Raw genomic sequence first — 57,671 nt, 5'->3', positions numbered from 1 at the left:
CCAACCAGTGCGACTGACTTTGACAAATCTTGCAATGAATTTTGGTGGGTGTCAGCCTACGTGGTCAAAGGAATTTGTCGTAAGCAACTTCTCTATGCGACTGACCATCTCTACGGTATTTGCCAGCAAGAACTCTTGAAAATCTTAGCTTGGAAGGTCGCAAGTGATAGAGGTGCTGTCGACATCGGTAAGAACTACAAGTACCTCTTTAACTACTTGCCTTCTGAGAAGGAGAAGGAATTCTTTGCTCTTCTTGATTTCTCAAGTTTAGACAAAATTACTCAGTCTTTATTAGCAACCATGGAATTTTTCCACCAGGAAGCTCAATATCTTGCTCAAAAGATGGGATTTGACTATGATATGGAAGTAGCTGAGAAGATGATTCAGTATGCTGAGGAAAAACTTCCTAATCACTCAGTAAATAAAGAACACAAATTATAATTTTAAACCACAGAAAGGGTCGTTTGGTTATTTATAGTGACTGAACAACTTTTCCATAAAAACTACTCTACATTCTTTGAAAGGAGTTGAACACGCCCTAAATGTTGTGTGAAAAAGATAAATTCTCTTGTGAGCATCGCTCACTGTAAGAATTTCCTATTTTCACTTTGCATTTTACGGGCTTTGTATCCTATATGAGTAATATCCAAAACATGTCCTTAGAGGACATCATGGGAGAGCGCTTTGGTCGCTACTCCAAATACATCATTCAAGACCGGGCTTTGCCAGACATTCGGGATGGATTGAAGCCGGTTCAACGCCGTATTCTTTATTCTATGAATAAGGATGGCAATACTTTTGACAAGAGCTACCGTAAGTCGGCTAAGTCTGTCGGAAATATCATGGGGAATTTCCACCCACACGGGGATTCTTCTATCTATGACGCCATGGTTCGTATGTCTCAGGACTGGAAAAACCGTGAGATTCTAGTTGAAATGCACGGTAATAATGGTTCGATGGACGGAGATCCGCCTGCGGCAATGCGTTATACAGAGGCTCGTTTGTCTGAGATTGCAGGCTATCTCCTTCAAGATATCGAGAAAAAGACAGTTCCCTTTGCTTGGAACTTTGACGATACAGAGAAAGAGCCAACTGTCTTGCCAGCAGCTTTTCCGAATCTTTTGGTCAATGGTTCAACTGGGATTTCAGCTGGGTATGCCACAGATATTCCACCGCATAATTTGGCTGAGGTTATCGATGCGACAGTCTACATGATTGATCACCCAACTGCCAAGGTTGATAAGCTCATGGAATTCTTGCCTGGACCAGACTTCCCTACAGGAGCCATTATTCAAGGACGAGACGAAATCAAAAAGGCCTATGAAACTGGTAAAGGGCGCGTGGTTGTTCGTTCTAAGACTGAAATCGAGAAACTGAAAGGTGGTAAGGAGCAAATCGTTATCACTGAGATTCCCTATGAGATTAATAAGGCTAACTTGGTCAAGAAAATAGATGAAGTCCGTGTCAATAATAAGGTGGCAGGTATCGCTGAAGTTCGAGATGAGTCTGACCGTGACGGTCTTCGTATTGCTATCGAACTCAAGAAAGATGCGAACACTGAGCTTGTTCTCAACTATCTTTTCAAGTATACTGACTTGCAAATCAACTACAACTTCAACATGGTAGCGATTGACAATTTCACCCCTCGTCAGGTTGGAATTGTGCCTATCTTATCTAGCTATATTGCCCACCGTCGTGAGGTCATCTTGGCACGTTCTCGCTTTGACAAGGAAAAGGCTGAAAAACGTCTCCATATCGTGGAAGGTTTGATTCGTGTCATCTCTATTTTAGATGAAGTCATTGCTCTTATCCGTGCTTCTGAGAACAAGGCTGATGCCAAAGAGAACCTCAAGGTCAGTTATGATTTTACTGAAGAGCAGGCTGAAGCTATTGTTACCTTGCAACTATACCGTTTGACCAATACAGACGTAGTTGTCTTGCAGGAAGAAGAAGCAGAACTTCGCGAAAAAATTGCTATGCTGGCAGCAATCATTGGTGACGAAAGGACTATGTATAATCTCATGAAGAAAGAACTTCGTGAGGTTAAGAAGAAATTTGCGACACCTCGTTTGAGTTCTTTAGAAGACACAGCAAAAGTCATTGAGATTGATACAGCTAGTTTGATTTCTGAAGAAGATACATACGTCAGCGTAACTAAAGCAGGCTACATTAAACGTACTAGTCCACGTTCTTTTGCAGCTTCAACACTTGAAGAGATTGGTAAACGGGATGATGACCGATTACTATTTATCCAATCTGTCAAGACAACTCAACATCTCTTAATCTTTACAACACTAGGAAATGTAATCTACCGTCCTGTCCATGAATTAGCAGATATTCGTTGGAAGGATATCGGGGAGCACTTGAGCCAAACGATTACAAACTTTGAAACCAATGAAGAAGTGCTATACGTAGAAGTTGTGGATCAGTTTGAAGATGCGACAACCTACTTTGCAGCGACCCGCCTTGGTCAAATCAAACGTGTCGAACGCAAAGAATTCTCTCCATGGAGAACCTATCGCTCTAAGTCTGTCAAATATGCTAAGTTGAAAGATAATACTGATCAGATTGTAGCAGTAGCTCCGATTAAACTGGATGATGTTCTCTTGATTAGTCGAAACGGTTATGCCCTCCGCTTTAACATCGAAGAAGTGCCAGTTATCGGTGCCAAAGCTGCAGGTGTCAAAGCCATGAATCTCAAAGCAGATGATGTGATACAAGCAGCCTTTATCTGCAACACTTCATCTTTCTATCTTTTGACGCATCGTGGAAGTCTTAAGCGCGTTTCGATTGAGGAAATTCCAGCAACCAGTCGTGCTAATCGTGGTCTTCAAGTCCTTAGAGAATTGAAGAGTAAACCACATCGTGTCTTCCTTGCTGGTGCAGTATCAGAGCAAGGATTTATTGGAGATCTCTTTAGTACAGAAGTAGAAGATGGCGAGCAAACGCTTGTCATCCAATCAAATAATGGAACGACTTACGAAGCAATCCTACAATATTTGAATCTATCGGAACGCACAAGCAATGGAAGCTTCATTTCAGATAGCATTTCTGATGAAGAAGTTTTTGATGCTTATCTCAAAGAAATCTTTAAAGAAATCAAAGAAAATTAAAAATCGGTCCTAGTGACTGATTTTTTATAAGTAAAATTTTCAGAAAATTACAAATAATACTTGAATTTTTAGGAGAATAGTGTAGAATAGAACACAAAGCTTGATTAGAATAAAGGAGATTGTCATGACAGTTACGATCGATTGGGAAAATCTCGGTTTTTCCTATATGAAACTACCTTATCGTTATATCGCTTATTTTAAAGATGGACAATGGACTCAAGGAGAATTAACAGAAGATGCGACCTTGCATATCTCAGAATCATCTCCAAGTCTTCACTATGGACAACAAGCATTTGAAGGATTGAAAGCCTATCGTACAAAGGATGGCAGTATTCAACTCTTCCGTCCAGATGAAAATGCTAAGCGTCTGCAACGCACCTGTGATCGTCTTTTGATGCCTCAAGTTCCAACAGAAATGTTTGTAGAGGCTTGTAAAGCCGTTGTTCGTGCTAATGAGGAATACGTACCACCTTATGGAACTGGTGGAACCCTCTACCTCCGTCCACTCTTGATTGGTGTTGGAGATATCATTGGGGTAAAACCAGCTGAGGAGTATATTTTTACCATCTTTGCTATGCCAGTTGGAAATTACTTTAAGGGTGGATTGGTTCCAACGAATTTCTTGATTCAAGATGAGTATGACCGTGCTGCACCAAATGGAACAGGGGCTGCCAAGGTCGGTGGGAACTATGCAGCTAGTCTTTTGCCAGGAAAAATGGCTAAATCCCGTCGTTTCTCAGATGTTATTTATCTTGACCCTTCAACTCACACCAAGATTGAAGAAGTTGGTTCAGCAAACTTCTTTGGAATTACAACTGATAATGAGTTTGTAACCCCATTGAGTCCGTCAATCTTGCCATCGATTACCAAGTACTCATTACTTTATTTGGCAGAGCATCGTTTGGGCTTGAAGCCTGTTGAGGGAGATGTACCAATTGATAGTCTGGATCGATTTGTAGAAGCAGGTGCCTGCGGTACTGCGGCAGTTATCTCACCAATTGGAGGAATCCAACATGGTGATGACTTCCACGTTTTCTACAGTGAGACAGAGGTTGGTCCAGTGACTCGTAAACTATACGATGAATTGACAGGTATTCAATTTGGTGACATTGAAGCACCAGAAGGTTGGATTGTAAAAGTAGATTAAAAATTATTAAAGGAGATCTTTATGAAAACGAAAAAGTGGATGTTAACAGCAGGAGTGGTCCTGAGTACAGCAGTTCTTCTTGTAGCTTGTGGTAAAGCCGACAAGGAAGCAGATGCGCCTACAACTTTCTCTTATGTCTATGGAGTAGACCCATCATCTTTGGACTACAGTATCGCAACTCGTACTTCAACAACTGATATCATCGGTAACGTCGTTGATGGTTTGTTGGAAAACGATGAATATGGGAATTTGATTCCTTCCCTCGCTGAGGATTGGAGTGTCTCACAAGACGGTTTGACTTATACTTATAAACTTCGTAAAGGGGTTAAATGGTACACGTCAGAAGGTGAAGAATACGCTGAAGTAACTGCGCATGACTTTGTTACTGGATTGAAACACGTAGCTGATGGCAAATCAGACGGTGTCACTCTTATTCAAAACTCAATTAAGGGCTTGAATGAATATATGACTGGTGAGACTAACGACTTCTCAACAGTTGGAGTTAAGGCAGTGGATGATTATACTGTTGAGTACACTCTAAACGCACCTGAAACTTTCTGGAATTCCAAAGTAACTTCAGCAACTATGTTGCCAGTAAATGAAGAATTTCTCAAAGCATCAGGTAAAAATTACGGAACGGTCAGCCCAGCAGGTATTCTTTATAATGGTCCATATATCCTGAAGACATTGACTTCAAAATCTTTAATCGAATATGAAAAGAACCCAAATTATTGGGATAAAGAGAAGGTTAAAATCGAGAAAGTTAAATTAACTTACTATGATGGATCAGACCAAGAATCCTTGATCCGTAGCTTCTCTTCAGGTGTTTACACAACAGCTCGCCTCTTCCCAAGTAGCTCAAACTTTGCTTCTACTTTGGAACAATACGGGGATAAAATTACCTATAGTCCACAGGATTCAACTAGTTACTACTTTACCTTTAACGTAAACCGTCAATCTTTCAATAAGACAGCGAAAACAAGTGAAGAACAGAAAACTTCTACAAAAGAAGCAATGCTGAACAAGGACTTCCGTCAAGCCATCAACTTTGCCTTCAACCGTCATTCTTATGCTGCCCAACTCAATGGTGAAGATGGTGCGGACAAGATTATTCGTAACAGCTTAGTACCAGATAACTTTGTACAATCTGGTGGTAAAAACTTTGGTGATATCGCTCAAAAAGAATTGGTCAACTATGGAGACCAATGGAAAGGTGTTGAGCTCGTCGACGGAAAAGATACCATCTACAATCCTGACAAAGCCAAAGCTTCATTTGAAAAAGCTAAGAAAGAGTTGGAAGCAAAAGGTGTAACCTTCCCAATTCACTTGGATGTCCCAGTTGAACAGACAAATACAATTGCTGTTCAGCAAAGCAATTCCTTCAAGCAATCAATCGAATCAACTCTTGGTTCTGAAAATGTCGTCATCGATGTCCTTCAAATGACTGACAATGAAAAGGAAAGTATTACATCACAAGCGCGTGTTCCTGCTCAAAAAGACTATGATTTGAATAATACTGGATGGGCTCCAAGTTATCAAGACCCAGCAAGTTATCTCAATATCATGGATCCTAAGACCGGTTCTGCTATGAAACACCTTGGTATTACTAAAGGAAAAGACAAGGAAGTAGTAGCTCAACTTGGTTTAGACCAATATAAGAAACTCCTAGATGATGCAGTTTCTGAGACAAACGATTTGAATAAGAGATATGAAAAATATGCTAAAGCCCAAGCTTGGCTCACAGATAGCTCTCTCTTGATACCGACAGCCTCATCAGGTGGTTCACCAGTTGTCAGCAACATCGTTCCTTTCTCAAAACCATACTCACAAGTTGGTATTAAGGGTGATCCATACATCTTCAAGGGAATGAAATTGCAAAAAGAGATTGTAACTGCTAAAGAATATCAAGCAGCTCTTGAAAAATGGCAAAAAGAAAAATTGGAATCAAACAATAAATACCAAAAAGAACTAGAAAGTCATGTCAAATAAAACAGACTAGTACTTTTGGAATAAAGGGGCCTATATGGAATGGATTAAACTAATAGGGATACTTATCATTATGGTTGGTTTTATCTATAAGTTAGATACAATCGCAACGGTAGTCTTAGCTAGTTTAGTTACAGCTCTAGTTTCTGGAGTTTCTCTTGTTGAATTCTTGGAAATTTTGGGAAAAGAATTTAGTAATCAACGAGTTCTTACGATTTTTATGGTAACCTTGCCACTGGTAGGTTTATCTGAAACTTTTGGCCTCAAGCAACGTTCGATTGACTTGATTCAAAAGATTAAAGGTCTGACCGTAGGAAGTTTTTATACAGTGTATTTCTTTTTTCGGGAACTCGATAGCTTCTTTGCCATTCGTCTAGGAGGACATCCGCAGTTTGTAAGGCCTTTGGTTCAACCTATGGGACAAGCAGCAGCAGAGTCTCAATTATGTAGAAAATTAACGGAGCAGGAGAGCGAAGCGCTAAAAGCGCGTGCTGCAGCAAATGATAATTTTGCAAATTTCTTTGCTCAGAACACTTTCGTTGGTGCAGGTGGTGTCCTCTTGGTGGGGGGCACTCTGGACCAATTAGGTTATGAAAGTAATTATGCAGGCATTGCTTCGGCTTCTCTTATTGTTGCAGGAGTTGCCCTACTTGTGGTAGGGATTTACAATTACTTATTTGATAGAAAACTGCTAGCGAATAAGATTAGTAAAGGAAAAGAAGAATGACCAATCTAGCAAGACAGTTATTAGAGTTAACCTATATTGTGATTGGTTGTCAATTCCTTCATACGGCTTATTGTAGCTATAAAGATAAAACAAACCCAGTTCGCTTTGGAACAGCTGGGTTTTGGGCTTTATTGGGCATCAGTTTTATCGGTGGCTCTTATCTACCTTCTATCTGTATTGGAGTTATCGTAGTGCTATTAGCCCTGCTAACTCTCTTTAAACAGGTTCGTATCGGAACCTTACCGTCTCTGGATGAAGTCAAGGCAAACATTGAAGCTAAACGACTAAAGAATAAAATTTTTATTCCGGTCATGTTAATGGCTTTGATTGCTTTGGTATTAGCAAAAATGATCCCTGACTTTAGTAAGATTGCTATCAGCCTTGCAGCATTTTTTGCAACCATCTCTCTTTTATTGATTACTAAGAATTCTCCTAAAAGCTTGTTAGCAGAAAATAATCGCATGGTTCAGCAAGTCTCAACTAGTGGGATTGTGCCTCAACTTTTAGGGGCTTTGGGAGCAATTTTTACCGTTGCAGGCGTTGGAGACTTGATTTCGCATTTAATAAGCGGTTTAGTTCCTTCGGGTAGTCGTTTTATGGGTGTAGTGGCTTATGTCCTTGGGATGGTTCTATTCTCCATGATAATGGGGAATGCATTTGCTGCCTTCACGGTTATTACTGCTGGAATTGGTGTTCCCTTTGTATTTGCCTTGGGAGCTGACCCAATCGTGGCTGCAGCTCTAGCAATGACGGCAGGTTGCTGTGGAACCTTATTGACTCCAATGGCGGCTAACTTTAATGCTTTACCGGCAGCTCTCCTGGATATGAAAGATCCAAATGGGGTTATCAAAGCGCAGGTAGGAGTAGCTATTGTCATGATTATCATCCATGTGTTTTTGATGTATTTTTTGGCATTTTAGCAAAGGAAATAAAATGAAAATATTAGTAACAGGTTTTGATCCTTTCGGTGGTGAAACGGTCAATCCAGCCTTGGAAGCTGTTAAATCATTACCGTCAGAGATTCATGGCGCAGAGGTTCATTGGGTAGCAATCCCAACGGTATTTTATAAAGCAGCAGAGGTATTAGAAACAGCAATCGTCCGCTATCAGCCAGATGCGGTGCTTTGCATCGGCCAAGCAGGAGGAAGAGCTAGTCTAACTCCTGAGCGAGTTGCCATCAACCAAGATGATGCTAGAATTCCTGATAACCAAGGGAATCAGCCGATTGACACTCCTATACGCCAGGATGGTCAAGCAGCCTATTTTAGCACACTACCGATCAAAGCAATGGTACAAGCCATAAAAGAGGAAAGGCTACCAGCTACAGTTTCCAATACAGCAGGAACCTTTGTTTGCAATCATTTGATGTATCAGGCTCTCTATTTAGCGGATAAAAAATTTCCACATATGAGATCAGGCTTTATGCATATTCCTTATATGACAGAACAAGTGGTAAATAAGCCTAATACAGCATCTATGAATTTAACTGATATCGTCAGAGGTATCGAAGCTGCGATTGGTGCTATCGTAGATTATAAAGATAAGGACATAAAATTAGTGGGTGGGACAACCCACTAACAATGAGTCTTCCCTAGATTAAAAAATTAGATTCTCTCACAAAAACTCTTTATCAAGGCTGCCCTTATAAAGAGTTTTTTCTTGCCAGTTTTTTAAATTTCTTGTACAATAGGAAGAGTGAAAAGAGGTATGGTATGAGTAAAAAAGATAAAAAAATTGAAATTCAATTAACTGACGCGACTGTTTTAGTTGGTAAGGAAAAGTATGAAGGATATACTTTAACGATTGGTAAAAAGGTTATTGGTGAAATTGCTGAACTAGATAATCAATTTGCGATCATAAAGAATGGAAATGTCGATAGTTTTTATAAAAAACTTGAAAAAGCTGTGGAAATTTTGATTGAAAACTATAATTTAGCAAAATAAAGCTTGTTTTTTGTAAATTTTCATGATATAATTGTTTTTGTTGAACATTGGAGAGATAGCGAAGAGGCTAAACGCGGCGGACTGTAAATCCGCTCCTTCGGGTTCGGGGGTTCGAATCCCTCTCTCTCCATTTCACTTTTGGGGTATAGCCAAGCGGTAAGGCAAGGGACTTTGACTCCCTCATGCGTTGGTTCGAATCCAGCTACCCCAGTTCTTAGGTAATAAATTCAAGGATAAAAAGAAAAATATCTTAGGGTATTTTATTTTTATAATTGAAGGACGTGAACGATATAACATGTCTTTGCGGGTGCTTAGGAAAAAATTATAAGTATGTCAAGTTTAAGAAAAACTTGATTGTTGGAGGATTTTTTAGATGAACGAATTTGAAGATTTGCTAAATAGCGTTAGCCAAGTTGAGCCAGGTGATGTTGTTAGTGCTGAAGTATTGACAGTTGATGCTACTCAAGCTAATGTTGCAATCTCTGGAACTGGTGTTGAAGGTGTCTTGACTCTTCGCGAATTGACAAACGATCGCGATGCAGATATCAATGACTTTGTAAAAGTAGGTGAAGTATTGGATGTTCTTGTACTTCGTCAAGTAGTTGGTAAAGATACTGATACAGTAACATACCTTGTATCTAAAAAACGCCTTGAAGCTCGCAAAGCATGGGACAAACTTGTAGGACGTGAAGAAGAAGTTGTTACAGTTAAAGGAACTCGCGCTGTTAAGGGTGGACTTTCAGTAGAATTTGAGGGTGTGCGTGGATTTATCCCAGCTTCAATGTTGGATACTCGTTTTGTACGTAACACTGAGCGTTTTGTAGGTCAAGAGTTTGATGCTAAAATCAAAGAAGTTGATCCTAAAGAAAACCGCTTCATCCTTTCACGTCGTGAAGTTGTAGAAGCAGCTACTGCAGCAGCTCGTGCTGAAGTATTCGGTAAATTGGCTGTTGGTGATGTTGTAACTGGTAAAGTTGCACGTATCACAAGCTTCGGTGCTTTCATCGACCTTGGTGGTGTTGACGGATTGGTTCACTTGACTGAATTGTCACACGAACGTAACGTTTCACCAAAATCAGTTGTAACTGTTGGTGAAGAAGTTGAAGTGAAAATCCTTGATCTTAACGAAGAAGAAGGACGTGTATCACTTTCACTTAAAGCTACAACACCTGGACCATGGGATGGCGTTGAGCAAAAATTGGCTAAAGGTGATGTTGTAGAAGGTACAGTTAAACGTTTGACTGACTTCGGTGCATTTGTTGAAGTATTGCCAGGTATCGATGGACTTGTTCACGTATCACAAATTTCACACAAACGTATTGAAAATCCAAAAGAAGCTCTTAAAGTTGGTCAAGAAGTTACTGTTAAAGTTCTTGAAGTTAACGCTGATGCAGAACGTGTATCTCTTTCTATCAAAGCTCTTGAAGAACGTCCAGCTCAAGAAGAAGGACAAAAAGAAGAAAAACGCGCTCCACGTCCACGTCGTCCAAAACGTCAAGAAAAACGTGATTTTGAACTTCCTGAAACTCAAACAGGATTCTCAATGGCTGACTTGTTCGGAGACATCGAACTTTAATCCATTCGAATTTGAATAAAATCCTTTGTTTTTAAAACAAGGGATTTTTCTTTTTTCTACTAGCATTTTTTGATATAATGGTTTTATGTTATATTCAGAAAAAGAATCACTTTATCAAACAATAAATGAACAGCTCTCTTATCTTTTAGAAGGAGAGCCCAATGTGTTGGCTAATCTATCAAATGCCAGTGCTCTGCTAAAAACAAGCTTTCCCAATACTGTTTTTGCAGGTTTCTACCTATTTGATGGGAATGAACTGATCTTGGGACCCTTTCAAGGTGGAGTTTCATGTGTACGAATCGCTCTTGGAAAAGGTGTTTGTGGCGAATCGGCAGCTAGCCGACAAACAGTGATTGTTGGTGATGTTAAAACCTACCCAAACTATATTTCTTGTGATAGTAGTGCTCGTAGTGAAATTGTTGTGCCGATGGTTAGAGAGGGACGTCTTCTGGGCGTTCTAGATTTAGATTCATCTCTTGTTGATGATTATGATGACTTGGATCAGAAATATCTTGAAGAGTTTGTTGCTATTTTATTAGAGAAAACCGAATGGAATTTTTCAATGTTTGAGGAGAAAGCGTAATGTATCAGGCCCTTTATCGAAAATATAGAAGTCAAACATTTTCACAGTTAGTAGGCCAGGAAATTGTTGCAAAAACTCTGAAACAAGCCGTAGAGCAGGAAAAGATTAGCCATGCCTATCTATTTTCAGGGCCTCGTGGAACTGGAAAAACCAGTGTAGCCAAAATTTTTGCCAAGGCTATGAACTGCCCTAATCAAGAGGGAGGAGAACCTTGCAATAACTGTTATATCTGTCAAGCTGTAACAGACGGTAGCTTGGAAGACGTTATCGAAATGGACGCGGCATCTAACAATGGGGTGGATGAAATTCGTGATATCCGTGATAAATCAACCTATGCTCCAAGTATAGCTCAGTATAAGGTCTATATCATTGATGAGGTTCATATGCTTTCAACAGGAGCCTTCAATGCCCTTTTGAAAACTCTTGAAGAACCAACTCCTAATGTTGTTTTTATTCTAGCAACAACAGAGCTTCATAAGATTCCTGCAACCATTTTGTCTCGTGTTCAACGCTTCGAGTTCAAATCTATTAGAACTCAGGATATTCGAGATCATATCTTCCATATTTTAGAGAAGGAAGGGATTGCTTATGAAACTGAAGCTGTTGAGATTATCGCTCGTAGAGCAGAAGGTGGTATGCGGGATGCTTTGTCCATTTTAGACCAAGCATTGAGCTTGACTCAAGATGCTAGATTAACAACAGCTGTTTCTGAGGAAATTACGGGGACTATTAGTCTAAGTGCTTTGGATAATTATGTGGCTGCCTTGGCACAAAAAGATGTGACTCGTGCTTTGGAAAATCTTAATTTGATTTTTGATAACGGAAAAAGCATGACACGATTTGTAACGGATTTGTTGCGGTATCTACGGGATATTTTGGTTGTCCAAACTGGTGGGGAGAATACTCACCATAGTGATCTCTTCAAGGATAACCTAGAACTTTCACAGGCTATTTTATTTGAGATGATTGGAATTGCGACAAGTAGTTTAGCTGATATCAAGTCTAGCTTACAGCCTAAGATTTATGCTGAAATGATGACCATTCGTCTGGCAGAGATAGATTCAAAACCAACATTATCAGATGATACAATTGGAGAATTAGCCTCACTTAGAGAAGAAGTTGCGCGATTGAAACAGGCTCTGGCAAATGTTAACATGAGTCCTAAGCAGACTACACCAACACCGAGTCGTCCAGTTAACAGCAAGTCAATTTATCGAGTAGATCGCAATAAGGTTCAGTCTATTCTTCAAGAAGCTGTTGAAAATCCTGATTTAGCCCGTCAAAATCTAATACGTCTTCAAAATGCTTGGGGAGAAGTTATTGAAAGCTTGTCAGGTCCTGATAAGGCACTTTTAGTTGGTTCTCAACCTGTTGCGGCTAATGAACATCATGCCATTCTTGCATTTGAGTCTAACTTCAATGCTGGTCAGACCATGAAACGTGATAATCTCAACACCATGTTTGGCAATATACTCAGTCAAGCAGCGGGATTTTCACCAGAGATTCTTGCTATTTCCATGGAAGAGTGGAAAGAAGTCAGAGCTGATTTCTCAGCGAAGGCTAAATCGTCTCAAGGTCAACCCGTTAAGGAAGAAGTTGAGGAATCTGTCCTTCCTCAAGGATTTGAGTTTCTAGCGGATAAAGTAACCATTGCAGAAGATTAAAAGGATTTTGTGACATAATACGATGAACAGACAACAATTTATAATTATGGCCTTATTTACTGCTGCCGAGACTTATTTTTTTAATGAATCCATCATGGAGCAACGGTATATCGTAGCCTTGCTTTGGGCTATTTTAATCCTAAGAAATTTTAGAGTCAGCTATATTATGGGTAAAATTGTGAGCGCTATAGATGACCATTTTCGAGGAAAGAAGTAACCCTCAGCTTCTAGACAAAATTAAAGCCTTTTAGGCTTTTTTTTGTTATACTATTAAAGTATATTTATTGACATTTTATCGTTTTTTACTAGAAAAATAAGGACAATTTTCTAGCGAAAATGGTAAAACGGATTGAAAAGAAAGGAATTATCATGTCAGTATTAGAGATCAAAGATCTTCACGTTGAAATTGAAGGAAAAGAAATTTTAAAAGGGGTTAACCTGACCCTGAAAACAGGCGAAATCGCCGCTATCATGGGGCCAAATGGAACTGGGAAATCAACTCTTTCTGCCGCTATCATGGGAAATCCTAACTATGAAGTAACCAAGGGTGAGGTTCTATTTGACGGCGTAAACATCCTTGAATTGGAAGTTGACGAGCGTGCGCGTATGGGGCTTTTCCTGGCTATGCAATACCCATCAGAAATTCCAGGAATTACCAATGCAGAATTCCTTCGTGCAGCTATAAATGCTGGTAAAGAAGATGATGAGAAGATTTCAGTGCGTGAGTTTATCACTAAGCTAGACGAAAAAATGGAATTGCTCAACATGAAAGAAGAAATGGCAGAGCGTTACCTCAACGAAGGTTTCTCAGGTGGTGAGAAAAAACGTAACGAAATTCTTCAACTCTTGATGTTGGAACCAACATTTGCACTTTTGGATGAGATTGACTCTGGTCTTGATATTGATGCCCTTAAAGTTGTTTCTAAAGGTGTGAATGCTATGCGTGGTGAAGGCTTCGGTGCCATGATTATTACTCACTACCAACGTCTTTTGAACTATATCACACCAGATGTGGTACACGTTATGATGGAAGGTCGTGTTGTTCTTTCTGGTGGTCCAGAATTGGCGGCACGTTTGGAACGTGAAGGATACGCAAAATTAGCTGAAGAACTTGGCTATGACTACAAGGAAGAATTGTAATTCCCTCGTATCTTTTAGGAGAAGTAAATGACTAAAGAAACTATTAAACTTTTTTCAGAAATGCACGCTGAACCAAGCTGGTTGTCTGAACTCCGTCAAAAAGCTTTTGACAAAATTGAGAGCCTAGAATTACCAGTCATTGAGCGTGTCAAATTTCACCGTTGGAATCTTGGTGATGGAACGATTGCAGAAAGTGAGCCATCAGCAAATGTTCCTGACTTCACAGCTCTAGACAACCACTTGAAGTTGGTGCAAGTAGGAACTCAAACTGTTTTTGAACAAACTCCAGCTGAGTTGGCTGAACAAGGAGTGGTCTTTACAGACTTCCACTCAGCTCTTGAAGAAATTCCGGAACTCGTAGAAGAATTCTTCATGTCATCAGTGAAATACGATGATGATAAGTTGGCAGCCTACCATACAGCATATTTTAACAGTGGTGCTGTTCTCTACATTCCTGATAATGTTGAGATTGCTGAACCAATCGAAGGTATTTTTTATCAAGATAGCGATAGCGATGTGCCATTTAACAAACATATCCTCATCATCGCTGGTAAGAATAGTAAGATTAGCTACCTTGAACGCTTAGAGTCACGTGGTGAAGGTAGTGCTAAGGCAACTGCCAATATCACAGTAGAAGTCATCGCTCGTTCTGGCGCACAAGTAAAGTTTGCAGCGATTGACCGCCTAGGCGAAAATGTTACAGCCTACATTAGCCGCCGTGGTAAATTGGGCAACGATGCAAATATTGACTGGGCTATCGGTGTCATGAACGAAGGAAACGTCGTTGCAGACTTTGATAGTGACTTGATTGGTAATGGTAGCCATGCAGATCTTAAGGTCGTAGCTCTATCCAGTGGTCGTCAGGTACAAGGGATTGATACACGAGTGACTAACTATGGTTGCAACTCTATCGGTAATATTCTTCAACATGGGGTTATCCTTGAAAAAGCAACTTTGACCTTCAATGGTATCGGTCACATCATCAAAGGAGCTAAGGGAGCAGATGCCCAACAAGAGAGCCGTGTTCTCATGCTTTCTGACCAAGCGCGTTCAGATGCCAACCCAATTCTCTTGATTGATGAAAATGATGTTACTGCGGGTCACGCGGCTTCTATCGGACAAGTTGATCCAGAAGACATGTACTACCTCATGAGCCGTGGCTTGGATAAGGCAACTGCAGAACGTTTAGTTGTTCGTGGTTTCCTTGGATCTGTTATCGTTGAGATTCCAGTCAAGGAAGTTCGTGATGAAATGATTGCAACGATCGAAGAAAAATTGTCAAAACGCTAAGGGGAAGCCTATGTTAGATGTAGAAGTGATTCGTAAGGATTTTCCAATTTTAGACCAGATTGTCAACGATGAACCTCTGGTTTATCTGGATAATGCCGCGACGACACAAAAACCACTAGCAGTTCTGGAAGCCATTAATCGCTACTATAAGCAGGATAATGCCAATGTTCATCGTGGGGTTCACACTTTGGCTGAACGTGCGACAGCTTCCTATGAGGCTGCTCGTGAAACTATTCGTAAGTTCATCAACGCAGGTTCGACAAAGGAAGTCCTCTTTACTAGAGGAACGACAACCAGTCTCAACTGGGTGGCACGTTTCGCTGAGGAAGTCTTGACTGAGGGAGACCAGGTCTTGATTTCAGTCATGGAACACCATTCCAATATTATCCCATGGCAGGAAGCTTGTCGCAAGACCGGAGCTGAGCTTGTTTATGTCTATCTCAAGGATGGAGCTCTTGATATGGATGACCTTCGGGTTAAATTGACGGACAAGGTTAAGTTTGTTTCGCTAGCCCATGCATCAAACGTTCTTGGAGTAGTTAATCCAATCAAAGAAATCACGCAAATGGCTCATAAAGTTGGTGCTATTATGGTTGTAGATGGTGCTCAGTCTACACCTCATATGAAGATTGATGTCCAGGACTTGGATGTAGACTTCTTTGCCTTCTCAGGTCACAAGATGGCTGGTCCGACAGGCATCGGTGTTCTTTATGGCAAAGAAAAGTATTTGGAACAAATGTCACCAGTTGAATTTGGTGGCGAGATGATTGATTTTGTTTATGAACAATCTGCAAGCTGGAAGGAATTGCCTTGGAAATTTGAGGCTGGAACTCCCAATATGGCAGGTGCGATTGGCCTTGCGGCTGCAGTCGATTACCTAGAAAACATTGGTATGGATGCCATTGAAGCTCATGAACAGGAATTGATTGCATATGTCTTTCCAAAATTGCAGGCAATTGAGGGATTGACCATTTATGGTTCGCAAGATTTGGCTCAGCGTTCAGGAGTCATTTCCTTTAATCTAGGTGATCTTCATCCTCACGACCTTGCGACAGCTCTGGATTATGAAGGAGTAGCGGTTCGTGCCGGTCACCATTGCGCTCAACCTTTGCTCCAGTATTTAGAAGTTCCAGCAACAGCTCGTGCAAGTTTTTATATTTACAATACCAAGGCAGATTGCGACAAGTTAGTCGATGCTTTACAAAAGACAAAGGAGTTTTTCAATGGCACTTTCTAAACTAGATAGCCTTTATATGGCAGTGGTAGCGGACCATTCGAAAAATCCCCATCACCAAGGGAAGTTGGAAGATGCTGAACAAATCAGTCTTAACAATCCGACCTGTGGTGATGTCATCAACCTCTCTGTCAAGTTTGATGCAGATAATCGTTTGGAAGATATTGCTTTTCTAAACTCTGGTTGTACGATTTCAACTGCCTCTGCTAGTATGATGACAGATGCAGTCTTAGGAAAGACCAAGCAAGAAATCCTAGAGCTTGCAACCATCTTTTCTGAAATGGTTCAAGGTCAAAAGGATGAGCGTCAAGATCAACTTGGAGATGCAGCTTTCTTATCAGGAGTTGCCAAGTTTCCTCAACGAATCAAATGCGCAACCCTAGCTTGGAACGCCCTTAAAAAAACAATTGAAGACCAATAAAACAAATAAGACAAAGTTTCTTTGTTTTATTAATCATAAGTAATGAAGAATGAAAGAAAGGATATTATGGCTGAAGAAAGAGTAGAACCAAAACCAATTGACCTTGGTGAATATAAATTTGGTTTTCATGACGATGTAGAGCCTGTCCTATCGACAGGAAAAGGATTGAATGAAGATGTCATTCGTGAACTATCAGCTGCTAAGGGAGAGCCTGAGTGGATGTTAGAATTCCGTTTGAAATCTTATGAAACCTTCAAAAAAATGCCCATGCAAACTTGGGGAGCAGACTTGTCAGAGATTGATTTTGATGACTTGATTTACTACCAAAAACCATCTGATAAACCAGCCCGTTCTTGGGATGAAGTTCCTGAAAAAATCAAAGAAACCTTTGAACGTATTGGGATTCCTGAAGCTGAGCGTGCTTATCTTGCTGGAGCTTCTGCCCAGTATGAGTCAGAAGTGGTTTACCACAACATGAAGGAAGAATTTGAGAAGTTAGGAATTATCTTTACAGATACAGATTCTGCCCTCAAGGAATACCCAGACTTGTTTAAACAATACTTTGCGAAGTTGGTACCGCCGACAGATAACAAGTTGGCAGCCCTCAACTCAGCAGTATGGTCTGGCGGAACCTTCATTTATGTTCCTAAAGGTGTCAAGGTAGATATTCCACTTCAAACCTACTTCCGTATCAACAATGAAAATACTGGTCAGTTTGAACGTACCTTAATCATCGTTGATGAGGGAGCAAGTGTCCACTACGTAGAAGGATGTACAGCGCCAACTTATTCTAGCAACAGCTTGCATGCTGCTATTGTAGAAATCTTTGCTTTGGACGGGGCTTATATGCGTTATACAACCATCCAAAACTGGTCAGATAACGTTTATAACTTGGTAACAAAACGCGCTAAGGCTTTGAAAGATGCGACTGTTGAGTGGATTGATGGAAACTTAGGTGCCAAAACAACTATGAAATATCCATCAGTTTACCTAGATGGAGAAGGTGCGCGTGGGACGATGCTTTCGATTGCCTTTGCCAATGCAGGGCAACACCAAGATACTGGTGCTAAGATGATCCACAATGCTCCACATACGAGCTCGTCTATCGTCTCTAAATCAATCGCTAAAGGCGGTGGTAAGGTAGACTATCGTGGACAAGTGACTTTCAACAAGAACTCTAAGAAATCTGTTTCTCACATCGAGTGTGATACCATTATCATGGATGACTTGTCAGCGTCAGATACCATTCCATTTAATGAAATCCACAACTCACAAGTTGCTTTGGAGCACGAAGCCAAGGTTTCTAAGATTTCTGAAGAGCAACTTTATTACCTCATGAGCCGTGGCTTGTCAGAATCTGAAGCAACTGAAATGATTGTCATGGGATTTGTAGAGCCCTTCACCAAAGAACTTCCAATGGAATACGCAGTTGAGCTCAACCGCTTGATTAGCTACGAAATGGAAGGATCAGTTGGATAATCATTATAAAAAAAAAACTGAACAAATATTACATTTGTTCAGTTTTTTAGATACAATTTTATAAATATTCACAAAATACATTATCTGTGGTAAAATAAAACAATTATTGTTAGTGGAGATGAAGAATGAATATTTTTAGAATAAAAGACTTCAGCCTAAGTAAAACAGAAATGCATCGTCATTTGAAATTATGGGATTTAATTCTTTAAGGAATTGGGGCCATGGTGGGAACTGGTATTTTTACCATTACAGGAACAGTTGCAGCAACACTAGCAGGACCTGCTCTTGTGGTATCTATCGTGATTTCTGCGATCTGTGTGTCCTTTATGCTTCAATACACTCTTGAAACTTGGATAGCATTTGTATTAGCATTAATAGTAGGAGTTATTACTTACTTTACTTATGGCTATAAAAACTCTACACTATCAAAAAATCAATAAAGAAAAAATCGCGATTTAGGCAGTCTGACGTTCAGCAGTCTAAAAGTAATCTGAGTTCACACATCTTATGAGTGAATTAAAAGACGGTTCAAAAAATGAGCCGTCTTTTTTCTATTATTCGTCAAATATAAATATTGTTTTTTGGGGGTTAGATACCTTAGATTTGAATAAGAGAAGATAATATTAGTTTTATCTGGCAATATAACTAGACTGTAACTCCTTAACTTATTTTTCTTCTCTTTCCGCCTTACGCTTTTCTTCGTGCTTATCCAAGCTTTTCGAAAAGAATTGCTCGGTTAAATCCGTTAGCCAATCCGCAAAACGCTCGCCTGCGAATTGAATAGTGATAAGAATTCCAGTTACTACAATAAAAACCAAAACCAAGTAATTATCCAAATTAGCCATTTTAATTATTTTCTCCTTGTTTTCTTGCTTCCACTAAAATATCTTTAAAATCGTCATCTTGCCAAAGTGTGAAGAAAGTAATTCCGCCAACTACAACAGAGACCATCACGCCTGTAAGGCTACTTCCACGCTTTTTCGAAACCAGTTTGTTTATCTCTTTGCCTGCGGATTTAAATAGCCCAGCTGAAAGATAAGAATCAGGTTTAAATACGGAACCTGCTGTATAGCTTTGCCCGTAATAAAGTACCGAACCATTATCTCTAAATCCATAAAATAGAAACCCAATGATAGCTATTGTTATAATTGCCAACCGAATTTTAATGCTATTTTTCATATTACTTTACCTTTTACGTTACTTATAATCGATACCTTTTCTTGTTATCGCAACGACCTTTCCTTTACTAAGAAAAACAATCACTGACTTACCGTCTTTTAATTTGTAAACGTAGTAGTCTGTAATGATACCATTTATTCCCACAGTCCAATTTGATTTTTGAGACAGGATTGATTCACCACTGGATAAGTCCATTTTTAGTAATTTTTCATATAGCTGGGTAACATCACTAAGAGAAGAGGACTTCTCGTGTGGTGCTCCAACCGCCTTAAGCAAGTCTTTTTCGGTTAGTTCATTCTGAACACTTGGAAAATTCGATAAAACTAAATCCTTTCTCTTATTTGCACAAGAAATAAGTAACAGAATCATCACTAAACATGTGATCACCATTCCTAATTTTTTCATCATTATTCTACCTTTTTAAATTCAAACTTTAATGAATTTTCTCCAATCATAAAACCATTCTGCTTACCAGAATTATCATTCAATGGCTTATTTTCGAAATATAAAGTCTTCTGGTCATCGGACAGGGTTGCAATTCCGGAAATATTTTTCCCTTCAATTACAATTTTGTCGCCTTTTTGATGCCATTTGGCGGAGAAAGTTTCGCCGTTGTCCATTGTTAAAGTTCCGTCTTTTTTTATCTCCATAGTAGCATTCCAGTGAATATATTTAGAGATAATTGAAGCAAGGTCGGCTTGTCCAGTTGCTTTACCTGCGATTTTCGTTCCATCTTCTCTAACACTTCCTTGGTCGAAGATATCGGTTTTCCATTTACCTGTGAAGTTCTTAGGGGAACTACAACCTAAAAGCGTAAAACATGACAGTAAAATTATAAATGAGAAAAATAACTTTCTTTTCATCGGCGTTCTTCCTAATAAATTACCAATATCTATCAAAGGCGCTAAGAATATAGCTTAGGTCTTTGGATTGTTCTTTAATCTTCCCACCAACGACTAATTGATATTCAATTCCGCCAAGAAAACCACCTGAGCTTTCAATAATCTCAACCAATTCACCACGAACAACTTTTTGATTTAAACGAGTACTCATTTAAAACCTCTTTCTATTCTATCTCGAACTATATTGCATAATTCGTTCCACAATGGCGTCACGGCGTTTAATGCTTTCAGACATTTTTATCGCACCATTAAGACCATACCACATTTTCGAAAATCCAGAATCACCTAGAGCAATGAGCTGAAGCCCGCATTCATTCTCAAGTTGGTAAACATAAACCTGAACTGCATAAAATTGCGGAGAGAATAAGCCAGCTTTACCTTTAATGACGATTTCTATATCAGCTCTATCATCAAAATCAGCTAATGCACCCGAACTACTCTGAATAGCTTCTGGGGTTGTTTTCCACTCGGCGCAAATTTCTTGAAGAATCACGCCAATATCAGAAACCGAAAGTTTGGTTGTTACCTCAACTGAGTCGGCTTTTAAGTCGTTAAGTCCCATAAAGAACCTCCATTTTTTATTTTTCACTCAAAAAATCCCTGCTACAATAGGGGCTGAGCTTGTTTTAGTTAACGGTCGTCAACTAAAACAATGAAAAAATAAAAATGCCAATTCAACAAGGTAACTAAAACCCTATTAAATCAGCATTTGAAATATTTTTATTGATAACTTTGATTGTTTTAACAAACGACCGTTTGCTAAAACTGTTGATAGGTTTAATGTACTATTTTTCTAAGGATTTGTCAATCAATTATAGGTGATTTCTTCTATTTATTTGAATGTTATTGCGCTTTAGCACATTATAAATAGTTGCGGTGGAAATATTCAACTGATTGGCTATATTTCGAACGGACATTTCTTTTTGCTGGTATTGTGCAATAATTTGCTTTTCTTTATCTTTCGCTATTCCTTTGTTGCCAAGTTTCACGCCTTTTTCTTTCGCTTTACGGAGTCCGTCTTTAGTGCGTTCAGAAATCGCTTGAAGCTCCCATTCCGCCACATAACCCAACATTAAGCAAAAGAATCTTCCAGTTAAAGAATCTGTTTCAATATTTTCATGAATTGATTGAAGATGAATACCATGTTTGGTTAAATCTTCAATAATAGCAGAGAGGTGAAGCATCTTTCTTGTAAGCCTATCCAATTTATATACGACAAAATTTGTTTTAACGCCTTGTTTAGCATAATTTTTGGCTAATTTTAACGCTTTGTCAAGCTGTTGTCGCTCCTGATTTCCGCCTGAATCTTTTTCGATATAGAGCTTGTCGCAAAAGCCGAGTGCTTCTTTTTGAACAGATAACCCTAATTCTTGCCGATTATCTGTTGAGCTAACGCGAGCATAGCCGATGGTGATAGTTTCGAATTTATTCGTGTGATGATTTGTCAAAATTTCTCCTTTCCTTACTATTGTAGCAGGGTAGCTATATTTTAGAAGAAAAATTGACAAAATGAAAAAGACCCACAAGGTGGATCTTGGGGTTATTTTTACTCTACAGTATCTGCAATCTCAGAACGTGGATATGGCTCATATTCAATTGCCTCCAAAAATGCCTCTTTATCTGTATATCTTAAATCACCAAAAGATAAAACTTTTAAAGCTTGTGCAGTCTCCCACAAGTCTTCTCTCGGTGTTAATTTAGGTACTAAAGGTTCGAACATCTCAACAAATCTCCTTATTCATTATATTTTTGATACAGAATAGCTAAAAAGTTGAAATTGCTAAAATTTTCAAGCTTATGTGTAGAGTTTCTGTATATTATTGCGGGGAAAGTAGACATATACGATTCCACACTTGATATATAATAGCACATAACATTAATCCTTTCAAGCATTACAGGAATTATAAAATCAATTAGAAAATCTTTGTCCATAAAAGGTCGGCTTAATTCACCCCAACTAAAGTCTATAAATCCATAAATTTTAGGAAATTCTGAGAAGCTTTTGGCTGTCAAAATGAAAAGAATCCCTTTATTCTCTTCTTTGATTGTATAGATATGTGTTAAGTTTTTCGAAAACATGAGTTTCTTCATATCTTCGGTAAGTGGTTTTTTCACACTATCCCTCAAATTCATTCTACCATCTTCAACAAAATAATCTGAATATTGTAACTCTGATATACCCTTTATATCATTTAATCTCCCCATATCAAAATCAGCTGGAAAAAGCTGTAATGTAATTTTTAATTTCGTATATAAACTTTTGGAAAGAACTTTTTCCAAATCACTAAAAATATCTCCAAAAGTATGTTTTGTAAGTGTTGTGAAACTTTTATAACCGTTATCAAGTATTTTTTTCCTATATCTCTCAGTAGCCCCATTTTCAGGTGCTATAATGCGTCGATACTCCTTTGTTGCTTTGGAAAGATGCCAAACATCATGTTTTGAAGCATTTGCCATATATTCTGATACAGCTGAAGTATAGTCATTATAGAATAGATAGTTTGCAATTTTTGACCAAATATATAAAAATAGACTGACAAGAACAGATGATAATACTATGTAGGCCGTGTATTGCCAAAAATATTTGTCACCTAACTTATCCTGTATTTCAACTACACTAACCCAAAATCCAAATACTGAAATAGAGGTTGTTATGATAAAGCTGACACTGCTAATTACGGGATGACGAAGAATAGAATCCCAAATGAATTTAATTTTAAAACCTTTGAACTCCATACAGAATCTCCTTGACTCAAATACACTTTTAATTATATCATTTTTACCTCTGAAAAACATCTCAGATCATATAAATATTTTTACCATTTCATCTAAAACTCATCCACACCTAATATTTCTATATCAATAGGTAATACTTTAACCTTATTTTTAAACTCTTCTCCCAACTCCCGAAAAAACTCATCACTAGTCTCAATCTCCAAAATCTCAATCAGGGCTTTGGCGGTATCTGTTAAGTGAAAGGCGCTATATTCGAATGTTATTCTTTCGTCAGATTTAGTGGTGAAAGTTAAGATGAGGTTATCATTTTGGAAACCAGATAGTTCTCCTTTTTCCACAATTATCTCATGTCTGCCACCACCAGAAATTAAACCATATTCAATTAGGCGTGAAACTTCATTACCTTTAATGCCGTATTTAGTGAACAAATCTAGAAAATCAGCGTGAGAAATCAAGTAATAATCTAAAATGTAATCGCCAGAGAGCTCATCGTAAGATTCATCATAAAAAGTAAATGGTGCTATTTTTCTGAACAGTTGAAGTTCTTCTTCTGAAAAACGGTTTAAGTCTTGAACAATGCGCTTCGAATAACCGTTAGCTCGTGCTACAAGCTCTTCTAATGGTTTTGATACGACTTCTGTTTCTTGGCTAAAATCTGGCTCAATATACTGTTGTTGTTTGTTGTGCTGGCAAGCTAACGCATAAAATAAACACTCGGCCAGAAAAAGATAAGGTCGGTCTTGGTGGTTAAGTTTGTAAGACTGCTTTAAACCTAATAAAACGGACTTCGGCAGATTTTGCGATTCTTCTATTAGTTCAAAAAAATCTTCTATCGTATCTGCCAACAAGAACTTATTTTCTTTATAGTTGGTGTCGCTTAATCGCTTCTCGGCTTGAAAGATATAGCTGGAATAGCCTTCTTCTGTTATTTCATCTTGGACGATTCTGTAAAGGGTTCGTCCTTTATTTTGGCCTGTAAACAATTTATTAAAGGTTGTATCCGATAGATAAGCCAAAGAGTCTTCGTGTAAGACGAGCGACAAGCCTACGCTAACTTTCTTTCTGTCAGACCAAGTCGTTTTATTGGCGTGTTTTAAAATAATAGAAAACAAACTAGGAATATCAAACATCAAGCACCTCCGAAACTGGCAAGATTTTAGCACAATTATTGGCAACAAATCACGCTTGGACTTTTCTATAATAAAACCATAAGTTAGCTAACTTAAAACAATTATACCAAAATCAAAGGAGAAATCTCATGAATCATATTCAAAAATCGACCTCAAAAGTAGACCTTCCTCAACTTGTTAGCCCCTATCAGTTAGAAGTGGCTAAAACACTGAGTGAAGCGATGGCAGATAATCAAGCCTTGGAGCTTCTCGCTAGCGATATTTTATATAAAGTGGGCAATCTGGCACTCACGCAGGCAGAAATACTCAAAAATACGCCAGAAGCTAAAGCATATACAGATTATATTCTCAAAGCGTTCACATATTACGCTACTGAAAAGATGAAATGAGGTAGCTTTATGATGGACTACTTTATAGCTTTTATGATTATCGTTGTTGCCATATTTCTTTGGGATTGGTTCGAAAAACCAAAACAAGCAAATGAAGAGCACTGTAGTGAAGAAGAAATCGCCCTGGCAGAATTTCTGGAAAAACGGCAAGAAATCAATCAACTTTTCTTGGTCGCTAAAGCAGAAATGCGAAAAATTTCAAGAAAATAAAAGGATTGTTTAGACTAGACAAATGGTAAAAATATGTTCAAATATACTACTGTTTCATTGCTTACAATTCATTCCAATCGCTCTAAAAACTAAAGACAGTGGAATTTAACTTTTTATCAATTTTCTTGTATAAATGAGGGCAGAAAGGAGACCAGCTATGAGAAAACTAATGGCATATATTCTTGGATTTGTTGCTTGTGCTTGGCTTATTAACTGGGCGGTGAAACTAATTCTGGAAGTTTGGTGGTTCTTGGTTTTGGCGACTGTGGTTGTTTTCATCGGCTGGCTTGCCTTTCGGATTATTAAATCTAAAGAATGGAGGTAAAGATGAGACGTAAGTTTGAAGCCTTATCTTGGAGCGAGTTTCACTGGCAACGCCCGTTTGAGATAGATGATGTGAAATCTATGTTGGGTCAACTGGTGGGGCTAAGTCGGCGCAAAGCAGTTATCTTTGAAATTCGATTATCTAAGAATCGCGTGCGCTATCTACTAGGAACGGAAGAACAAGACAAGCGACATATCAGCCAACTAATTCAATCGCACCGAGCTATTCAGTTTTCAAGAGTTCCTAAACGCGAAAAACTTTCGATTGCACGGTTAGTGAACATTAAAGAATCTCACTATGCTTTAAAAACGGACTCTGTAGAAAACATGATACGTTCAAGCCTTGCAATTTCAAAAATACTTCAGCCAGACGAAACAGTAGTTGTTCAGTTGGTTATTGGTGCAGGCTCACCGCCTCGCCCTCAACCAAAAGATTTGCCGAATTTATCCGCTAAATGGTATCAAGTGATTACAAATAATATTCCTGAGCTTTCCGAAAATTCAAAAAAGCTGATGAAACAAAAATTGAACCAATCTACTTTTAAGTGTGAAATTCGTCTTGGTGTCCAATCTCGCAGTATTTTGCGAACAAAAGAATTTTTTGACAGCCTACTTAGTAGTTTTCGCATGATGGAATCAAATGCAACCATTAAATTAAAACCATTAGCTATCCAAAAACTTAATCAAGCACAAGCCTCTTGGTCTTTCCCATATAGTTTATCCATCTCAGACTTAGCTTGTTTCATGCTTTTACCTATTGGGGAAGAAAATATTTCAGGTGTGCCAAATGTTCACCCTAAATTAGTAGTGCCACCTTTAGGCTACAATATTAATCGGAAGATTCAGCGAAGTTTGGCGCAAACGGTTGAAAGTCAACCAAGACCAATTCAAATTTCAGCGCAAGCTGGCAAAAAGCACACCGTTTTTCTCGGTTCAACAGGTTGTGGAAAAACCACCGCTATGAGTCACTTGATTTTATCAGATATAAACTCTAAAAATCATAGCGTTGTTGTGGTGGATGCCAAAGGTCAACTTACTCATGAACTATTAGAGCGCACATCAGATGAACATGATGAAGATATTGTAGTCATCTCGCCAACTGCCAAACGAGTTATTGGTATTAACCCTTTTGAACTCACAAAACACGGTATTGAACCCGAAGTAATTGCAGATTATCTACTGGAGCTATTTAAAGGGCTTTATCCTGAACATTTTGGAATTTACTCACTGGATATTCTATCGCACAGTTTTCTAACGCTTGCTAGAATTCCAAATACCTCTTTAATCATGTTACCGAGTCTGCTGACTAATCAGTCCTTTCGAAATAAACTATTAAGAGAGTTAAAAGACCCAATCGGGCTGGAAAGTTTCTGGAACTGGTTTGAGCTACTCAGTGAAGCTCAACGTCACCAGATGTTAAACCCCATTTTGAATAAATTCCGACAGTTTTTGCTTCGTCCGCAACTTCGGGCAATGTTGGGACAAACTAATCTAAATTTCAGTCTTGCAGAAATCTTCAAAAGCCGAAAAATCGTATTGATTCCACTAAATAAAGCGGTAATTGGTTCAGAGTCTACGAAGCTAATTGGTAGTCTTATTACTTCTATGCTCTGGATGTTAATTTTGCGCCAGTCTTCGGTTGATCCAAGCAAACGCCAATCTGTCTTTATCTATATTGATGAAACACCAACTTTCTTAGGAATCCCCAATTCTAACTTAGACGAAGCACTTTCGCAATCTCGCCAGTTTAATGTTGGCTGGAATATCGGCTTCCAGCACCTCGCACAGATGTCGCCCCAGTTAAAAGCTGGAATTGAATCTAATGTTGCGAATAAAATTGTTTTTGGTTTAAATCTTGATGAAGCTCGCGAAATGGCAAAATATACTCTGGAGATTGATAAAGAAGATTTTTACAGCTTACCGCCATTTTGGGCATATATTCGTACTGAAATTTCACAAAATACTTATCGTTGGATTATTAGTAAAGCATACCCACCTAAACCAAAAATTAGAGATAGTCGTGTGCCATTTTTGAATAGCTTGAGCCGATACGGACAAGATATTTCAGAAATTGAAAGCCAATTCGAAAACTACATTTTTGAAAAATCTTCTTCGAAAAATGAAAATTCTAACCAAAAATTAACAGATTTAGGGCGCAAAAAGTATTCCAATCGCTCTTCGAATCGTGTTGATGAAGAAAATCTATCCACCCCTGATGAATAAAGGTTTTTAGGATTTTTACTCACACGACTTACTCCGTAACTAAGCACATTTTACGGGAGCACACCTTTAAATTTTAATGGAGAACAAAACAGATGAAATGGAATTACAAAATAGATAATGACTCGCAAATTCTTTACTTTTTAAGTCAAGCAAGATATGCGACTACCAACCAGTTAGCAAGATTATTTTTTGCCAGTAGCGTGAGAGCTGACACCGCAATTCGCCGAACTAATTTTGCGCTTCAAAGTCTGAAGAAAGCTGGATTAGTTTCACACTTAAAACGGCGAATTGGTGGCGCACGCCGTGGCTCTGCTTCTTATGTTTGGCAAATTACTTTTCAGGGATTAAAATTCCTTAAAAACCAAGATGAAACAGTTGTTTTGCGCTATAAAAATAAATACGAGCCAACCCAACATCATGTTGAGCATACTTTAGCAATTACGGAAATTTTTGTTGAGACACTAGAAACCATTCGAGATTCAGAAAAGCTATCGCTTGAAACTTTTTCCTTTGAGCCGAACTCTTGGCGCAGCTACCAAAAACTTTCAGGTATAGGTAGAACTCTAAAACCTGATGCTTATTTAGAGCTGGTTAATCACGATTACGAAGACTATTATTTTCTGGAAATAGACCGAAGCACGGAAAGTCTTGCACGTATTGTAAATACTTGTAAGAAATATATTGAATATTATCGTTCAGGTATTGAACAGCGACAAAAGGAAGTTTTCCCATTTGTGCTCTGGATAGTGCCAGACGATAAGCGTAAGCTCGCTATCTCGAAAGTTATTCAAAATGAACTATATAACTTTTGGGAACTGTTCACTGTAATAACACTTGAAGAATACCCAGATTATATCAAGGGAGGAATAGCTAATGAATCAAAAGAATAAAGACCGAGATTCAAACCAGCCCTCACGCACCGCCGATGAAATTTGTCGAATTGGTCGAACGACTTACTTAGTCCGTCACCGTTTTACTGGAAATCGCAATCTTGAAAATATCCTAGAAAGGTTGATTTTAAGCGATAAATCACTACTTTAACAGTAGTAAAAATGGTATAATAGAAGTATAAGGTGTGTGAACTCCAAAAGGAGAAAAACACATGAACAGAACTTTGACAATTTCAGATTATAGACAAGTAGACACTTCGAAACTTTCAGATATTACAGTGGTTTATTGTCGCTTAAGTCAAGATGATGGACTGGACGGAGATAGTAACTCAATTATCAATCAGAAGAATATTCTTCTTGATGTAGTAGCGAGAGAAAAACTGCTAAATCCAGTTCTTTTCGTTGATGATGGCTTTAGTGGCACAAATTTTGACCGCCCAGCAATTTCGGAAGCACTTAGACTGGTGGAAAATCGGCAAGTTTCAAACTTTATCGTTAAGGATTTGAGCCGTTTAGGTCGCTCTTATATCAAGGTTGGTCAACTAACGGAAATTACTTTCCCTAGCTTTGATGTCCGCTTTATTGCCTTAAACGATGGCGTAGATTCGAATAAACCTAATGAAACTAATTCTATTTTCTTGCCAATCAAGAGTTTAATGGACGAAATGTATGCGGCAGATACCAGCAAGAAGATTCGAGCGGTGGTTCAAGCTAAAGCCAAAGCTGGTGAGCGAGTGACTACTAACCCACCTTACGGCTATCTCAAAGATTCAAGCAACCCTAAAAATTGGATTATTGACTCAGTTGCCAGTGAAGTTGTGAAACGGATTTTTCAAGAAGCAAAAAGCGGGAAAAGCCTTTCGGAGATTGCAAAAGGGTTAGAAAATGACAAAATTTTTAAACCAGACCGCCATCGAATAGAAATCGGTTTGAAGTCTATTTCTTCCAGCCCAAATGTGGAAACTTTGCCATATTTTTGGACGCGAGAAACTCTAAGTGCTATCTTAGGGCGTGAAGAATATCTCGGGCATACTGTCAATCTTCGAACACGGACAAAATCTTACAAAGATAAACGTAAGGTGGATAACTCAAAGGAGGATTGGTTGATTTTCAAAAATACTCATGAAGCGATAATTGACCAAGAAACTTTTGATATTGTACAGAAAATGAGAAGTCATAAGCGGTCTAATCAACGGTATAAAAATCGGGCTGGTCACGAGAATTTGTTTGCAGGATTAGTTTTTTGTGGAACTTGTGGGCGAAAGCATTATTTTTGCCCACAAGAGAAAAACGGACTTAATCACGACCACTATAAATGTTCTGCCTACCGTAAGCCGATTGATGGTTGTGAAAATCCCCACTACATTCAAAAATCCGCCCTGATTGAGATTGTAAGCGACAAACTTCGTCAAACTATCCACGAGTGCCAATTAGACCAAGAAACCTTTTTGAAGAAGATAGAACAGCAAAGCCAAGCGCAATTCTGCAAGGATAGCAAACGCCAGCAACTGCAACTTCAAAAGGACGAATACCGCTCTAAAGAGATTGACAGCATCATTCAGAAGCTTTATGAAGATAATCTACTTGGTAAAATTTCAGATGAACGCTTTGTGAAACTAAGTCAGAGCTATGAAGAAGAACAGAAACAACTTCAAACTTCCATTTCTGACTTAACCGAAAAACTCACCAAACAACAAGAAGACAGCCTTAATATCTCCAAGTTTATGGCGAGAATTTTGAAATATACAGAGCTACCAGAACTAACCGTTGAAATAGTGAATGAACTGATTGACAAGATTGTGATTCATAAACCAACTGGTACGAAACGTAATCGCATTATTCAGATTGACATTTACTATAATTTCATCGGAAAACTAAACAATGAAAAAAGCGAGCCAAACGACTTGGCTCGCTAATATTAACCCATTTAACTAAACTGCTATGTGTCAGGTCAGACTTTTCGCGATTTTTTTATAATTTTTCATTTACAAATCGAACGAAACGATTCCACCATACTTTTAAGAAGAAGGCTTTCTCAACATTTTTATCAGCAACCATTTCAAAGGTTGGTTTGTCAGTTGTGATATAACCTTGACCGACTAAGTCCTTGTCGTCATAGGTCAGATGTCCAACGACCGTACCTGCTTCTAGAGGAGCAACATGCTCAGTAGCATCAGGTGTGTATGTAACACTTGATTCCGCTCGACTACCAAGACGTTGAACAATTTTTATATCTTCTTTAGCGACTGCTGTAACCGTATCTTGCTTCCCGTCATAAACTGGAGATTTGCTATCTTGGTAGCTTTCTCCCTGCTTAACGATTGTTTGGAGAGCAAAATTAGATGAGATATAGTCCAGAAGAGCTGAAGTTGCTGTGAAACGAGCGTAAGGATTTGTATCTTGGTTGTCGGCGTTAAGGACAACGGTAATGATACGCATTCCTTTTTCAACAGTCGTACCAACAAAAGAAGCACCTGCTTTATCAGTTGTTCCAGTCTTAAGACCATCAATACCACCACGGTAAGCAGGCATACCATCTAACATTGAGTTTGTAGAATGAATAGTCATTCCTGCAAAAGTGGAAGAAGGTTTTTTCGTGATTTCTAAAACCTGAGGATATTTGAGGATAAGATTACGAGCGACAACTGCAACATCATAGGCGCTCATCTTATTTTCGTCATCTTTCTTAGAACCAGGATAGATATTATTCCCAAGAGTTTCATTATTTAGACCAGTTGTATTGACGAGGGTAGCATCTTGAATTCCCCATTCAAGAAGTTTAGCCTTCATCATATCAACAAAGTCTTTTTCTGATCCAGCAACCTTTTCTGCCAACGCGATAGCTGCACTATTGGCACTAGATACCAATGTTGCTTCTAGCAACTCTTCAACAGTGTAGTTACGAGCTTCCATGGGAACGTTACTTGCTTCGGAGTTGGTTGTAAGCTGGTAGGGGTAATCTGAAATTTCCACTGGGGTAGAAAGAGTGATTTTGCCTTGCTCTAGAGCTTCATATACTAGGTAAACGGTAAGTAGTTTACTGATAGAGGCAATTTCAACCGGTTGTGTCGCATCTTTTTCATATAAAATCTTACCACTGTTAGCCTCAACAGCGATGGCATGTTTTGCTGCGACATCAAAATCCTGAGCAAAAACAGTAGTAGCAGAACCAAATGAAATAAGCGTGATTAATGTTAAAAATAATTTCTTCATAGTAACTTTATTCTATCATAAAGACAAAAAATATTCTTGTTTTTATAATGTAGGTTATCAATCTTTTTCGAAATATGGTAAAATAGGAAAAAGAGGAGGTGGCATATGTTTCGGAGAAATAAATTATTCTTCTGGACCACTGAGATATTATTAATAACCCTTATTTTCTACTTATGGCGAGAAATGGGTGCTATTATTACACCGTTTGTAAGTGTCGTAAATACAATCATGATTCCCTTTTTACTAGGTGGATTTCTATACTACTTAACAAATCCAATCGTCATTTTTTTAGAGAAGGAATGTCGCATTAATCGAATCATTGGTATTTTGTTAACACTTTGTGTTCTCTTTGGAACCATAGTGATAGCTGTCGTCTATCTCTTGCCGATTTTAATTAATCAGTTGAGTAGCTTGATTAATTCTAGCCAAGATATCTATTCTCGAATCCAAGATTTAGTGATAGAATTATCGAAATATCCTACTTTCCAAGAGCTAGATATTCAACAAACAATCCAACAATTAAATCTTTCTTATGTCGATATTTTACAGAATATCTTGAATAGTGTGACAAATAGTGTGGGAAGTGTCCTTTCAGCTTTGGTAAGCACTGTTTTAATTATCATTATGACACCGGTTTTCTTGATTTATTTCCTTTTAGATGGTCATAAATTCTTACCGATGCTAGAAAGAACTATTTTAAAGCGAGACAAACTCAATATATCTGGTTTAATAACAAACTTGAATGAGACTATTTCCCGTTACATAAGTGGAGTATCAATCGATGCGTTCATTATCGGGTGTTTGGCTTTTATCGGTTATAGTGTGATTGGCTTAAAATATGCATTAGTTTTTGCTATTTTCTCAGGTTTAGCAAATTTGATTCCTTATGTTGGACCGAGTATTGGACTAATTCCGATGATTATTTCAAATCTGTTTACGGATCCTCAAAAGATGATTATAGCAGTTATCTATATGCTGATTATCCAACAAGTAGATGGGAATATCCTATACCCTCGTATTGTTGGTGGAGTCATGAAAGTTCATCCGATTACAATTCTCGTCCTATTATTGTTGTCAAGTAATATCTATGGTGTCGTAGGTATGATCGTTGCCGTTCCTACCTACTCAATTCTCAAAGAAATATCCAAATTCCTAGTCCGACTTTATGAAAAACATAAAGAAGTACAAGAAGTGGGAGAAAAATAAAGATTTTAAAAAGAAACGGATTCATCTGTTTCTTTTTTTATCAATAAATCTGCAACTTATAGTAAGAATAAGAATAATTAATAAAAACTTTGTAAAACACTTGCAATTTAGCTAAAATTTGATAAAATAGTAAGGAAAGTTAGACTGTATTGCCTACTGTCTATCTATAAAATATATTTTATTGGAGGCTTTTACTCAAATGGCAAAAGAAAAATACGATCGTAGTAAACCACACGTTAACATTGGTACTATCGGACACGTTGACCACGGTAAAACTACCCTAACTGCAGCTATCACAACTGTTTTGGCACGTCGCTTGCCTTCAGCAGTTAACCAACCTAAAGACTATGCGTCTATCGATGCTGCTCCAGAAGAACGCGAACGCGGTATCACAATCAACACTGCGCACGTTGAGTACGAAACTGAAAAACGTCACTACGCTCACATCGACGCTCCAGGACACGCGGACTACGTTAAAAACATGATCACTGGTGCCGCTCAAATGGACGGAGCTATCCTTGTAGTAGCTTCAACTGACGGACCAATGCCACAAACTCGTGAGCACATCCTTCTTTCACGTCAGGTTGGTGTTAAACACCTTATCGTCTTCATGAACAAGATCGACTTGGTTGACGACGAAGAATTGCTTGAATTGGTTGAAATGGAAATCCGTGACCTTCTTTCAGAATACGACTTCCCAGGTGACGATCTTCCAGTTATCCAAGGTTCAGCTCTTAAAGCTCTTGAAGGTGACTCTAAATACGAAGACATCATCATGGAATTGATGAACACTGTTGATGAGTACATTCCAGAACCAGAACGTGACACTGACAAACCATTGCTTCTTCCAGTCGAAGACGTATTCTCAATCACTGGACGTGGTACAGTTGCTTCAGGACGTATCGACCGTGGTACTGTTCGTGTCAACGACGAAATCGAAATCGTTGGTATCAAAGAAGAAACTAAAAAAGCTGTTGTTACTGGTGTTGAAATGTTCCGTAAACAACTTGACGAAGGTCTTGCAGGAGACAACGTAGGTGTCCTTCTTCGTGGTGTTCAACGTGACGAAATCGAACGTGGACAAGTTATCGCTAAACCAGGTTCAATCAACCCACACACTAAATTCAAAGGTGAAGTTTACATCCTTACTAAAGAAGAAGGTGGACGTCACACTCCATTCTTCAACAACTACCGTCCACAATTCTACTTCCGTACTACTGACGTTACAGGTTCAATCGAACTTCCAGCAGGTACTGAAATGGTAATGCCAGGTGATAACGTGACAATCGACGTTGAGTTGATCCACCCAATCGCCGTAGAACAAGGTACTACATTCTCTATCCGTGAGGGTGGACGTACTGTTGGTTCAGGTATGGTTACAGAAATCGAAGCTTAATTCGATTTAGTTCCCAGAAGAACAATTATTTAAGTCAGACACTAAAAGAATCTTGCTATGCAAGGTTCTTTTTTTTCGATCAAAAGTGAGAGAGTTCCTTTTTTACAATTTCATAAAATCATGGTAAAATGGTTAAATATTAAATTTGGAGAGAAATATGAAGTACAAGCGTATCGTATTTAAGGTAGGGACTTCATCCCTGACACATAAAGATGGAAGTTTATCTCGCAGTAAAGTAAAAGCTATTACACAACAGCTTGCAATGCTGCATGAAGCAGGTCATGAGCTGATTTTGGTGTCTTCTGGGGCTGTTGCAGCAGGTTTCGGAGCCTTAGGATTTAAAAAACGACCAACAAAGATTGCGGATAAGCAAGCTTCAGCAGCGGTTGGTCAAGGATTGCTTCTGGAAGAATATACAACAAATTTGCTCTTAAGACAGATTGTTTCAGCGCAAATCTTGCTAACTCAGGATGATTTTGTCGATAAGCGACGTTATAAAAATGCCCATCAAGCTTTATCTGTCCTTCTAAATCGTGGTGCAATTCCTATCATCAATGAGAATGATAGTGTCGTTATTGACGAACTTAAGGTAGGAGATAATGATACACTTAGTGCCCAGGTTGCAGCAATGGTGCAGGCAGATCTTTTGGTTCTCTTAACAGATGTAGATGGTCTTTATACTGGTAATCCTAACTCGGATCCAAGAGCTAAACGCTTGGAGCGAATCGAGACCATCAATCGTGAAATTATCGATATGGCTGGCGGAGCAGGTTCATCTAATGGAACTGGAGGTATGCTGACTAAGATCAAGGCAGCGACTATTGCGACAGAGTCAGGAGTACCTGTTTATATTTGTTCATCCTTGAAAGCTGATGCTATGATAGAGGCAGCAGAGAAGACCAAGGACGGTTCTTACTTTGTTGCACAGGAGAAGGGGCTCCGTACCCAGAAACAATGGCTAGCTTTTTATGCCAAAAGTCAGGGGGCTATTTGGGTTGATAGAGGGGCGGCAGAAGCCCTCTCTCAACATGGAAAGAGTCTCCTTTTATCAGGGGTTGTAGATGTTGAGAGCAATTTTTCTTATGGTGATATTGTAACAGTATTTGATAAGGAAACTGGAAAATCACTCGGAAAAGGTAGAGTGCAACTAGGTGCATCGGGGCTTAAAGATGTCCTTCGTTCTCAAAAAGCCAAGGGTGTCCTGATTCATCGTGATGACTGGATTTCCATTACTCCTGAAATCCAACTACTCTTTACAGAATTTTAGAGGTAAACTATGGTAAGTACACAAGAACAATTTGAACAGGTACAGGCTGTTAAAAAGTCGATTAACACAGCTAGTGAAACAGTAAAAAACCAAGCCTTGCTAGCCATGGCTGATCACTTATTAGCAGCTACTGAAGAGATTTTAGCAGCTAATGTCCTTGATATGGAAGCAGCAAAGGGTAAAATATCAGATGTTATGCTGGATCGTCTTTATTTGGATGCAGGGCGTATAGAAGCTATGGCAACAGGCATTCGTGATGTAGTTGCTTTACCAGATCCAATCGGTGAAGTCCTAGAAAGAAGTCAGCTTGAAAATGGTTTGGTCATTACTAAGAAGCGTGTGGCTATGGGTGTTATTGGCATTATCTATGAAAGTCGTCCAAATGTGACGTCTGATGCAGCTGCCCTTGCTCTCAAGAGTGGAAATGCGGTTGTTCTTCGGAGCGGTAAGGATGCCTACCAAACAGCTCATGCCATTGTCACAGCCTTGAAGAAGGGCTTGGAGACAACGACTATTCATCCAGATGTCATTCAATTAGTAGAAGATACTAGCCGTGAAAGTAGTTATGCCATGATGAAGGCTAAGGGTTATCTAGATCTTCTTATTCCTCGCGGAGGTGCCGGGTTAATTAATGCTGTCGTTGAGAATGCAATTGTGCCAGTTATCGAAACAGGTACAGGGATTGTTCATGTCTACGTTGACAAAGATGCGGATGAAGACAAGGCACTGTCTATTATCAATAACGCTAAAACTAGTCGTCCTTCAGTCTGCAATGCCATGGAAGTGCTGCTTGTTCATCAAGACAAGGCGGCAAGCTTCCTTCCTCGCTTGGAGCAAGTTCTGGTTGCCGATCGAAAAGAAGCTGGACTGGAACCGATTCAATTGCGTCTAGATGAGAAAGCTAGTCAATTTATTTCTGGGATAGCAGCGGAGCCACAAGATTTTGACACTGAGTTTTTAGACTATGTCCTAGCTGTAAAAGTAGTTTCTAGTCTTGAGGAAGCTGTAGAGCATATAGAAGTCCATAGCACCCATCATTCGGATGCGATTGTGACTGAAAATGCTGATGCTATAGCTTACTTTACAGATCAAGTAGACTCGGCAGCGGTTTATGTCAATGCTTCGACTCGTTTTACAGATGGTGGCCAATTTGGTCTAGGTTGTGAAATGGGGATTTCTACTCAAAAATTGCATGCTCGTGGTCCAATGGGCTTGAAGGAATTGACCAGCTACAAATATGTGGTTACTGGTGACGGACAGATAAGGGAGTAAGAGATGAAGATTGGATTTATCGGTTTGGGAAATATGGGTTCCAGCTTGGCTAAGGCTGTCTTGCAGGCAAAGATTAATTATCAGATTCTCCTTGCAAATCGTAGTCAAGCTAAGGTGGATGCTTTTATTGCCAATTATGGTGGTCTGGCTTCTATCAATGACGAAATCTTTGCAGAAGCAGATGTGATTTTTCTAGGAGTAAAGCCAGCACAGTTCTCAGAACTGCTTACTCAATATCAGTCAATCCTTGAGAAACGAGAAAGTCTTCTTTTGATTTCCATGGCAGCTGGTTTGACCTTGGAAAAACTCGCTAGTCTTCTTCCAAGTCACCATAGGATTATTCGCATCATGCCTAATACACCTGTTGCTATTGGGCAAGGAGTGATTAGTTATGCCTTGTCTGCAAATTGTCATCCAGAAGACAATGAACTTTTTTGTCAACTGTTAGTCAAGGCTGGTCAGTTAGTTGAATTAAGCGATGCTTTAATAGATGCGGCAACAGGGCTTGCAGGTTGTGGTCCTGCCTTTGTCTATCTATTTATCGAAGCTTTGGCAGATGCAGGAGTTCAAACAGGATTGCCACGAGAAATGGCTCTGAAAATGGCGGCTCAAACAGTAGTTGGTGCAGGTCAAATGGTCCTAGAAAGTCAACAACATCCTGGAGTCTTGAAAGACCAAGTTTGTAGCCCAGGTGGTTCGACCATTGCTGGTGTAGCAAGTCTAGAAGAGCATGCTTTTAGAGGAACCGTTATGGATGCTGTCAATCAAGCCTACAAAAAAACTCAAGAATTAGGCAAATAAGAGGTGAGCATTAAAACTCACTCTCTTTTTTTCTTACAAAGTAGAAAATGAAAAAAGCTTTTCACAAATCCCCATTTTTTTGATAGAATAGAAGAGAGAAAAATAGAAATGAGTTAGACATGTCAAAAGGATTTTTAGTCTCTCTTGAGGGACCAGAGGGAGCAGGAAAAACAAGCGTTCTTGAAGCTCTAATCCCTGTATTAGAGAATAGGGGAGTAGAAGTTTTAACAACGCGCGAACCAGGTGGGGTCTTAATTGGAGAAAAAATTCGCGAAGTTATCCTAGATCCTAGTCATACTGAAATGGATCCTAAGACTGAGCTTCTCCTCTATATTGCTAGTCGTCGACAACACTTGGTGGAAAAGGTCTTACCAGCACTTACAGCTGGAAAACTGGTTATCATGGATCGCTTTATCGATAGTTCTGTTGCTTATCAGGGCTTTGGGCGTGGTTTAGATATCGATGCTATTGATTGGCTTAATCAGTTTGCAACAGATGGACTGAAACCTGATCTAACTCTTTATTTTGATATTGAGGTGGAAGAGGGACTGGCACGTATTGCTGCCAATAGTGATCGGGAAGTCAATCGTTTGGACATGGAAGGTCTGGATCTACACCGAAAAGTTCGTCAAGGTTACCTTTCTCTTATTGAAAGAGAAGGAAATCGCATCGAAAAAATCGATGCTAGCCTACCACTTGATCAAGTGATTGAAAATACGCAGCAGCTACTTTTTGACAGGATGGGATTAAGGAGATGAAGCAAGAGCAATTAAGAGCTTGTCAGCCTCTACAATTTGAACGGTTTGTTCATATCTTAGAGCAAGGGCAACTCAATCACGCTTATCTCTTTTCAGGTAATTTTGGAAGTTTAGAGATGGCCCTTTTTTTGTCTAAAAGTCTCTTTTGTAGTGAGAAAACTGGTATTTTTCCTTGTGAAAAATGTCGGAATTGTAAATTGATTGAGCAGGAAGAGTTTCCTGATGTGACCATAATTAAACCTCTGAATCAAGTTATTAAGACGGAACGTATTCGAGAATTAGTTGGTCAATTTTCCCAGTCTGGTATTGAAAATCAACGTCAGGTCTTTATTATCGAGCAAGCTGAAAAAATGCATGTGAATGCTGCAAATTCACTCTTGAAGGTTATTGAAGAGCCACAAAGTGAGATTTATATTTTCTTTTTGACCGATGATGAAGAACAGATGTTACCAACGATTCGAAGTCGAACACAGATTTTCCAATTTAAGAAGCAAGTCTCTACTTTAATGTCACAGCTTGAAGAGGCTGGTTTAGTAAAAAATAAAGCTAAGCTATTGGCTCAGTTTAGTCAATCACAGGCAGAGGCTGATAAGCTAGTGCATCAAGCAGGATTTTGGACACTAGTAGATGAAAGTGAACGCCTCTTTTCTTGGCTTTTAGCCCATAAAAAAGAATCCTATTTGCAGGTTGCGAAACTAACGAGTTTGGCTGATGATAAAGAAAAGCAAGATCAAGTGCTCAGAATTTTAGAGGTATTAGCTGGTCAGGAGGTTCTCAATGTTTCTGCGCGGAACATCTTGCAAAATCTCGTCCAAACTCGAAAAATGTGGCGGGCCAATGTTAGCTTTCAAAACGCTTTGGAATACCTGGTTTTACAAAAAAATTTAAAGTAAAGATAGATTATAGAAAGGGCTGTAATGAATAAAAAAGAATTATTTGATGCTTTAGATGACTTTTCACAGCAATTGTTGGTAACCTTGGCAGACGTCGAAGCCATCAAAAAAAATCTCAAGAGTCTGGTAGAGGAAAATACAGCTCTTCGTTTAGAAAATGATAAACTGAGAGAACGTTTGGGAGAGGTTGAGGAGACAGCTCCAGCCAAAACGAAACATGTAAGGGAAAATGTCCGTCGCATTTATGAGGACGGTTTTCATGTTTGCCGTGACTTTTATGGTCAACGTCGAGAGCAAGATGCGGAATGCATGTTTTGTGATGAATTGTTATTTAGGGAGTAAGTATGCAGATTCAAAAGAGTTTTAAGGGACATACTCCCTATGGTAAGCTTTATCTAGTCGCAACGCCAATTGGTAATCTAGATGATATGACTTTTCGCGCCATTCAGACCTTGAAAGAGGTCGACTGGATCGCGGCAGAAGATACTCGTAATACTGGACTTTTGCTCAAGCATTTTGAGATCTCAACCAAGCAAATTAGTTTTCACGAACATAACGCCAAGGAAAAAATTCCTGATTTGATTGGTTTGTTGAAGCAAGGTCAAAATCTTGCCCAAGTATCTGATGCAGGGATGCCTAGTATTTCTGACCCGGGGCATGATTTGGTCAAGGCTGCCATTGAAGAAGATATCGCAGTTGTCACAGTTCCAGGAGCTAGTGCAGGGATTTCTGCCTTGATTGCCAGTGGCTTAGCACCACAACCTCACATTTTTTATGGTTTCTTACCACGAAAATCGGGCCAGCAAAAGCAGTTTTTCGAAGCGAAAAAAGCTTATCCAGAGACCCAGATTTTCTATGAATCACCTCACCGTGTGGCGGATACGCTAGAAAATATGCTAGAAGTCTACGGTGATCGCTCGGTGGTTTTGGTCAGAGAATTGACTAAAATCTTTGAAGAATATCAGCGTGGAACTATTACTGAATTATTAGAAAGTATTTCTGAAACACCTCTTAAAGGCGAATGCCTTCTCATTGTGGAGGGTGCTAGTCAAGAAGTAGAAGATAAGGATGAAGAGGATTTATTTTCTGAGATACAGGACCGCATTCATCAAGGTATGAAGAAAAATCAGGCCATTAAGGAAGTTGCAAAGATTTACCAATGGAACAAAAGCCAGCTCTACGCTGCTTATCACGAATGGGAAGACAATCAAGAAAACAACTAGACAGGGAAGTTTGCCTTCTTCCCTTTTTTTGTTATACTAGAAGAAGAAAAAAATAGAAAGATTTGTGGGAGTGAAAAAGTCCGGGGGACTTTTTCAGCCTGAGTCAAAAAATTCGAAAGCGAAGCAAGTTCGTTGAACTTTTTTAACCCGATTCAGGAAATTCACACTCCCAAAGAGGTATTAGTGTCGTGTCTCAATCTTATATCAATGTTATCGGTGCGGGATTGGCGGGTTCTGAAGCAGCCTACCAAATCGCAGAGCGTGGTATTCCAGTTAAACTTTATGAAATGCGTGGTGTCAAGTCAACACCACAACACAAAACTGACAATTTTGCAGAATTAGTGTGTTCTAATTCCTTGCGTGGGGATGCTCTTACAAATGCTGTCGGCCTCCTCAAAGAAGAAATGCGTCGCCTAGGTTCTCTTATCTTGGAATCTGCTGAAGCAACCCGTGTTCCTGCAGGTGGTGCTCTCGCGGTGGACCGTGACGGTTTTTCTCAAATGGTTACTGAAAAGATTGCCAACCATCCCTTGATTGAGGTCGTTCGTGACGAAATTACAGAATTGCCAACGGATGTTATTACAGTTGTGGCGACTGGTCCCTTGACTAGCGATGCACTTGCTGAGAAAATTCATGCTCTTAATGGTGGTGACGGTTTTTATTTCTACGATGCTGCAGCGCCTATTGTGGATGTTAATACGATTAATATGAATAAGGTTTATCTCAAATCTCGTTATGATAAGGGAGAAGCAGCCTATCTCAATGCTCCTATGACCAAGCAAGAGTTTATGGATTTCCATGAAGCCTTGGTCAATGCAGAAGAAGCTCCGTTGAATTCTTTCGAAAAAGAAAAATATTTTGAAGGATGCATGCCAATCGAAGTCATGGCTAAACGGGGTATCAAAACCATGCTCTATGGTCCTATGAAACCAGTTGGTTTGGAGTATCCAGACGATTACACAGGTCCTCGTGATGGAGACTTTAAAACTCCTTATGCGGTCGTTCAGCTTCGTCAGGACAATGCTGCAGGTAGTCTTTATAACATCGTTGGTTTCCAAACTCACCTTAAATGGGGAGAACAAAAGCGTGTCTTCCAAATGATTCCAGGTCTTGAAAATGCAGAGTTTGTCCGTTATGGAGTCATGCACCGCAATTCTTACATGGATTCACCAAATCTTCTTGAGCAGACATACCGTTCTAAGAAACAGCCAAATCTATTCTTCGCTGGTCAGATGACGGGTGTGGAAGGCTATGTTGAGTCAGCGGCATCAGGTCTAGTAGCTGGTATTAACGCAGCTCGTATTTTCAAGGGAGAAAGTCCTGCTATTTTCCCAGAGACAACAGCAATTGGAAGTCTAGCTCATTACATCACCCATGCTGATAGTAAACACTTCCAACCAATGAACGTCAATTTCGGAATTATCAAGGAATTGGAAGGCGACCGCATTCGTGATAAGAAGGCTCGTTATGAAAAAATTGCAGAGCGTGCCTTGGCTGATTTGGAAAACTTTTTATCCGTTTAAAATTTTCAAAAGAATAACTCATGAGACTATAAAATTCTCAAAAAATGTGATAGAATAGTTTGAATAAAATAAAGGAGCGAAGTCAGGTGGAACCCAAATATAAACGTATTTTGATTAAGTTATCAGGTGAGGCCCTTGCTGGCGAACGTGGTGTCGGAATTGACATCAAAACAGTTCAAGCAATGGCTCAAGAAATTCAAGAAGTACATAACTTAGGTATTGAGATTGCCCTCGTTATTGGTGGAGGAAATCTCTGGCGTGGAGAACCTGCTGCAGAAGCTGGAATGGATCGTGTACAAGCAGATTATACAGGAATGCTTGGAACCGTTATGAATGCTCTTGTAATGGCAGATTCATTGCAACAAGTTGGTGTGGATACACGTGTTCAAACAGCCATTGCTATGCAACAAGTAGCAGAACCTTACGTTCGTGGTCGTGCTCTTCGTCATCTTGAAAAAGGACGCATAGTTATCTTTGGTGCGGGAATTGGTTCACCATACTTCTCAACAGATACAACAGCGGCTCTTCGTGCAGCTGAGATTGAAGCGGACGCTATCTTGATGGCTAAGAATGGGGTTGATGGTGTCTACAATGCTGATCCTAAAAAAGATAAGACAGCTGTTAAATTTGAAGAGTTGACTCACCGTGACGTGATCAATAAAGGTCTCCGTATCATGGACTCAACAGCTTCAACACTTTCAATGGACAATGATATTGACTTGGTAGTTTTCAACATGAACCAACCAGGAAATATTAAACGTGTTGTATTTGGTGAAAATATCGGAACTACAGTTTCAAATAATATCGAAGAAAAGGAATAAGAAAAGATTATGGCAAACGCAATCGTAGAAAAAGCAAAAGAGAGAATGACCCAATCTCACCACTCACTTGCTCGTGAGTTTGGAAGTATTCGTGCTGGCCGTGCTAATGCTAGCTTGCTTGACCGCATCCACGTTGAGTACTATGGTGTTGAAACACCACTTAACCAAATTGCTTCTATCACAATCCCAGAAGCGCGTGTTTTGTTGGTAACACCATTTGACAAATCATCTTTGAAAGATATCGAACGTGCTTTGAATGCTTCAGACCTAGGTATTACACCAGCTAACGATGGCTCTGTTATTCGCTTGGTAATCCCAGCTCTCACAGAAGAAACTCGTCGCGACCTTGCTAAAGAAGTGAAAAAAGTCGGTGAAAATGCTAAAGTTGCTATCCGTAATATCCGTCGTGATGCTATGGACGAGGCTAAGAAACAAGAAAAAGCAAAAGAAATCACTGAAGACGAATTGAAGACTCTTGAAAAAGATATTCAAAAAGCAACAGACGATGCTGTTAAACACATCGACGAAATGACTGCCAACAAAGAAAAAGAAATCTTGGAAGTCTAAGAAATAAACAGAAAAACTCAGTTGGCATTGCTGGCTGAGTTTTATTCGAAAGAAGGAAATATGAATACAAATCTTGCAAGTTTTATCGTTGGACTCATCATCGATGAAAATGACCGTTTTTACTTTGTTCAAAAGGATGGTCAAACATATGCCCTAGCTAAAGAAGAAGGTCAGCATACAGTTGGTGATACGGTCAAAGGTTTTGCTTACACAGATATGAAGCAAAAATTGCGCCTCACTACTACAGAAGTGACTGCAACTCAGGAACAATTTGGTTGGGGAACCGTAACAGAGGTTCGTAAGGACCTTGGGGCTTTTGTTGATACAGGATTACCAGACAAGGAAATCGTTGTGTCACTTGATATTCTCCCTGAACTTAAAGAACTCTGGCCAAAGAAAGGTGATCGACTTTATATTCGTCTAGAAGTGGATAAGAAGGACCGTATCTGGGGAATCTTAGCTTATCAGGAAGATTTCCAACGATTGGCACGTCCTGCCTACAATAACATGCAGAATCAAAATTGGCCTGCCATTGTTTACCGTCTCAAATTATCAGGAACTTTCGTCTATCTACCAGAGAACAACATGCTTGGATTTATCCATCCAAGTGAGCGCTATGCGGAACCTCGTTTGGGACAAGTTTTAGATGCGCGTGTCATTGGATTCCGTGAGATTGACCGAACGCTTAATCTCTCTTTAAAACCACGCTCTTTCGAGATGTTGGAAAATGATGCCCAGATGATCTTGACTTATTTGGAAAGCAATGGTGGCTTCATGACCTTGAATGATAAGTCATCACCAGATGATATCAAGGCTACTTTCGGTATTTCAAAAGGTCAGTTTAAAAAAGCACTCGGTGGTTTGATGAAGGCTGGCAAAATCAAGCAAGATCAGTTTGGTACCGAATTAATTTAGGGAGGCTTATGAGAAAATCATTTTATACTTGGCTCATGACAGAACGAAATCCTAAAAGTAATAGTCCTAAAGCTATTTTAGCGGATCTGGCTTTTGAGGAGCCCGCCTTTCCGAAACATACAGATGATTTTGATCAAGTCAGTCGTTTTTTAGAGGAACATGCTAGCTTTTCCTTTAATATGGGAGACTTCGATCGTATCTGGCAGGAATATTTAGAACATTAAGGCTACTAGATGAGGTTTGGGATAGTAATTTCTCAGCCTCTTTGCTATAATATAGTCATTCAGTTATCTTTTATGAGGATTTTACTTATTTTGGCAAGTATCGTTTACCATTACGAATTGTCAAAGTGATAGGATTTTTGAAAGTTATTTCATACTTAAAAGAAAACAAAATGATAAAACGAAATAAGAGAATTAGAGAGGTTCTTTGTTTGAAGGAACATTCAATAGATATTCAACTGAGTCATCCAGATGACCTATTTCATCTTTTTGGGTCCAATGAGCGCCACCTTAGATTGATGGAGGATGAATTAGATGTCATCATCCATGCCCGTACAGAGATTGTACAAGTCTTGGGAGCAGAGAATGCTTGTGAGGAAGCCCGTCAAGTTATCCAAGCCTTAGTGGTCTTGGTTAATCGTGGAATGACTGTTGGAACTCCAGATGTGGTGACAGCCATTACCATGGTTAAGAATAATGAAATCGATAAGTTTGTCGCCCTCTATGAAGAAGAGATTATCAAGGATAATACAGGTAAGCCCATCCGTGTTAAAACCTTGGGTCAAAAGCTTTATGTGGATAGTGTCAAGCAACACGATGTGACCTTTGGGATTGGGCCAGCAGGAACAGGTAAGACCTTCTTAGCAGTGACTTTGGCCGTAACAGCTCTCAAGCGTGGACAAGTCAAGCGAATCATTTTGACACGTCCAGCAGTGGAAGCGGGAGAGAGCCTTGGATTTCTTCCAGGTGATCTCAAGGAAAAGGTAGATCCTTACCTTCGTCCTGTTTATGATGCCTTGTACCAGATTCTCGGAAAAGACCAAACAACTCGTCTCATGGAACGTGAAATCATTGAAATCGCTCCACTTGCCTATATGCGTGGACGTACATTGGATGATGCCTTTGTTATATTGGATGAAGCGCAAAATACAACCATCATGCAGATGAAGATGTTTTTGACTCGTTTAGGCTTTAATTCTAAGATGATTGTCAATGGAGATATCAGTCAGATTGACCTGCCACGTAATGTCAAGTCCGGTTTGATTGATGCTCAAGAAAAACTCAAGAACATCCATCAGATTGACTTTGTTCATTTCTCAGCCAAGGATGTGGTTCGCCACCCAGTTGTCGCTCAAATTATCAGAGCCTATGAACCTCGACCTGTCAAAGCTGAAGAAAACGAAGAAGAAAGAGAATAAGGAAAAAGGACCTAGGCAAAAACTAGCTTCTAAATAAAACCACACAGTGATTTCAGTCTTGAATACAATCAAGCTGAAAGAAACACTGTGTGGTTTTTGAATAGGTGAACGTTTTAGATGCTAGATTCTTTGCCAATTTGGTGAGATTCATGCTCATGAAGATGAATGCTATCTCTGTTGCGACAGCTTGTTTACCTCTGACATGCACTCTGCGCACGCCGAAAACTACCAAAAACGGGTTCAACATCAATTTTCCGTTTGGCATAAATTTGAGAGCTTTCTTCACTATGTAATGTTTGTGTAAGGAGTTCCTTAAAGTAATTCCAAGTTTGATTATAATGGATTTGTTTCTGATTCCCACTATCCGTTTTAGCCAAGTGTTCTAACTTAGGAGTATCTTGAATTTTATCCGCCTCATAAATCTTGAAATCACGTTGAAGCCCATACTTGTCAGTTCGACTAGAGTAGTTCTTAAAGGAATAAACTAGGCCGTCGGGCTTTATAAACTGGTCCGTGTCCTCAAGATATTCCCAGTTCATTGGGTTATCTGTGCTCGTTTAGTACTTTTTAGTCAATTTTGATTAGGTTGTTGGCATGTTTACTGGAGCGGAAATTATTAATCGTTTTATAGCTAACATAGGTATCTTGGCTCAACCATTTCATGAGAATGACTTCTTCGTTCATTTGAACGATTTTATGTCCAAAGAACACTTGACGACCATAAGCGAATATGGTCATCTTCATGAGTATGGTTGGACGAAAGGCAGGACGACCAGTGTGAGAGGTCTATTTCAGTAATACTTGACTAGGGATATTGTCAACAAATAGGCTAATCATTCTCGCTTCGTAACTTAGTGGAATATCGTAGGCAAGATTCACTTCCAAACTTAACTGAGTTTTTGATGGTTTTAGTAGTGGTTCAACTTCATTCCTACTATTCTTGATGGTGTGAATATGCTTATAATGTATTCCAGTTAAACACGAAAGCTTTGAACTTTATGAAATTAACATACGTTAATAAAAAAATTAACCCGTATTAATTTTTCTTGACTTAAATTTTTTTAATTGATATACTATTTTCAGAGAGTTAACAATTATATATAAATGCACTACTCTATTTCCTAGATAATACTTAGTAAAACTTTTTATAACAAAGGCTAGCAAAGTTAAAGTTTTCTATCTATTGGAAGTTAAATAAATATGTAAGGAATTAAAATGAAAAAAAGTACAGTATTGTCATTAACCACAGCTGCAGTTATTTTAGCAGCATATGTCCCTAATGAGGTAGTTTTAGCAGATACACCTAGTTCTGAAGATTCTTTAAAAATATCTGATAAAGAAACAGTAGTAGGTAAACAAAAAGAAAACAAAGAAAAACTTGAAGATATTCATAATGCTATAGAAACTTCAAAGGATACTGAAGAGAAGAAAACAACGGTTATTGAGGAAAAAGAAGTTGTTAGTAAAGAATCTGTGATAGATAACAAAACTAGCAATGAAGAAAAAATCAAAGAAGATTCCAATCAATCCCAAGAAGATAAAGCGGACTCGTCTGCAAGTAAAGACCCAGAAAGTCCCAAAAAAGAGGATAAACTTGTCTATATTGCTGAATTTAAAGATAAAGAATCTGGAGAAAAAGCAATCAAGGAATTATCCAATCTTAAGGATACAAAAGTTTTATATACTTATGATACGGTTTTTAATGGTGTTGCAATAGAAACAACTCCAGATAATCTGGACAAAATTAAACTAATAGAGGGTATCTCATCGGTTGAACGATCACAAAAAGTCCAGCCAATGATGAATCATGCTAGAAAGGAAATTGGAGTTGAAGAGGCAATTGATTACCTAAAGTCTATCAATGTTCCATTTGGTAAAAATTTTGATGGTAGAGGTATGGTCATTTCAAATATCGATACCGGGACAGATTATAGGCATAAGGCCATGAGGATTGATGATGATGCTAAAGGCTCAATGAGATTCAAAAAAGAAGACTTAAAAGGTACTGATAAAAATTTCTGGTTGAGTGATAAAATCCCTCATGCTTTCAATTATTATAATGGTGGTAAAATTACTGTAGAAAAAGCTGACGATGGAAGCGATTATTTTGATCCACATGGAATGCATATTGCAGGGATTCTTGCGGGAAATGATACTGAAAAAGATATTAAAAACTTTAACGGAATAGATGGAATTGCTCCTAATGCACAAATTTTCTCTTATAAAATGTACTCTGACGCAGGATCTGGCTTCGCAGGAGATGAAACAATGTTTCATGCTATTGAAGATTCGATCAAACACAATGTCGATGTTGTTTCGGTATCATCTGGCTTTACAGGAACAGGTCTTGTAGGTGAGAAATATTGGGAAGCTATTAGAGCGTTAAGAAAAGCAGGCATTCCAATGGTTGTAGCTACGGGTAACTATGCGACTTCTGCTTCAAGTTCTTCTTGGGATTTAGTGGCAAATAATAATCTGAAAATGACCGACACTGGAAATGTAACACGAACTGCAGCACATGAAGATGCGATAGCAGTTGCTTCTGCTAAAAATCAAACAGTTGAGTTTGATAAAGTTAACATAGGTGGAGAAAGTTTTAAATATAGAAATATAGGGGCCTTTTTCGATAAGAATAAAATCATAACAAACGAAGATGGTTCAAAAGCTCCTAGTAAATTGAAATTTGTATATATAGGCAAAGGTCAAGACCAAGATTTGATAGGATTGAATCTTAAGGGCAAAATTGCAGTAATGGATAGAATTTATACAAAGGATTTAAAAAATGCTTTTAAACGAGCAACGGATAAGGGCGCACGTGGCATTATGGTTGTAAATACTGTCAATTACTACAATAGAGATAATTGGACAGAGCTTCCAGCCATGGGATATGAAGCAGATGAAGGGACTAAAAGTCAAGTATTTTCAATTTCAGGAGATGATGGTGTAAAGCTATGGAACATGATTAATCCTGATAAAAAAACTGAGGTTAAAAGAAATAGTAAGGAAGATTTCAAAGATAAATTGGAGCAATACTATCCAATTGATATGGCCAGCTATAATTCTAATAAACCGAATGTAGGTGACGAAAAAGAGATTGACTTTAAGTTTGCACCTGACACAGACAAAGAATTGTATAAAGAAGATGTCATCGTTCCAGCAGGATCCACATCTTGGGGACCGAGAACAGATTTACTTTTAAAGCCTGATGTCTCAGCACCAGGTAAAAATATTAAATCCACTCTCAATGTCATTAATGGGAAATCAACTTATGGTTATATGTCAGGGACTAGTATGGCAACTCCAATCGTGGCAGCTTCTACTGTTTTGATTAGACCAAAGTTAAAGGAAATGCTTGAAAGACCTGCCTTGAAAAATCTTAAGGGAGATGACAAAATAGACCTTACAAGTCTTACAAAAATAGCCCTACAAAATACTGCACGGCCTATGATGGATGCGACTTCTTGGAAAGAAAAAAGTCAATACTTTGCATCACCTAGACAACAGGGAGCAGGGCTAATTAATGTTGCCAATGCTTTGAGAAATGAAGTTGTAGCGACTTTCAAAAACACAGATTCTAAAGGTTTGGTAAACTCTTATGGTTCTATTTCTCTTAAAGAAATAAAAGGAGATAAAAAATACTTTACAATTAAGCTTCACAATACATCAAACAGACCTTTAACCTTTAAAGTTTCAGCCTCAGCGGTAACTACAGATGCTCTAACTGATAGACTAAAACTGGATGAAACATACAAAGATGAAAAATCTCCAGATGGTAAGCAAATTGTTCCAGAAATTCACCCAGAGAAAGTAAAAGATGCAAATATTACATTTGAGCATGACACTTTCACTATAGGCCCAAATTCTAGCTTTGATTTAAATGCGGTTATAAACGTTGGAGAGGCTAAAAATAAAAATAAATTTGTAGAATCATTTATTCATTTTGAGTCAGTGGAAGAAATGGAAGCTCTAAACTCCAATGGGAAGAAAACAAATTTCCAACCTTCTTTATCGATGCCTCTAATGGGATTTGCTGGGGATTGGAACAAGGAACCAATCCTTGATAAATGGGCCTGGGAAGAGGGTTCAAAATCAAAAACAATGGAAGGTTATGATGATGATGGTAAACCAAAAATTCCAGGAACCTTAAATAAGGGAATTGGTGGAGAACATGGTATAGATAAATTTAATCCAGCAGGAGTTATACAAAATAGAAAAGATAAAAATACAACATCCCTAGATCAAAATCCAGAATTATTTGCTTTCAATAACGAAGGGATCAACGCACCATCATCAAGTGGTTCTAATATTGCTAAAATTTATCCTTTAGATTCAAATGGAAATCCTCAAGATGCTCAACTTGAGAGAGGATTAACACCTTCTCCACTTGTATTAAGAAGTGCAGAAGAAGGAATGATTTCAATAGTAAATACAAATAAAGAGGGAGACAATCAAAGAGACTTAAAAGTCATTTCGAGAGAACACTTTGTTAAAGGAATTTTAAACTCTAAAAGAAATGATGCAAAGGGAATCAAATCTTCTAAGCTAAAAGTTTGGGGCGACTTGAAATGGGATGGACTCATCTATAATCCTAGAGGGAAAGAAGAAAATGCACCAGAAAGCAAGGATACCAAAGATCCAGCTACTAGGATAAGAGGTCAATTTGAACCGATTGCGGAAGGTCAATATTTCTATAAATTTAAATATAGATTAACCAAGGATTACCCATGGCAGGTTTCCTATATTCCTGTAAAAATTGATAACACAGCTCCTAAGATTGTTTCGGTTGATTTTTCAAATCCTGAAAAAATTAAGCTGATTACAAAGGATACTTATCACAAGGTAAAAGATCAATACAAGAATGAAACTCTATTTGCGAGAGATCAAAAAGAACATCCTGAAAAATTTGACGAGATTGCAAACGAAGTTTGGTATGCTGGCGCCGCTCTTGTTAATGAAGATGGAGAGGTTGAGAAAAATCTTGAAGTAACTTACGCAGGTGAGGGTCAAGGAAGAAATAGGAAACTTGACAAAGACGGAAATACCATTTATGAAATTAATGGTGCAGGAGATTTAAGAGGAAAAATCATTGAAGTCATTGCATTAGATGGCTCTAGCAATTTCACAAAGATTCATAGAATTAGATTTGCTGATCATGCTGATGAAAAGGGGATGATTTCCTATTATCTAGTAGATCCTGATCAGGATTCATCTAAATACCAAAAACTTGGAGAGATTGCCGAATCTAAATTTAAAAATTTAGAAAATAGAAAAGAGGATAGTCTTAAAAAAGATACAACTGAGGAAGAAAATCATCAAGAAAATGAAGAGTCTAACGAAGAAAAATCTAGTTTTACTATTCATAAAACTATTTCAACAATTAGAGATTTTGAAAGCAAAGACTTAAAGAAACTCATTAAAAAGAAATTTAGAGAAGTTGATGACTTTACAAGTGAAACTGGTAAGAGAACAGAGGAATACGATTATAAATACGATGATAAGGGAAATATCATTGCTTATGACGATGGTAGCGCCTTACAATATGAAACTGAAAAACTTGACGAAATCAAATCAAAAATTTATGGTGTTCTAAGCCCGTCTAAAGATGGACACTTTGAAATTCTTGGAAAGTTCAGTAATGTTTCTAAAAATGCCAAGGTATATTATGGAAATAGCTATAAATCTATAGAAATCAAAACGACCAAGTATGATTCCCACTCAAAAATGATGACATTTGATTTATACGCTAATATTAATGATATTGTGGATGGATTAGCTTTTGCAGGAGATATGAGATTCTTTGTTAAAGATGGTGATAAGATAAAAGCTGAAACGAAGATTAGAATGCCTGAAAAAAATAAGGAAACTAAAACAGAATATCCCTATGCATCAAGTTATGGGAATGTAATAGAATTAGGAGAAGGTGATCTTTCAAAGAACAAACCAAATAATTTAACGGAAATGGAATCTGGTAAAATCTATTCTGATTCAGAAAAACAACAATATCTATTAAAAGATAACATCATTCTAAGAAAAGGCTATGCACTAAAAGTGACTACCTATAATCCTGGAAAAACGGATATGTTAGAAGGAAATGGAGTCTATAGCAAGGAAGATATAGCAAAAATACAAAAGGCCAATCCTAATCTAAGAGTCCTATCAGAAAAAATAATTTATGCTGATAGTAGAAATGTTGAAGATGGAAGAAGTACTCAATCCGTATTAATGTCGGCTTTGGACGGCTTTAACATTGTAAAATATCAAGTGTTTACCTTTAAAATGAACGATAAAGGGGAAGCTATTGATAAAGATGGAAATCTTGTAACAGATTCTTCTAAACTGGTATTATTTGGTAAGGATGGTAAAGAGTACACTGGAGAGGATAAGTCCAATGTAGAAGCCATAAAAGAAGATGGCTCTACGTTATTTATTGATGCAAAACCAGTAAATCTTTCAATGGACAAGAACTACTTTAATCCATCTAAATCTAATAAAATTTATGTACGAAATCCAGAATTTTATTTAAGAGGTAAGATTTCTGATAAGGGTGGTTTTAACTGGGAGTTGAGAGTTAATGAATCTGTTGTAGATAATTATTTAATCTACGGAGATTTACACATTGATAACACTAGAGATTTTAATATTAAGCTTAATGTTAAAGACGGTGACATCATGGACTGGGGAATGAAAGACTATAAAGCAAACGGATTTCCAGATAAGGTAACAGATATGGATGGAAATGTTTATCTTCAAACTGGCTATAGCGATTTGAATGCGAAAGCGGTTGGAGTACACTATCAATTTTTATATGATAATGTTAAACCAGAAGTAAACATTGATCCTAAGGGAAATACTAGTATCGAATATGCTGACGGAAAATCTGTAGTCTTTAATATCAATGATAAAAGAAATAATGGATTTGATGGTGAGATTCAAAACAAACATATTTATGTAAATGGAAAAGAATACAAATCATTTGATGATATTAAACAAATAACAGACAAGACACTAAACATTAAGATTGTTGTAAAAGATTTCGCAAGAAATACGACCGTAAAAGAATTCATTTTAAACAAAGATACGGGAGAGGTAAGCGAATTAAAACCTCATACGGTGACTGTGACCATTCAAAATGGAAAAGAAATGAGTTCTAAGATAGTGTCGGAAGAAGATTTCATTTTACCTGTCTATAAGGGTGAATTAGAAAAAGGATATCAATTTGATGGCTGGGAAATTTCTGGTTTCGAAGGAAAAAAAGACGCTGGCTATGTTATTAATGTATCAAAAGATACCCTTATAAAACCTGTATTCAAGAAAATAGAGGAGAAAAAGGAGGAGGAAAATAAACCTACTTTTGATGAATCGAAAAAGAAAGATAAGGTGCAAGTTAATCATAATCAATTAGATAAAAGTCACAGAAAAGAGGATTTACAAAGAGAAAATCATTCACACAAATCTGATTCAACTGAAGGTGTCAAAGCTACAGTTCCTGTACAAGTAAATTATAGTCAATTAGATGAAAGTCAAAGATCTGATTCAACTAAGGATGTTACAGCTCCAGTTCCTGATAAAAATGATAAAAACTTTGAAAATAAGAAAGAAGTTTATCTTAATGAACCAGAGAACATAGCTAATAAACATACTAATATTGATAGTAAGTCAACTACTAATAATACTGATAGATTACCAAAAACCGGAACAGTTAGCGAAGTCTTCACGTCATTGGTTGCCGGAATAATGTTTACCTTAGGTGCATTTCTTGGATTAAAGAAAAAAGATCAAGATTAAGACAAAAGCTATAGAAAAATGGTTTGTGTACTGAGATTAGATAGTGTGATGATGAGACAATTTTGTGAAAATAGCCATTTATAACTCAATTATTTAGTTTGCTTTGATAGTGATACTCTTTTTGGATTTATTAATGGACTTAGCTTAGATAACTAATGAATTGATTGAAAGGGTTAATATTGACAAATAGTGATCACATTGATTAGAAACTAGAGTCTATCAAAATTTAAATTATAAAACATGACATGAGAAAACGAGCATCTCCAAGAACGGAAATGCTCGTTTTTGAGATTTAGAAGCTAGTTTTTATGTAGCTTCTTATTTTTGTAGTTTTAATTTGTAAATCATTTTAGACAAGTTTACTGATTGAAGTGAAGTCACGTTCCAAGCCTTCTGCAACTGGTTGGCTGGTGAGGTATCCTTGATAGGTTGTCACACCTTCAAGCAAGCCTGCGTCTTCTAGGATAGCTTTCTTAAATCCTTTTCCTGCCAAGGCTTCGATATATGGGAGAGTCACATTTGTAAGGGCGATAGTAGAAGTGCGAGCAACTGCTCCAGGAATGTTAGCAACGGCATAGTGAAGAACACCGTGTTTTTCATAGACTGGTTCATCGTGAGTTGTCACACGGTCAGCTGTCGCTATAACACCACCTTGGTCAACAGCAACGTCAACAATGACAGAACCAGGACGCATTTGTTGTACCATTTCATCTGTCACCAATTTTGGAGCTTTGGCACCAGGAATCAAAACTGCACCGATAACAACGTCTGCTTCACGCACACTTGCTTCAATATTAAATGGGTTAGACATCAAAGTTTGGATTTGGTGACCAAAGACATCTTCTAGGACAGAGAGGCGTTTAGCGCTGATATCAAGAATGGTTACTTGAGCTCCCAAACCTAGCGCAATGCGGGCTGCGTGTGTACCAACAACACCACCACCGATGATGGATACTTTTCCTTTTGGAACACCAGGGACACCACCGAGTAGAACTCCTGAACCACCAGCTTGTTTAGTCAAGAAATGAGCACCGATTTGGACTGCCATACGACCAGCTACCTCACTCATTGGAACGAGAAGCGGAAGTTGTCCTTGAGTATCACGGACTGTCTCATAAGCAACACCCGTTGCTTTAGCTGCAAGCATTGCATCTGCCAATTCTGGAGCAGCCGCCATGTGTAAGTAGGTGAAAAGAAGTAAATCCTCACGCAAGAACTGGTACTCACTAGCAAGGGGTTCCTTCACTTTAACAACTAATTCTGCTGACCAGGCTTCAGCAGCAGTAGCGACAATTTCAGCTCCTTGCTTTTCATAGTCAGCATCAGCAAAACCAGAACCAAGTCCAGCATTTGTTTCGATGAGGACTCGGTGACCACGACCAACAAGACTCTGTACACCAGCAGGTGTCAAAGCAACACGATTTTCATTATTTTTAATTTCCTTTGGAATTCCAATTAACATAGGATAACTCACTTTCTATTAAGCTATTTTAATTTATGTATCACATCATTCTTTAGAGTTTTTGTGATGACTTTATTGTATATGAAACCGTTTTAAATTGCAAGAAAAACTTGTAAACCTATTTCTTTTATGTTATTCTTTTAGCAACCTATTTTGGGAGGTGCAATCATGGAATCACTATTTATCAAACTAGCGAAGCATCCCATTATCGAAACAGAGCGCTTAGTACTTAGGCCTGTAACACTTGACGATGCAGAAGCTATGTTCGAGTATGCTTCAGATAAAGAAACTACGCGCTATACTTTTCCAACCAATCAAAGTTTAGAGGAAACTAAGAATAATATTGCTCAGTTTTATCTAGCCAATCCCTTGGGCCGATGGGGTATTGAACTAAAAAATAGTGGAGAGTTTATCGGAACTATTGACTTGCACAAGATCGATACTGTTCTTAAGAAGGCAGCCATTGGTTATATTATCCATCAAAAATATTGGAATCAAGGTTTGACAACTGAAGCCAATCGTGCCGTCATTAAACTGGCCTTTGAAGAAATTGGAATGAATAAGTTGACAGCCCTTTACGATAAGGATAATCCTGCTTCAGGAAAGGTCATGGAGAAATCAGGCATGCGCTTCTCTCACGAAGAACCTTATGCTCGTATGGACCAGCATGAAAAAGGTCGTATCGTGACAAGAGTGCATTATATCTTGACCAAGGAAGATTATTTTTCAAATAAGTAAGCAGTTGAAAAGATTTTTCAGCTGTTTTTTCTTTGCCTTACGAATAAGATAAGAGAGGAGAAAATATGGAAGAACTTATTGAGAAAATCAAAGAATATAAAATCATTGTTATCTGTGCTGGTTTGGGTTTGGTCTTGGGTGGATTTTTCCTCCTAAAACCAGTCGCTCAAACACCTGCTAAGGAAAGTAATTTGCAGTCTGAAGTTATAGCTGTTCCAAAGGATTCGACGGATGAAAAGGAAGATGGAAATCAGAAGGAAGAAGTGGTGGAGCAAGATCTGATTACTGTCGATGTCAAAGGGGCTGTCAAAACACCAGGGATTTATGATTTGCCAGTTGGAAGTCGTATCAATGATGCTGTTCAAAAAGCTGGTGGACTGACAGATAATGCAGACAGTAAATCTATCAATCTTGCTCAGAAAATTAGTGACGAAGCACTTGTCTATGTTCCAACTAAGGAAGAAGCTACCAGTCAAGCAACACAATCAAATGCTTCTAACAGCAAGGAAAATAAGAAAGTCAATCTCAATAAAGCCAGTTTAGAGGAACTGAAACAAGTCAAAGGCTTAGGTGCTAAACGTGCTCAAGATATTATTGACCATCGTGATTCCAACGGTAAGTTTAAGTCAGTTGATGAGCTCAAAAAGGTTTCTGGTATTGGTGCAAAAACGATAGAAAAGTTAAAAGAGTATGTTACAGTGGATTAGTCGCTTTCCAATTCCAAAAATCTATCTCAGTTTTCTTTTGCTATGGCTCTACTATGCTATCTTTTCAGCGAGTGTCTTAGCACTTTTGGGCTTTGTCTTTTTACTAGTCTGCCTCTTTTTCCAATTTCCATGGAAAACTGTGACCAAGGTCCTCTTGATTTGCAGCATATTTGGGAGTTGGTTTATTTTTCAAAAATGGCAGCAAGAAGAAGCCAGTCGGAATCTTGTAGACACGGTTGATACATTGAGAATATTACCGGATACCATCAAAGTAAATGGTGATAGCTTATCTTTTCGTGGCAAGGCTGACGGTAGACTCTTTCAGGTCTATTATAAACTTCAGTCAGAAGCTGAAAAGGAAAAATTTCAAGACTTATCTGAACTACATGAAATGGTTGTGAAAGGCAAGTTAGCTAGTCCTCAAGGAGCCAGTAATTTTGCGGGTTTCGATTATCGAAATTATCTCAAAACACAAGGAATTTATCAGACCTTGACTATATCCGAAATTGTGGAATTAAAGCAAATTTTCAGTTGGGGTATTGGAGAAAATCTATCAAGTTTGAGGAGAAAAGCAGTTGTCTGGATTAAAAGGAATTTTCCCGATCCCATGCGCAACTATATGACCGGTCTTTTATTGGGGCATTTGGACACAGACTTTGAGGAAATGAATGAACTTTATTCCAGCCTAGGGATTATTCATCTTTTTGCTTTGTCTGGAATGCAGGTCGGATTTTTCATGAATGCTTTTAAAAAGTCACTCTTGCGATTGGGCTTGACACAAGAGAAGTTCAAATGGCTAGCTTATCCCTTTTCTTTGTTTTATGCAGGCTTGACAGGATTTTCAGCTTCAGTTATTCGTAGTCTTCTACAAAAGTTATTGGCTCAGCATGGCTTTAAGTCACTGGATAATTTTGCTTTGACGATTCTTATTCTATTTCTTATCATGCCGAACTTTTTCTTAACTGCTGGGGGAGTTCTTTCCTGTGCTTATGCCTTTATCCTGACAATGACTGGTGAGGAAGTAGCAGGGATAAAAGGTCTGGTTAGAGAGAGTTGCATTATTTCTTTGGGAATTTTGCCAATTTTATCATTTTATTTTTCAGAATTTCAACCGTGGTCCATTCTCTTGACATTTGTCTTTTCATTCTTGTTTGACATGGTCCTATTGCCACTTTTATCGATTATCTTCTGTCTGTCATTTATATATCCCATCACCCAGTTCAACTTTCTCTTTGAATGGCTTGAAAACATCATTCGCTATATTTCTCAGCTATCTACGAGGCCACTTGTTTTTGGACAGCCGAGTCTTTGGATTTTAATCCTTCTTTTGATTACTTTAGCTCTCATCTATGACTATCGAAAGAATTTGAAAAAAATATCTATGCTTGGCATAGTTGCCATCTCGTTCTTTTTAGTTA

The 57,671-nt window shown here is 38.4% G+C and carries 55 protein-coding genes, 2 tRNA genes and 2 pseudogenes (2 of these 59 running past the window's edge); 46 read left to right on the top strand and 13 right to left on the bottom strand.

The window, feature by feature from the left end; all coding sequences use genetic code 11:
- The 20 genes and pseudogenes from AXE83_RS06835 to AXE83_RS10650 all read left to right on the top strand — a co-directional run.
- On the top strand, positions 1–441 hold the 3' portion of the coding sequence (locus tag AXE83_RS06835; RefSeq protein ID WP_060955889.1) for an aminoglycoside 6-adenylyltransferase. The gene continues 402 nt to the left of window position 1, outside the view; 441 of the gene's 843 nt are visible here — the last part of the coding sequence; the start codon falls outside the window, past its left edge; its stop codon occupies positions 439–441.
- A gap of 194 nt (positions 442–635) precedes the next feature.
- The gene (gene parC, locus AXE83_RS06830) at positions 636–3,113 is read left to right on the top strand and encodes a DNA topoisomerase IV subunit A (RefSeq protein ID WP_083500999.1); all 2,478 of its coding nucleotides are present in this window, start codon (positions 636–638) and stop codon (positions 3,111–3,113) included.
- 124 nt (positions 3,114–3,237) lie between these two features.
- Entirely contained in the window at positions 3,238–4,260 is a 1,023-nt protein-coding gene (locus AXE83_RS06825; RefSeq protein WP_060955887.1) for a branched-chain amino acid aminotransferase, read from the top strand.
- Between the two features lie 21 nt (positions 4,261–4,281).
- A complete protein-coding gene (locus AXE83_RS06820; RefSeq protein WP_060955886.1) occupies positions 4,282–6,249 on the top strand; it encodes a peptide ABC transporter substrate-binding protein in 1,968 nt (655 codons plus the stop codon).
- Between the two features lie 34 nt (positions 6,250–6,283).
- Positions 6,284–6,973 (top strand): DUF969 domain-containing protein, encoded by a 690-nt coding sequence (locus tag AXE83_RS06815; RefSeq protein ID WP_060955885.1) that lies wholly within the window; start codon positions 6,284–6,286, stop codon positions 6,971–6,973.
- On the top strand, positions 6,970–7,893 hold the full coding sequence (locus tag AXE83_RS06810; RefSeq protein WP_060955884.1) for a DUF979 domain-containing protein: 924 nt from the start codon (positions 6,970–6,972) through the stop codon (positions 7,891–7,893). The genes AXE83_RS06815 and AXE83_RS06810 overlap by 4 nt, the downstream gene beginning before the upstream one ends.
- A gap of 13 nt (positions 7,894–7,906) precedes the next feature.
- Complete coding sequence (gene pcp / locus AXE83_RS06805; protein ID WP_060955883.1) at positions 7,907–8,551, top strand: pyroglutamyl-peptidase I; 645 nt, start codon at positions 7,907–7,909, stop codon at positions 8,549–8,551.
- 134 nt (positions 8,552–8,685) lie between these two features.
- Positions 8,686–8,916, top strand: coding sequence for a DUF2969 domain-containing protein (locus AXE83_RS06800; RefSeq protein ID WP_000037108.1), 231 nt, complete (start codon positions 8,686–8,688; stop codon positions 8,914–8,916).
- 49 nt (positions 8,917–8,965) lie between these two features.
- A tRNA-Tyr gene (locus tag AXE83_RS06795) sits at positions 8,966–9,046 on the top strand.
- Positions 9,047–9,055: 9 nt separating this feature from the next.
- Positions 9,056–9,127, top strand: a tRNA-Gln gene (locus AXE83_RS06790).
- Between the two features lie 162 nt (positions 9,128–9,289).
- Complete coding sequence (gene rpsA / locus AXE83_RS06785; RefSeq protein WP_001001618.1) at positions 9,290–10,492, top strand: 30S ribosomal protein S1; 1,203 nt, start codon at positions 9,290–9,292, stop codon at positions 10,490–10,492.
- An 85-nt stretch (positions 10,493–10,577) separates the two neighbouring features.
- Entirely contained in the window at positions 10,578–11,075 is a 498-nt protein-coding gene (locus AXE83_RS06780; RefSeq protein ID WP_060955882.1) for a GAF domain-containing protein, read from the top strand.
- Complete coding sequence (dnaX, locus tag AXE83_RS06775) at positions 11,075–12,739, top strand: DNA polymerase III subunit gamma/tau (RefSeq protein WP_060955881.1); 1,665 nt, start codon at positions 11,075–11,077, stop codon at positions 12,737–12,739. The genes AXE83_RS06780 and dnaX overlap by 1 nt, the downstream gene beginning before the upstream one ends.
- A 22-nt stretch (positions 12,740–12,761) precedes the next feature.
- Positions 12,762–12,956: a DUF3272 family protein gene (locus tag AXE83_RS06770; RefSeq protein WP_049525865.1), complete on the top strand. Its 195-nt coding sequence runs from the start codon at positions 12,762–12,764 to the stop codon at positions 12,954–12,956.
- A 152-nt stretch (positions 12,957–13,108) separates the two neighbouring features.
- A complete protein-coding gene (sufC, locus tag AXE83_RS06765; protein WP_049503774.1) occupies positions 13,109–13,879 on the top strand; it encodes a Fe-S cluster assembly ATPase SufC in 771 nt (256 codons plus the stop codon).
- Between the two features lie 27 nt (positions 13,880–13,906).
- Entirely contained in the window at positions 13,907–15,169 is a 1,263-nt protein-coding gene (gene sufD / locus AXE83_RS06760; RefSeq protein ID WP_060955880.1) for a Fe-S cluster assembly protein SufD, read from the top strand.
- A 10-nt stretch (positions 15,170–15,179) separates the two neighbouring features.
- Positions 15,180–16,406, top strand: a complete 1,227-nt coding sequence (locus tag AXE83_RS06755; protein ID WP_060955879.1) for a cysteine desulfurase — start codon at positions 15,180–15,182, stop codon at positions 16,404–16,406.
- Positions 16,393–16,824, top strand: coding sequence for a Fe-S cluster assembly sulfur transfer protein SufU (sufU, locus tag AXE83_RS06750; protein ID WP_049525872.1), 432 nt, complete (start codon positions 16,393–16,395; stop codon positions 16,822–16,824). Before AXE83_RS06755 ends, sufU begins: the two co-directional genes overlap by 14 nt.
- A gap of 66 nt (positions 16,825–16,890) precedes the next feature.
- On the top strand, positions 16,891–18,303 hold the full coding sequence (sufB, locus tag AXE83_RS06745; RefSeq protein ID WP_006151262.1) for a Fe-S cluster assembly protein SufB: 1,413 nt from the start codon (positions 16,891–16,893) through the stop codon (positions 18,301–18,303).
- 125 nt (positions 18,304–18,428) lie between these two features.
- Positions 18,429–18,650 (top strand): annotated as a pseudogene (locus tag AXE83_RS10650) (amino acid permease); the annotation flags it as partial.
- A gap of 318 nt (positions 18,651–18,968) precedes the next feature.
- On the opposite strand, the gene AXE83_RS06735 reads toward AXE83_RS10650, so the two are convergent.
- The 10 genes from AXE83_RS06735 to AXE83_RS06700 all read right to left on the bottom strand — a co-directional run bounded on the left by AXE83_RS06735 (position 18,969) and on the right by AXE83_RS06700 (position 24,250).
- Positions 18,969–19,148, bottom strand: a complete 180-nt coding sequence (locus AXE83_RS06735) for a hypothetical protein (protein WP_060955878.1) — start codon at positions 19,146–19,148, stop codon at positions 18,969–18,971.
- Position 19,149: 1 nt separating this feature from the next.
- A complete protein-coding gene (locus AXE83_RS06730; RefSeq protein ID WP_060955877.1) occupies positions 19,150–19,482 on the bottom strand; it encodes a hypothetical protein in 333 nt (110 codons plus the stop codon).
- An 18-nt stretch (positions 19,483–19,500) separates the two neighbouring features.
- The gene (locus AXE83_RS06725; protein ID WP_060955876.1) at positions 19,501–19,890 is read right to left on the bottom strand and encodes a hypothetical protein; all 390 of its coding nucleotides are present in this window, start codon (positions 19,888–19,890) and stop codon (positions 19,501–19,503) included.
- Positions 19,890–20,345 carry a hypothetical protein gene (locus tag AXE83_RS06720; protein ID WP_060955875.1) on the bottom strand — a complete coding sequence of 152 codons (456 nt, stop codon included), beginning with the start codon at positions 20,343–20,345 and terminating at the stop codon, positions 19,890–19,892. The genes AXE83_RS06725 and AXE83_RS06720 overlap by 1 nt, the downstream gene beginning before the upstream one ends.
- A 19-nt stretch (positions 20,346–20,364) precedes the next feature.
- Positions 20,365–20,535, bottom strand: a complete 171-nt coding sequence (locus AXE83_RS11265; RefSeq protein ID WP_190279309.1) for a hypothetical protein — start codon at positions 20,533–20,535, stop codon at positions 20,365–20,367.
- A gap of 18 nt (positions 20,536–20,553) precedes the next feature.
- Positions 20,554–20,946 carry a hypothetical protein gene (locus tag AXE83_RS06715; protein ID WP_000523900.1) on the bottom strand — a complete coding sequence of 131 codons (393 nt, stop codon included), beginning with the start codon at positions 20,944–20,946 and terminating at the stop codon, positions 20,554–20,556.
- A gap of 250 nt (positions 20,947–21,196) precedes the next feature.
- On the bottom strand, positions 21,197–21,832 hold the full coding sequence (locus tag AXE83_RS06710; protein WP_060955874.1) for a recombinase family protein: 636 nt from the start codon (positions 21,830–21,832) through the stop codon (positions 21,197–21,199).
- A gap of 98 nt (positions 21,833–21,930) precedes the next feature.
- Positions 21,931–22,104, bottom strand: coding sequence for a hypothetical protein (locus AXE83_RS11260; RefSeq protein WP_190279308.1), 174 nt, complete (start codon positions 22,102–22,104; stop codon positions 21,931–21,933).
- Positions 22,105–22,118: 14 nt separating this feature from the next.
- Entirely contained in the window at positions 22,119–23,120 is a 1,002-nt protein-coding gene (locus AXE83_RS06705) for a hypothetical protein (RefSeq protein ID WP_060955873.1), read from the bottom strand.
- A gap of 92 nt (positions 23,121–23,212) precedes the next feature.
- Complete coding sequence (locus tag AXE83_RS06700; RefSeq protein ID WP_060955872.1) at positions 23,213–24,250, bottom strand: hypothetical protein; 1,038 nt, start codon at positions 24,248–24,250, stop codon at positions 23,213–23,215.
- A 128-nt stretch (positions 24,251–24,378) separates the two neighbouring features.
- On the opposite strand from AXE83_RS06700, the gene AXE83_RS06695 reads away from it, so the two are divergent.
- From AXE83_RS06695 to AXE83_RS06675, 7 genes are all read left to right on the top strand, one after another.
- Complete coding sequence (locus tag AXE83_RS06695; RefSeq protein ID WP_060955871.1) at positions 24,379–24,639, top strand: hypothetical protein; 261 nt, start codon at positions 24,379–24,381, stop codon at positions 24,637–24,639.
- A gap of 9 nt (positions 24,640–24,648) precedes the next feature.
- On the top strand, positions 24,649–24,849 hold the full coding sequence (locus tag AXE83_RS06690; protein WP_060955870.1) for a hypothetical protein: 201 nt from the start codon (positions 24,649–24,651) through the stop codon (positions 24,847–24,849).
- Between the two features lie 157 nt (positions 24,850–25,006).
- On the top strand, positions 25,007–25,174 hold the full coding sequence (locus tag AXE83_RS11255) for a hypothetical protein (RefSeq protein ID WP_190279307.1): 168 nt from the start codon (positions 25,007–25,009) through the stop codon (positions 25,172–25,174).
- Positions 25,175–25,176: 2 nt separating this feature from the next.
- Positions 25,177–27,396, top strand: coding sequence for a type IV secretory system conjugative DNA transfer family protein (locus tag AXE83_RS06685; protein ID WP_060955869.1), 2,220 nt, complete (start codon positions 25,177–25,179; stop codon positions 27,394–27,396).
- 92 nt (positions 27,397–27,488) lie between these two features.
- Positions 27,489–28,286, top strand: coding sequence for a replication-relaxation family protein (locus AXE83_RS06680; RefSeq protein ID WP_060955868.1), 798 nt, complete (start codon positions 27,489–27,491; stop codon positions 28,284–28,286).
- Positions 28,270–28,437 carry a hypothetical protein gene (locus AXE83_RS11250; protein ID WP_190279306.1) on the top strand — a complete coding sequence of 56 codons (168 nt, stop codon included), beginning with the start codon at positions 28,270–28,272 and terminating at the stop codon, positions 28,435–28,437. Before AXE83_RS06680 ends, AXE83_RS11250 begins: the two co-directional genes overlap by 17 nt.
- 61 nt (positions 28,438–28,498) lie before the next feature.
- Complete coding sequence (locus AXE83_RS06675) at positions 28,499–30,202, top strand: recombinase family protein (RefSeq protein ID WP_060955867.1); 1,704 nt, start codon at positions 28,499–28,501, stop codon at positions 30,200–30,202.
- A gap of 55 nt (positions 30,203–30,257) precedes the next feature.
- On the opposite strand, the gene pbp3 is transcribed toward AXE83_RS06675, so the two are convergent.
- Entirely contained in the window at positions 30,258–31,499 is a 1,242-nt protein-coding gene (gene pbp3 / locus AXE83_RS06670; RefSeq protein WP_060955866.1) for a D-alanyl-D-alanine carboxypeptidase PBP3, read from the bottom strand.
- A gap of 105 nt (positions 31,500–31,604) precedes the next feature.
- On the opposite strand from pbp3, the gene AXE83_RS06665 reads away from it, so the two are divergent.
- The 15 genes from AXE83_RS06665 (at position 31,605) to AXE83_RS06595 (ending at position 45,561) form a co-directional block, all read left to right on the top strand.
- On the top strand, positions 31,605–32,705 hold the full coding sequence (locus tag AXE83_RS06665) for an AI-2E family transporter (protein ID WP_060955865.1): 1,101 nt from the start codon (positions 31,605–31,607) through the stop codon (positions 32,703–32,705).
- Positions 32,706–32,904: 199 nt separating this feature from the next.
- Positions 32,905–34,101, top strand: a complete 1,197-nt coding sequence (gene tuf, locus AXE83_RS06660) for an elongation factor Tu (protein ID WP_001040718.1) — start codon at positions 32,905–32,907, stop codon at positions 34,099–34,101.
- A gap of 157 nt (positions 34,102–34,258) precedes the next feature.
- Positions 34,259–35,368, top strand: a complete 1,110-nt coding sequence (proB, locus tag AXE83_RS06655) for a glutamate 5-kinase (RefSeq protein WP_060955864.1) — start codon at positions 34,259–34,261, stop codon at positions 35,366–35,368.
- Positions 35,369–35,377: 9 nt separating this feature from the next.
- Positions 35,378–36,640, top strand: a complete 1,263-nt coding sequence (locus tag AXE83_RS06650; RefSeq protein ID WP_060955863.1) for a glutamate-5-semialdehyde dehydrogenase — start codon at positions 35,378–35,380, stop codon at positions 36,638–36,640.
- 3 nt (positions 36,641–36,643) lie between these two features.
- Entirely contained in the window at positions 36,644–37,441 is a 798-nt protein-coding gene (gene proC, locus AXE83_RS06645) for a pyrroline-5-carboxylate reductase (RefSeq protein WP_060955862.1), read from the top strand.
- A gap of 119 nt (positions 37,442–37,560) precedes the next feature.
- A complete protein-coding gene (gene tmk, locus AXE83_RS06640; RefSeq protein WP_060955861.1) occupies positions 37,561–38,199 on the top strand; it encodes a dTMP kinase in 639 nt (212 codons plus the stop codon).
- Positions 38,196–39,092 carry a DNA polymerase III subunit delta' gene (locus AXE83_RS06635; RefSeq protein ID WP_060955860.1) on the top strand — a complete coding sequence of 299 codons (897 nt, stop codon included), beginning with the start codon at positions 38,196–38,198 and terminating at the stop codon, positions 39,090–39,092. Before tmk ends, AXE83_RS06635 begins: the two co-directional genes overlap by 4 nt.
- A 24-nt stretch (positions 39,093–39,116) precedes the next feature.
- Positions 39,117–39,434 (top strand): DNA replication initiation control protein YabA, encoded by a 318-nt coding sequence (gene yabA, locus AXE83_RS06630; RefSeq protein ID WP_001034369.1) that lies wholly within the window; start codon positions 39,117–39,119, stop codon positions 39,432–39,434.
- Between the two features lie 2 nt (positions 39,435–39,436).
- Positions 39,437–40,315, top strand: coding sequence for a 16S rRNA (cytidine(1402)-2'-O)-methyltransferase (rsmI, locus tag AXE83_RS06625; RefSeq protein ID WP_060955859.1), 879 nt, complete (start codon positions 39,437–39,439; stop codon positions 40,313–40,315).
- A gap of 188 nt (positions 40,316–40,503) precedes the next feature.
- Positions 40,504–41,838: a methylenetetrahydrofolate--tRNA-(uracil(54)-C(5))-methyltransferase (FADH(2)-oxidizing) TrmFO gene (trmFO, locus tag AXE83_RS06620; RefSeq protein ID WP_060955858.1), complete on the top strand. Its 1,335-nt coding sequence runs from the start codon at positions 40,504–40,506 to the stop codon at positions 41,836–41,838.
- Positions 41,839–41,924: 86 nt separating this feature from the next.
- On the top strand, positions 41,925–42,659 hold the full coding sequence (gene pyrH, locus AXE83_RS06615; RefSeq protein ID WP_000433488.1) for a UMP kinase: 735 nt from the start codon (positions 41,925–41,927) through the stop codon (positions 42,657–42,659).
- A gap of 9 nt (positions 42,660–42,668) precedes the next feature.
- Positions 42,669–43,226 (top strand): ribosome recycling factor, encoded by a 558-nt coding sequence (gene frr / locus AXE83_RS06610; protein WP_001262232.1) that lies wholly within the window; start codon positions 42,669–42,671, stop codon positions 43,224–43,226.
- 60 nt (positions 43,227–43,286) lie between these two features.
- Positions 43,287–44,141 (top strand): RNA-binding virulence regulatory protein CvfB, encoded by an 855-nt coding sequence (gene cvfB, locus AXE83_RS06605; protein WP_060955857.1) that lies wholly within the window; start codon positions 43,287–43,289, stop codon positions 44,139–44,141.
- 8 nt (positions 44,142–44,149) lie between these two features.
- Positions 44,150–44,365 carry a YozE family protein gene (locus tag AXE83_RS06600; RefSeq protein ID WP_060955856.1) on the top strand — a complete coding sequence of 72 codons (216 nt, stop codon included), beginning with the start codon at positions 44,150–44,152 and terminating at the stop codon, positions 44,363–44,365.
- Positions 44,366–44,574: 209 nt separating this feature from the next.
- Positions 44,575–45,561: a PhoH family protein gene (locus AXE83_RS06595; RefSeq protein WP_060956387.1), complete on the top strand. Its 987-nt coding sequence runs from the start codon at positions 44,575–44,577 to the stop codon at positions 45,559–45,561.
- A gap of 6 nt (positions 45,562–45,567) precedes the next feature.
- Here the strand turns inward: AXE83_RS06595 and AXE83_RS10645 are convergent.
- A pseudogene (locus AXE83_RS10645) lies at positions 45,568–46,506 on the bottom strand (transposase); the annotation flags it as partial.
- A gap of 270 nt (positions 46,507–46,776) precedes the next feature.
- Between AXE83_RS10645 and AXE83_RS06580 the strand changes: the two are divergent.
- Entirely contained in the window at positions 46,777–53,346 is a 6,570-nt protein-coding gene (locus tag AXE83_RS06580) for a S8 family peptidase (RefSeq protein WP_060955853.1), read from the top strand.
- A gap of 349 nt (positions 53,347–53,695) precedes the next feature.
- Here the strand turns inward: AXE83_RS06580 and ald are convergent, their stop codons facing one another.
- Positions 53,696–54,808: an alanine dehydrogenase gene (gene ald, locus AXE83_RS06575; protein WP_049528166.1), complete on the bottom strand. Its 1,113-nt coding sequence runs from the start codon at positions 54,806–54,808 to the stop codon at positions 53,696–53,698.
- 168 nt (positions 54,809–54,976) lie between these two features.
- On the opposite strand from ald, the gene AXE83_RS06570 reads away from it, so the two are divergent.
- From AXE83_RS06570 to AXE83_RS06560, 3 genes are all read left to right on the top strand, one after another.
- The gene (locus AXE83_RS06570) at positions 54,977–55,546 is read left to right on the top strand and encodes a GNAT family N-acetyltransferase (protein WP_049528167.1); all 570 of its coding nucleotides are present in this window, start codon (positions 54,977–54,979) and stop codon (positions 55,544–55,546) included.
- A gap of 65 nt (positions 55,547–55,611) precedes the next feature.
- Positions 55,612–56,253: a helix-hairpin-helix domain-containing protein gene (locus AXE83_RS06565; protein WP_049528175.1), complete on the top strand. Its 642-nt coding sequence runs from the start codon at positions 55,612–55,614 to the stop codon at positions 56,251–56,253.
- Positions 56,237–57,671: the 5' portion of a ComEC/Rec2 family competence protein gene (locus AXE83_RS06560; RefSeq protein ID WP_060955852.1), read on the top strand. It continues 785 nt past the right edge of the window; 1,435 of the gene's 2,220 nt are visible here — the first part of the coding sequence; it begins with the start codon at positions 56,237–56,239; the stop codon falls past the right edge of the window. Before AXE83_RS06565 ends, AXE83_RS06560 begins: the two co-directional genes overlap by 17 nt.

Source organism: Streptococcus sp. oral taxon 431 (assembly GCF_001553685.1).
Classification (GTDB): Bacteria; Bacillota; Bacilli; order Lactobacillales; family Streptococcaceae; genus Streptococcus.
This window is presented reverse-complemented; position numbering and strand designations above follow the sequence as displayed.

Excerpts from the sequence above, each read along its gene's own strand:
- AXE83_RS06565 (WP_049528175.1), top strand. The coding sequence starts at position 55,612 with ATGGAAGAACTTATTGAGAAAATCAAAGAATATAAAATCATTGTTATC.
- AXE83_RS06815 (WP_060955885.1), top strand. The coding sequence starts at position 6,284 with ATGGAATGGATTAAACTAATAGGGATACTTATCATTATGGTTGGTTTT.
- sufD (WP_060955880.1), top strand. The coding sequence starts at position 13,907 with ATGACTAAAGAAACTATTAAACTTTTTTCAGAAATGCACGCTGAACCA.
- AXE83_RS06695 (WP_060955871.1), top strand. The coding sequence starts at position 24,379 with ATGAATCATATTCAAAAATCGACCTCAAAAGTAGACCTTCCTCAACTT.
- proB (WP_060955864.1), top strand. The coding sequence starts at position 34,259 with ATGAAGTACAAGCGTATCGTATTTAAGGTAGGGACTTCATCCCTGACA.
- AXE83_RS06570 (WP_049528167.1), top strand. The coding sequence starts at position 54,977 with ATGGAATCACTATTTATCAAACTAGCGAAGCATCCCATTATCGAAACA.
- AXE83_RS06800 (WP_000037108.1), top strand. The coding sequence starts at position 8,686 with ATGAGTAAAAAAGATAAAAAAATTGAAATTCAATTAACTGACGCGACT.
- pbp3 (WP_060955866.1), bottom strand. The coding sequence starts at position 31,499 with ATGAAGAAATTATTTTTAACATTAATCACGCTTATTTCATTTGGTTCT.
- sufB (WP_006151262.1), top strand. The coding sequence starts at position 16,891 with ATGGCTGAAGAAAGAGTAGAACCAAAACCAATTGACCTTGGTGAATAT.
- AXE83_RS06665 (WP_060955865.1), top strand. The coding sequence starts at position 31,605 with ATGTTTCGGAGAAATAAATTATTCTTCTGGACCACTGAGATATTATTA.
- sufC (WP_049503774.1), top strand. The coding sequence starts at position 13,109 with ATGTCAGTATTAGAGATCAAAGATCTTCACGTTGAAATTGAAGGAAAA.
- AXE83_RS06650 (WP_060955863.1), top strand. The coding sequence starts at position 35,378 with ATGGTAAGTACACAAGAACAATTTGAACAGGTACAGGCTGTTAAAAAG.
- AXE83_RS06810 (WP_060955884.1), top strand. The coding sequence starts at position 6,970 with ATGACCAATCTAGCAAGACAGTTATTAGAGTTAACCTATATTGTGATT.
- AXE83_RS06675 (WP_060955867.1), top strand. The coding sequence starts at position 28,499 with ATGAACAGAACTTTGACAATTTCAGATTATAGACAAGTAGACACTTCG.
- tuf (WP_001040718.1), top strand. The coding sequence starts at position 32,905 with ATGGCAAAAGAAAAATACGATCGTAGTAAACCACACGTTAACATTGGT.
- AXE83_RS06825 (WP_060955887.1), top strand. The coding sequence starts at position 3,238 with ATGACAGTTACGATCGATTGGGAAAATCTCGGTTTTTCCTATATGAAA.
- AXE83_RS11265 (WP_190279309.1), bottom strand. The coding sequence starts at position 20,535 with ATGAGTACTCGTTTAAATCAAAAAGTTGTTCGTGGTGAATTGGTTGAG.
- proC (WP_060955862.1), top strand. The coding sequence starts at position 36,644 with ATGAAGATTGGATTTATCGGTTTGGGAAATATGGGTTCCAGCTTGGCT.
- AXE83_RS06680 (WP_060955868.1), top strand. The coding sequence starts at position 27,489 with ATGAAATGGAATTACAAAATAGATAATGACTCGCAAATTCTTTACTTT.
- parC (WP_083500999.1), top strand. The coding sequence starts at position 636 with ATGAGTAATATCCAAAACATGTCCTTAGAGGACATCATGGGAGAGCGC.
- AXE83_RS06700 (WP_060955872.1), bottom strand. The coding sequence starts at position 24,250 with ATGTTTGATATTCCTAGTTTGTTTTCTATTATTTTAAAACACGCCAAT.
- AXE83_RS06820 (WP_060955886.1), top strand. The coding sequence starts at position 4,282 with ATGAAAACGAAAAAGTGGATGTTAACAGCAGGAGTGGTCCTGAGTACA.
- AXE83_RS06780 (WP_060955882.1), top strand. The coding sequence starts at position 10,578 with ATGTTATATTCAGAAAAAGAATCACTTTATCAAACAATAAATGAACAG.
- AXE83_RS06685 (WP_060955869.1), top strand. The coding sequence starts at position 25,177 with ATGAGACGTAAGTTTGAAGCCTTATCTTGGAGCGAGTTTCACTGGCAA.
- AXE83_RS06690 (WP_060955870.1), top strand. The coding sequence starts at position 24,649 with ATGATGGACTACTTTATAGCTTTTATGATTATCGTTGTTGCCATATTT.
- dnaX (WP_060955881.1), top strand. The coding sequence starts at position 11,075 with ATGTATCAGGCCCTTTATCGAAAATATAGAAGTCAAACATTTTCACAG.
- pcp (WP_060955883.1), top strand. The coding sequence starts at position 7,907 with ATGAAAATATTAGTAACAGGTTTTGATCCTTTCGGTGGTGAAACGGTC.
- AXE83_RS06635 (WP_060955860.1), top strand. The coding sequence starts at position 38,196 with ATGAAGCAAGAGCAATTAAGAGCTTGTCAGCCTCTACAATTTGAACGG.
- rsmI (WP_060955859.1), top strand. The coding sequence starts at position 39,437 with ATGCAGATTCAAAAGAGTTTTAAGGGACATACTCCCTATGGTAAGCTT.
- AXE83_RS11255 (WP_190279307.1), top strand. The coding sequence starts at position 25,007 with ATGAGAAAACTAATGGCATATATTCTTGGATTTGTTGCTTGTGCTTGG.
- yabA (WP_001034369.1), top strand. The coding sequence starts at position 39,117 with ATGAATAAAAAAGAATTATTTGATGCTTTAGATGACTTTTCACAGCAA.
- AXE83_RS06730 (WP_060955877.1), bottom strand. The coding sequence starts at position 19,482 with ATGAAAAATAGCATTAAAATTCGGTTGGCAATTATAACAATAGCTATC.
- ald (WP_049528166.1), bottom strand. The coding sequence starts at position 54,808 with ATGTTAATTGGAATTCCAAAGGAAATTAAAAATAATGAAAATCGTGTT.
- AXE83_RS11260 (WP_190279308.1), bottom strand. The coding sequence starts at position 22,104 with ATGTTCGAACCTTTAGTACCTAAATTAACACCGAGAGAAGACTTGTGG.
- cvfB (WP_060955857.1), top strand. The coding sequence starts at position 43,287 with ATGAATACAAATCTTGCAAGTTTTATCGTTGGACTCATCATCGATGAA.
- tmk (WP_060955861.1), top strand. The coding sequence starts at position 37,561 with ATGTCAAAAGGATTTTTAGTCTCTCTTGAGGGACCAGAGGGAGCAGGA.
- AXE83_RS06720 (WP_060955875.1), bottom strand. The coding sequence starts at position 20,345 with ATGAAAAGAAAGTTATTTTTCTCATTTATAATTTTACTGTCATGTTTT.
- rpsA (WP_001001618.1), top strand. The coding sequence starts at position 9,290 with ATGAACGAATTTGAAGATTTGCTAAATAGCGTTAGCCAAGTTGAGCCA.
- AXE83_RS06580 (WP_060955853.1), top strand. The coding sequence starts at position 46,777 with ATGAAAAAAAGTACAGTATTGTCATTAACCACAGCTGCAGTTATTTTA.
- AXE83_RS06600 (WP_060955856.1), top strand. The coding sequence starts at position 44,150 with ATGAGAAAATCATTTTATACTTGGCTCATGACAGAACGAAATCCTAAA.
- AXE83_RS11250 (WP_190279306.1), top strand. The coding sequence starts at position 28,270 with ATGAATCAAAAGAATAAAGACCGAGATTCAAACCAGCCCTCACGCACC.
- AXE83_RS06705 (WP_060955873.1), bottom strand. The coding sequence starts at position 23,120 with ATGGAGTTCAAAGGTTTTAAAATTAAATTCATTTGGGATTCTATTCTT.
- frr (WP_001262232.1), top strand. The coding sequence starts at position 42,669 with ATGGCAAACGCAATCGTAGAAAAAGCAAAAGAGAGAATGACCCAATCT.
- AXE83_RS06715 (WP_000523900.1), bottom strand. The coding sequence starts at position 20,946 with ATGGGACTTAACGACTTAAAAGCCGACTCAGTTGAGGTAACAACCAAA.
- AXE83_RS06770 (WP_049525865.1), top strand. The coding sequence starts at position 12,762 with ATGAACAGACAACAATTTATAATTATGGCCTTATTTACTGCTGCCGAG.
- AXE83_RS06725 (WP_060955876.1), bottom strand. The coding sequence starts at position 19,890 with ATGATGAAAAAATTAGGAATGGTGATCACATGTTTAGTGATGATTCTG.
- sufU (WP_049525872.1), top strand. The coding sequence starts at position 16,393 with ATGGCACTTTCTAAACTAGATAGCCTTTATATGGCAGTGGTAGCGGAC.
- AXE83_RS06755 (WP_060955879.1), top strand. The coding sequence starts at position 15,180 with ATGTTAGATGTAGAAGTGATTCGTAAGGATTTTCCAATTTTAGACCAG.
- AXE83_RS06735 (WP_060955878.1), bottom strand. The coding sequence starts at position 19,148 with ATGGCTAATTTGGATAATTACTTGGTTTTGGTTTTTATTGTAGTAACT.